Genomic DNA, 54,602 nt, shown 5'->3' with positions numbered 1-54,602 from the left:
CGAGCCGTACTGCGCGACCGCGTGCAACGCACGGAGCCGGCCGAGATCGATCATGTAGCACTCCTACATTGAAGGCGGTACAAATCAGTGCTGGTCCTTAAGTGTACAACGCCCGACACTGGACCGTATGAAGCCTCGTGACCTGCTCCTCGCACTCGCCGTCGTTGTTGTCTGGGGCATCAACTTCGTCGTCATCGAGGTCGGACTGGAGGGCGTTCCGCCGCTCCTGCTGTCCGCGCTGCGGTTCTTCTTCGCCGCTGTGCCCGCGATCTTCCTGCTCGGCAAACCCCGCGTGCCGTGGCGGTACGTCGTCGGTGTCGGGCTCGCGCTCGGGGTGGCGAAGTTCGGACTGCTGTTCATCGCGATGAATCACGGCGTACCAGCCGGTCTGTCGTCGCTGGTGCTGCAGAGTCAGGTGATCTTCACGGTCCTGTTCGCGATCGTCGTACTGCGGGAGCGGCCGCGGCCCGCGCAGCTCGTCGGCATCGTGATCGCGTGCGTCGGCATCGCGCTGATCATGCTGGACGGCAACCTGTCGGCCCCGGCCGGCGCGCTGGTCCTGGTGATCGTCGCCGCGGGCTTCTGGGGCGTCTCCAACACGATCACCCGGTACGCCAGGCCGTCGGACACGCTGCGCTTCATGGTCTGGGTCAGCGCGGTCGCCGTCGTGCCGCTGCTGATTCTGTCCCTGATCACCGAAGGCGCAGGCGCCGATGCCGACGCGCTCCGCGACATCAACCTCAGCGGTGCCGGCGCGATCGCCTACCTCGCGTTCGCGGCCACGCTGTTCGGCTTCGGGGTGTGGGGCTACCTGCTCCGCCAGTACGACGCCAGCACAGTCGCGCCGTTCTCGCTGCTGGTCCCCATCGTCGGGATGTCCGCGGCGTGGGTACTGCGCGGCGAAACCGTCGGGCTGCAGCAGGGGATCGCGGCGGTGCTCGTGATCGGCGGCATGGCCTGCACGATCATCCGTCGCCGGACCCCGCGCGTGGCGGAGTCCGGCGAGTTGGTGAAGTCAGCTGCCTGAAGCGACCGGGTCCCTCGTGTCCCTCGCGTCCATCGTGGGCATCTGCCAACCGCGGGCGAGCGACGACGGGTACGCCGGGCTCCCGCCGGCGAAGTACTCGGTGAACTTCATGATCAGCGGATCCCAGCGCAGCGGGTCGATGTAGCGGTCGTTGCTCATCAGCAGGTCCTCGCGAACCCGGACCCGCTCGACCTTCATCTCGAGCGAGCACAGACGCGAGCCCGGCCCGCCGATCTCGGTGATCGCCTCGATCCGGCCCTCGAGGTTGATCGGGCTCTCCACGACGGAGTCCGGGCCGGCCGACTCGCTCGGCTCGCGGTTGAGCCCGGCGGCGGCGAACTTGTCCGGCTCGTACCGGTACCCGCGCCCCCGCTTCGCGTCGGACATCTCCTGCGATCCGGTCAGCAAGGCGATCCGGTCGAGGGCGGCGACCATGTCCGGATCGACCAGGTTGAGCACGATCTCCGGGCGCTCGACGAGGTTCTTCACGGTCTGTGCGCTCGTGCCCATCCCGAGCATCGCGGTGTAGCCGAGCCACCATGCGGACGACATCGGGGCGAGGTTCGTGCTCCCGTCGGGGTTGAATGAGCTGATCAGGACGACAGGCGTACCGAAGTACAGAACCTTGGGCTCCACAGTTCGCTTCATACGCACGGAACGGCGCGGAGCCCGAATGTGTGAGGATCCCCAGCCCATCACAACTGGCCCGCATGCCTCCCCGCCCGCCTGCGCGGGTGCGGGCGTCGGCGATTGTGATGGCCTGGGGATCCGGACGTGGCAGTGTGGTGGGTATGGATGCCGACGTGGTGCGCGCAGTCAACGACCTCACCATTCGCTGGGCCCGGAGCCTCCCAGCGGGCAATTCCGTCGTCTCCGCGCTCGGGTTGTGGCCGTTGCTCGCGCTGTTGGCGACCGGCGCGGACGAGCCGGGGCGGAGCGAACTCGCCGAGGCCGCCGGGGTGGACGCGGCAGACGGCTCGACGGACGCGATCCGGCTGATCGAGGCGATCGAGGGATCCGCCGACCTGCACGCTGCGCTCGGGGTGTGGGTGAGCGAGCAGCTGAAGCTGGCGGAGTCGTTCGACGCCGTGATGCCGGCTCCTCTCGTCGGCATGCTGACCGGCAACCCGTCCGTCGACAAGCCCAAGCTCGACGCGTGGGCCGCGGAGCACACCGACGACCTGATCCGCGAGATGCCGCTCGAGGTCGACTCCGACGTGTTGCTCGTGCTCGCGTCGGCCCTCCTCCTGCGCACGACCTGGGTCCGCCCGTTCACCGAACAGGTCCGGCGCGTGCCCGACGGTCCGTGGGCGGGCTCATGGCACTGGCTGGAACGCGTCGACTCCGACCTGGACGCCGTACGGCGGTACGAGCATCCCTCGGCCGCGTGGCTCACTGTCGCCACGGTCGGGGGTGACGCCGACGTGGACGTGCTCCTCGGGATCGGGCAGCCGCAGACCTCGCCGGCCGACGTCATGACCGGCCTCCTCGATGCGGTCGCCGAACCCGGCGGAGGCGTGTCCGGCCGGACCCTGATCGAGCAGGGCGAGCCCGGCGCGGAGGTCGCGCCGGGGTTGCGGGTCGCGCAGACCACGTCGGCGCGGCCGGATCTGAAGTTGGGGTTGCCGTCGTTCCGGGTGGAGGTGGAGCACGACCTGCTGCAGTCGCGGGAGCTGTTCGGGCTGACCGCGGTCACCTCGGATCCCGGGGATCACGGGCACTTCAGCGCGCTCAGCCCGACGCCGCTCCAGGTCGGGCAGGCCAAGCAGAAGGTGCTCGCGCGGTTCTTCGCGACCGGCTTCGAGGCGGCGGCCGTGACCGCGATGGCGATGACGCGCGCCGCGATGGTGACGAGCAAGCAGCGACGGCTCGAGCTCGCGCTGGACAGGCCGTTCGCGTTCGCCGCCGTACTGCGGGAGTCGCGCCTGCCGATCGTCGCCGGCTGGATCGAGACGCCTACCGAGCCGGGGGACTGAACAGCCGGTTGAGCAGCGCGGACGCCTCGTCGACGCCCGCCCGGTCACCGGTCAGCAGTAGATCGAACAGCAGTCCGCGCGATGCCGCCAGACCGAGCCGCGCGTACGTCGGTGCCTCGTCGGGCGGGAGACCCGCGCGGATACACAGCTCGATCAGCGGCGGCAGCCAGACGTTGATCAGGTCCGCCTTGAGTGACTCGGTGTGCGGCAGGTCCTGCATCGCGTGGGCGCTGAGCTCGAAGAACAGCGGGCCGTAGATCAGCGCCGCCTCGGTGACGCGGCGCCAGAACAGCTCGTTCTGCTCGGCGACCGGGAGCTCGGTCGCCAGTACCTCGGCCAGCAGGTCGCGCTGCTGCTGCTCGACCGTGCGGACCACCTCGGCCAGCAGCCCTTCGCGCGAGCCGAAGTGATAGATCAGCATCCGGTGACTGGTGCCGACCGAGGTCGCGATACTGCGCAGGCTGGCGTCGCCGATCCCGTTCTTCGCGAAATGCTCGACCGCGTCAGCCAGCAGCGTCGCTCGACTCACTGACTTCCTTCAGTTTCTGGGTCTCGGTGGCGATGTAGCGCCTGGTCAGACCCGCGTACAGCCTGCCGAAGAGCCAGCTGAGCGGACCTTCCTGGATGATCGTCGCGGTCGCCACCGTACCGTCCGGCGTGCTGATCACGCGGTGCCCGCCGGTCGTCTTCATCCCCGGGGCGGTGGAGACCCATTCGAAGTACTCGCCGTCCTTCATCTCGGTCACCTCCCAGACGGCGACCCGGAGCTTGGGCTGGCGGATGCGGGTGCGGGCGCCGATGTGGATGCGGCCCGCGTCGAGCCGCTCGACGGAATCGACGGTCGGGGTCCAGTCGGGCCACCGCTCGACGTTGCTGAAGACCTCCCAGACCCGCTCTGCGGGGGCCTGGATCGTGCTGGAATGATCGAAGCGCATGTACCATATGGTACATCAGGTCTGTGTGAGGCTTCGGCGGGCGGTCTGCCGGGTCGCCACCGGCGGCAGGTAGGGTCTTGGCCCATGGCTGACCAGAACGTCCCGCACAACGTGGAGAACGAGCAGGACCCGGGCGCGAACACGCAGATGTTCCGCGCCTTCGTCAACGAGGGCGCGACCGAGACGACCCGCGAACCGAAGATCAACGGCCGCGTGCTGGCCGTCATCGGTGCGGCGGTGCTGCTGATCGCGGTGATCGCCGCCATCGCCGTCCTCTGACTTGACCGCGATCCCCGTCGAGGTCGTCCACGTCTTCACCGACCCGGACGGCCGGTTCGGCAACCCTCTGGGCATCGTCGACGGCCGTCTGGTCCCGCCCTCGGACCGGCAACGGGTCGCCGCTGAGCTCGGCTTCAGCGAGACCGTGTACGTCGACGACCCCGCGACCGGCACGCTCCGCATCTACTCCGCCACCGGCGAGATGCCCTTCGCGGGCCATCCCACCGTCGGCGCCGCCGCGTGGCTCCACGCCACCGGCCACCCGGTCGACACCCTCCACGTCCCCGCCGGCCCCATCGCCGTCACCCGCAGCGACGACCTCTTCTCCGTCCGCGCCGACGCCACCTGGGGCAGCACCTGGGAGTGGCACCACCTCGACTCACCCGAGGCAGTCCTCGCCGCCGACCCCACGTCGTACGCCGCCGGCCACACCTACCTGTGGTCCTGGCAGGACGAGCCCCGAGGCCTCATCCGAGCCCGAGCCTTCGCCCCCGCCATGGGCGTCGTAGAAGACGAGGCCACCGGCTCCGCCGTCACCCAGCTGACCGCCCAACTCCGCCGCAACCTCCACATCATCCAAGGCGCCGGCTCCCACCTCCACACCACCCACGAACCCCCAACCCACGCCACCGTCGGCGGCCGGGTGCGCCTCGGCGGCCACCGCACCATCACGATCTGACCGCGATCCCGGCATCCGTTGACGGGTGGTGGGGCACGGATGGAGCATGGGGGCTCGGCTACTTGGGGAGGTCTTGTGGCAGACGTTGTCAGGGCGGCTTTGGTGCAGACGTCGTGGACCGGTGACAAAGAGTCCATGATCAAGGCGCACGAGGACTACGCGCGGCAGGCGGCTGCGGCCGGGGCGAAGGTGATCTGCTTCCAGGAGCTGTTCTACGGGCCGTACTTCTGTCAGAAGCAGGACGCGGAGTACTACGAGTACGCCGAGTCCGTGCCGGGGCCGACGACCGAGCGATTCGCGGCGCTGGCGCAGGAGCTCGGGATGGTGATGGTGCTCCCGGTGTACGAGCAGGAGCAGCCGGGCGTGCTGTACAACACCGCGGCCGTGATCGATGCCGACGGCACCTACCTGGGCAAGTACCGGAAGAACCACATCCCGCAGGTGAAGGGCTTCTGGGAGAAGTTCTACTTCCGTCCGGGCAACCTCGGGTACCCGATCTTCGACACCGCGGTCGGGCGGATCGGCGTGTACATCTGCTACGACCGGCACTTCCCGGAGGGCTGGCGGGCGCTCGGTCTGGCCGGCGCCAAGATCGTCTTCAACCCGTCCGCGACCAGCCGCGGCCTCTCGGCGTACCTGTGGAAGCTCGAGCAACCGGCCTCCGCGGTCGCGAACGAGTACTTCATCGGCGCGATCAACCGGGTCGGCATCGAGTCCGAGTTCGGTGAGAACGACTTCTACGGCACGTCGTACTTCGTCGACCCGGAGGGCAAGTTCGTCGGCGACGTCGGGCATGACCACGATCCGGAACTGATCGTCCGTGACCTGGACCTCGGCCTGCTGGACACCGTCCGCGACCGCTGGCAGTTCTACCGCGACCGCCGGCCAGACGCGTACGGGGACCTCACGAAGCCGTAGCCACACCACGCCGTCTCAAAGGGGAGATCGGGTATGTCGTTGCTGGTCAAGGGTGGAACCGTCGTCGGACCGACCGGGACGCGGATCGCGGACGTGCTGGTCGAGGGCGAGAAGATCGTCGCCGTGCTCGATCCGTCGTTCACGCCGGCGATCACCGCCGACGAGGAGATCGATGCCTCCGGCAAGTACGTGATCCCGGGTGGGATCGACGCGCATACGCACATGGAGATGCCGTTCGGCGGTACGTCGGCCAGCGACACGTTCGACACCGGGACCCGCGCCGCGGCGTACGGCGGGACCACGACGATCATCGACTTCGCCATCCAGCGCACCGGCGAGGTGGTGCAGGACGGGCTGGCGGCTTGGCACGCGAAGACCGAGGGCGAGTGCCACATCGACTACGCGTTCCACATGATCCTCGGCGGCGTCGACACCGACGCGCTGAAGGCGATGGACCAACTGGTCGCCGACGAGGGCATCACCAGCTTCAAGCTGTTCATGGCCTACCCGGGCGTCTTCTACTCCGACGACGGGCAGATCCTGCGGGCGATGCAGGCCGCGCGGTCGAACGGCGCGATGATCATGATGCACGCCGAGAACGGCATCGCGATCGACGTCCTGGTCCAGCAGGCGATCGAACGCGGCGAGACCGACCCGATCTACCACGGCATCACCCGCCCGGCGGCGCTCGAGGCGGAGGCCACCAACCGCGCCATCGCGCTGGCCGAGGTCGCGCAGGACTGCCCGCTGTACATCGTCCACCTGTCCGCGAGCCAGGCGCTGGCCAAGGTCGCCGAGGCGCGGGACCTCGGACGCAACGTGTTCGCCGAGACGTGCCCGCAGTACCTGTATCTGACGCTCGAGGACCAGCTTGGCGCGCCCGGGTTCGAGGGCGCGAAGTGGGTCTGCTCGACGCCGCTGCGCAGCAAGCACGAGTCGCACGCCCGCGATCTGTGGAAGGGTCTCAGAAGCAACGATCTGGCGATCGTGTCGACCGACCACTGCCCGTTCTGCATGAAGGACCAGAAGGAGATGGGCCTCGGCGACTTCTCCAAGATCCCGAACGGTATCGGCGGCGTCGAGCATCGCGTCGACCTGATCTTCCAGGGCGTTGTCGACGGCCACATCTCGCTGGAGCGCTGGGTCGAGACGATCGCGACCACCCCGGCCCGGATGTTCGGGCTGTACCCGCAGAAGGGCATCGTCCAACCGGGCTCGGACGCCGACCTGGTGATCTACGACCCGAACGGCACCACGCGGATCGGGGTCGAGACACACCACATGAACATGGACTACTCGGCGTACGAGGGGGTCGAGATCCAGGGCCGGGTGGGCACAGTGATCTCGCGCGGCGAGGTGATCGTGGCCGATGGCAACTACCATGGCCGGAAGGGCAGGGGGAAGTTCCTGAAGCGCGGCCTGTCGTCGTACTTGATGTAAGGGGGAGCAGTCGTGGACTTCGGTGTGGTGTTCCAGTGCGATCCGCCCGCGTCCACGGTGGTGGAGCTGGCCCGGAAGGCGGAGGACGCCGGGTTCGACTACGTGTGGACGTTCGACTCGCACCTGTTGTGGCAGGAGCCGTTCGTCATCTACAGCCAGATCCTGGCGAGCACGCAGCGGGTGATCGTCGGGCCGATGGTGACCAACCCGGGGACGCGCGACTGGACCGTGATCGCGTCCCAGTTCGCGACCTTGAACGAGATGTTCGGCAACCGGACGATCTGCGGGATCGGTCGCGGCGACTCCGCGCTGCGGACACTCGGCGCGAAGCCGGGGACGATCGACGAGATGAAGCAGTGCGTCGAGGTGGTGCGGTCGCTCGCGCGCGGCGAGACCGTCGAGTACCGCGGTCAGCAGCTGAAGTTCGCCTGGGTCGACAACGGTGCGCTCGACGTCTGGGTCGCGGCGTACGGACCGCGCGCACTCGCGGCGACCGGCGAGGTCGGCGACGGGTACATCCTGCAGCTGGCCGACCCGGATATCGCCGACTGGATGATCACCGCGGTACGGCGGGCTGCCGAGCAGGCGGGGCGCGATCCGATGGCGATCAAGTTCTGCGTCGCGGCACCGGCGTACGTCGGGGACGACCTCGAGCATCAGCGCGAGCAGACCCGCTGGTTCGGCGGGATGGTCGGCAACCACGTCGCGGACATCGTCGGCCGCTACGGCGCGTCAGGCGCCGTACCGAAGGCACTCACCGACTACATCGAGGGCCGCAAGGGCTACGACTACGCCGAGCACGGCCGCGCCGGCAACACCCACACCACCTTCGTCCCCGACGAGGTCGTCGACCGCTTCTGCATCCTCGGCCCCGTCGAGAACCACCTCACCCGCCTCAACGACCTGAAAGCCCTCGGCGTAGACCAGTTCGCCCTCTACCTCCAACACGACGCCAAAGAACAAACCCTCGCCGCCTACGGCAAGGACATCATCCCTACCTTCTGAGCGGCGCCGGCCAGTCGCAGGCCGGGGGCTGTTGCGGTGTAGACGGTTGATGGTGGGTAGTCGTTGGTTACGGTTCGGGTGATGAGGCCGGCTGATTCGAGGTCCTTCAGGGTCAGGGTCAGGGCGCGGGGGGTTACGTCTGGGAGGGCGCGGCGGAGCTCTGAGAAGCGGTGTTCGGTGACCAGCAGGGTGAGGGTCGGGAGCGACCACTTTTTCAGGGCTACGTCGATGACGCCGAGGTCCGTCAGGAGGTCCGTGAGTACGGCGGCGTCCTCGCCGAGAGCTGGATCGGTGAGCAGGTACTCCGGGCGCAGAGGATGCCCCTTGCCTGGGTTGCGCTGGATCAGGTCGCTCTCGAGCAGGAACGTCAGGGTCCGACGAAGGGACTCACGGCTGACGCCCAAGGTGTGGCTGAGGTTCACGAAGCGGCCGCCGTGGCCGCGGTGCAGTTCGGCCAGCACGGGGACGGCCCAGCGGAAGTGGACCAGGCGCGCAAGCGTTGACACGAAAGTAAGCTTAGTATAAAAACAGGACTATGGGTGGGATCGAGTACGACGGGCGCGCGGTCTGCGCGCTGGACGTTTCCGACCTGGAGCGCGCCGTGCAGTGGTACGAGCAGGCGCTCGGCTTCGAGGTCGTACACCGGCTGGAGTCCTGGGGCTGGGCCGAGTTGAGTACGCCGTTGCCCGGGATATCGATCGGGCTCGGCCAGGTCGAGGAGCCGAAGACCGACGGCGGCGTCGTGGTCACGTTCGACGTCCGCGACATCGACAAGTCGCGCGCGCACCTGGAGTCGCTGGACACGCGCTTCGACGGCGAGACCCGGCAGATCGCCGACGAGGTCCGCCTGGCGACGTTCTACGACCCGGACGGCAACACCTTCATGCTCGCGCAGAGGCTGGTGTGAGCACGCCGCCACGCCCGGGCATGGAGAGCCTGACGCTGGTCCTGCTCCGTCGCCCGGCGGCCCCGACGGCGTTCGCCGACGACGAGGCGGACCGGATCCAGCAGGCGCACCTCGACTTCCTCGACGGCAAGCGGGCAGCGGGCGTGATGGGCGCGGCCGGCCCGTTCCGGGATCACGACGACCAGGTACTGCGGGGTTTGTGCGCGTACCGTACCGGCGTCGAGGAGGCCCGCAAGCGCGCGGCGGAGGACCCGGCCGTGCGGGCGGGCATGCTGGAGGCCGAGGTGATCACCTGGTGGTTCCGGGCCGGCGAAGTCCGGTTGGCGTGACGCTCGGCCTGGGGATCACGGCGACCAGCGGTAGGCGCCCGGCAGCAGGTCGATGATCGGGACCGACCCAGGCCCGTCCGGCCCGGGCAGGATGACCCGGATCTCGGGGTGGTAGTCGAGCAGGACCTGGCGATCCCGGCCGCACGGTCCGCAGACGCCACGTCCTTCGTTGCCGACGGCCACGATCGTGGTGAGCTCGCGAGCACCTGAGGCTCGCGCGTGGCCGAGGGCAACCAGTTCGGCGCAGGGCCCGCCGGTGAAGTGGTACAGGTTGATACCGGCGTACATCCGGCCGTCGACACCGCGGACCGCGGCGCCCATGGTGTGGACGCCGTCGGCTCCGTCGGTGTTCGCGTCGACCGTGCGGCGGGCCAGCTCGATCAGCTCGCGGTCGTCGTCGGTCAGCGGTTGCAGGGAGAGCATGCCACCTACCCTGTCACCTCGGCCCGGCCCTGGATGGAACAAATCGGGTCGAAGCGTGGTTGGATGTACCAGGTTTAGTTTCAGTAGCTGTGGTTTATCTCGATCTTTCCTTGCGAGAGATGGTCTGCCGCGCCGGTGCAACGAACGCCGGGCCCGCCGCGACCGCGGTGCGCCTCATCTCCGACAAGGGAGCAACAACATGGCACAGGGAACTGTGAAGTGGTTCAACGCCGACAAGGGCTTCGGCTTCATCACCGTCGACGGCGGTGGAGCGGACGTGTTCGTCCACTACTCCACCATCCAGACCGACGGGTTCCGTAGCCTCGACGAGAACCAGCGGGTCGAGTTCGACATCGCCCAGGGCCCGAAGGGTCAGCAGGCGGAGAACGTCAAGGTCGTCTGACTCCGAACAGCCGCGGCCCCTCGAGTGGGGGCCGCGGCTTTTTCGTCAGCCGGCGATGCGTTTGAGCTCGGCCTCGGTCACGGTGCGGACCTTCTTGATCTCGGCGGCAGGGTCGGCGCCGCTGCGGATGATCCGGTTCAGCGCGTCGGAGTACGCCGTACTGGACTTCGGTGACCAGAGCATCGGGTTCTGCGGGCGGCCGCTGTCGTTGAGCAGCTTGACCGCGTCCGCCGCCGGGCCGGACTTGAGCTTGTCCGCCTTGCCGGCCAGGCTCTTGCGGGCCGGGACGTGGAAGCCGTACGACTGCGCGAAGTCGAGCTGGTCGTCGGTCTGGTCGACCCACAGCCACTTGATGTACTTCTTCGCCGCGTCGATGTTCTTCGATTTCGCGTTCACGCACGCGCCGTACGCGCCGACCGGGGCGCTCGGCTCGCCGGTGGTCGCGTTGAGCTTCGGCCAGGGGAGTACGCCGTAGTCGCCCGGCAGCGCCTTCTCGATCACCGGCAGCGTCCACAGCCCGGTGAACTGCATCGCGGTCAGGCCCTGCGTGAACGCGGCCGGGTCGGACCAGTCGGTCGGTGCCCCGAGCAACAGAACCTTCGAGGTCCAGAGCTCGCGCAGCTTGCTCAGCGACTCGGCCGCGAGCGGGTCGTCGAACCCGAACTGGTTGTCCGCGGTCAGGTAGTCCAGCCCGGCCGACCACAGCGCCGGTCCACCGAGCACGCCGACACCGCCGTCGTTGCCGACGAACAGACCCTTCACCTTGTCGTTGGTCAGCTTCTTCGCGGCGGCCAGCAGCTCGTCAACCGTCTGTGGCGGCTGTACGCCGGCCGCGCTCAGCATGCTCTTGCGGTAGACGAGCAGCTGCATGTCGATCACCTGCGGGATCGCGTACAGCTTGCCCTGGTACGACATCCGCTCGACCAGCGCTGCGTTGAAGTCGTCCTTCGCGTCACCGAGCAGGCCGGTCAGGTCGGTGACCTGCCCGCCCTTGATCATGTCGATCGTCGGGCCGTTCGGGTACTCGAAGACGTCCGGCCCCTGGTTGGTGAGCAGCGCGGTCGACGCCTTCTTCTCGTAGTCGCCCGGCGACCACTGGATCGTCACGGTCGCGTCCGGGTAGGCCTTCGCGTACTTCTCGACCGCCTGCTGCGTGCCCGCTTCGCCGTACTGGTGGTACCACTGCTGAAGCGCCGGCTTGTCCCCACCGGATCCGCCGGACCCGCTGGACCCGCTGGACGAAGGCCGCCCGGAGTTCGACCCGCAGCCCGCCACAGCCATCGCCGCCAGACCGGCGCCGAACCCCAGCGCCCGCCGCCTGCTGATCCCACCACTCATCTCGCCGTCTCCAGTCCCGCACGGTCCCACAGCCCGTGCGCATCTGCTGACCCTACGTCCGCGGCAGGGCTCGACGACGGTAATTCCGGACGGTGATCCAGGATCAGGCCGGAGCCGGCGCGGCACCCGCGCCGTTGTCCGGACGAGCGCCCGCGATCCGGGCGACGCCGGCATCGGGTTTGCGGCCGGCCTTGCGCGCGGCCTCGACGTGCAACCGGGCCAGCTCGACGGCCTGGCGGGAGACCTTCACGGTCTTCTTCTCAGCCATTGTCACTGTCTCCCTCGACGACCTCGATGTCCGCATCCGCAATATCAGCGTACGCGGCTGCGCCGACCCGGTCGATCGCTACCGCCGCAGTCAGCGCGGCGACCAGGTCGTAGTCCTCCGGTTGTAACAGCTCCGACCGCATCAGCGAACGCAGCGTCACCACGCCGGCGTCCGTGCCCGCGTCGTCCTCGCCGTCGAGGATCTGCTCGACCGCCCACCGGACCATCCGCATCGTCTCCTCGCGGTGCCGCCAGGTGTCGAGCTCGCGGTCGGACTTGCGGACCAGGTACGACCCGAGCAGGACGCCGCCGAGCGCGAGCAGCGGACTGAGCACCGTCATCACGACACCGACGATCGAGATCCAGGTGGGGATCACGGACGCGCCTCCCAATTGCCGCTAATTTCATGGTGTTGACCGGTCGAGGATGTTACGAAGGAGCATTCCACCCGCCACCGACAGAGCTGACCCAGGATGACAAGGAGCGGTGTCACCGTGACCGACGAACCCGAGATGTACGACGTGTTCGTACAAGGGACCGTGTTCTACGACATCGTGATGACCGGCCTGGAAACCGCCCCCACCACCGGGACCGAGATCTTCGCGGAAGGGATGGGGTCGTGCCCCGGCGGGGTCGCGAACTTCGCGATCGCGGCCGCGCGGCTCGGCCTCAAGAGCGGCCTGGCCGCGGTCTTCGGTGACGACGTGTACGCCGACTTCTGCTGGCGGACCCTGGCCGACCAGGAGGGCGTGGACCTGTCGCACTCCCGGCGGATCGGCCACTGGCACTCGCCCGTCACCGTCTCGATGTCGATCGACCGGGACCGGGCGATGGTCACGCACGCCCACGAAGCCCCGGGCGACCCCAGCAAACTGGTCGGTCCCGGGCTGAAGACCCGCTCCGCGATCGTCCCGGTCGCCGACGAACTGCCGGGCTGGACGGTCGAGGCGCGGGAGTCCGGTGCGCTGCTCTTCGGTGACGTCGGGTGGGATCCGACCGACGAGTGGTCGCCGGCCGTTCTCGACGTACTGGACGGCTTCTACGCGTTCACGCCGAACGCGACCGAGGCGATGGCGTACACGCGGACCGACACGCCGAAGGCCGCGCTGCACAAGCTGGCCGAGCGGGTCCCGCTCGCGGTGGTGACCAACGGCGCGGACGGCGTCCTCGCGATCGACTCGACGACCGGCGAGGAGGAGCAGGTGCCGGCGCTGCCGGTCCGGTCGTACGACCCGACCGGAGCCGGCGACGTCTTCCTGGCGTCCCTCGTCCTCGGCACGCTCCGCGGTTGGCCGCTCGCGCACCGGCTGGCCTTCAGCAACCTCTGCGCCGGCCTGTCGGTCCAGCACTTCGGCGGCTCGCTCGCGGCGCCGGGCTGGGGCGACATCATCGACTGGGTCCGCGACCACAGCCGGCACCGTCCCGGCGAGGTCGATCCGGCCGTACTCGAGCACTACACGTTCGTCGGCGACGTCCTGCCCGCCGGGCCGGTCCCGATCGTGCGACGGGCATCGGCGACCATCGCGCGGCAGTCCGACGCCTAGGACGTCCGTAGTACATCCGTCTCAAACGCGCCGGGTATCGGACGCGGGCGCACGGACCGGCAGGCCTGGTCGGCGGCACGCCCGGGAGCGCCTAGACTGATCGCCGGCCGCTCCGGTGGCGTACGGTGCACTTCGTGGTTACCGACGCAGCCCTTCCTGTTCCCGACCACGGCCGGATGAACCCGTGATCCGCTTCGAGAATGTGTCCAAGACGTACGACGGCCAGTCCAAGGCCGCGCTGCTGAACGTCAACGTCGATATCGAGAAAGGCGAGTTCGTCTTCCTCGTCGGCACCTCCGGGTCCGGCAAGTCGACGTTCCTGCGCCTGGTCCTGCGTGAACACCGGACGTCCAAGGGTCACATCATGGTGGCCGGCAAGGATCTGAACCGGCTGGCCAGCTGGCGGATCCCGCAGATGCGCCGCCAGATCGGAACCGTGTTCCAGGACTTCCGCCTGCTGCCGAACAAGACCGTCTCCGAGAACGTCGCGTTCGCGCTGCAGGTGATCGGCAAGCCGCGCTCGCACATCCGCAAGACGGTTCCGGAGGTGCTCGAGCTGGTCGGCCTGGACGGCAAGGAAGACCGGATGCCGGACGAGCTGTCCGGCGGTGAGCAGCAGCGGGTGGCGATCGCCCGCGCGTTCGTGAACCGGCCGATGATCCTGATCGCCGACGAGCCGACCGGAAACCTCGACCCCGGTACGTCGGTCGGCATCATGAAGCTGCTGGACCGGATCAACCGCACCGGGACGACCGTGGTGATGGCCACCCACGACGTGTCGATCGTCGACCAGATGCGCAAGCGCGTGATCGAGCTGGAGAACGGCCACGTCGTCCGCGACGAGTCGCGCGGCGTCTACGGCTACCAGCACTGACCAGGGGACTGACTGACTGATGCGCTTGAACTACATCCTCTCCGACCTCGGGATCGGCCTGAAGCGGAACATGTCGATGACGATCGCGGTCGTCGTCACCATCTGGGTCTCGCTGTCGCTGTTCGGCAGCGCGCTGCTCGCCCGCGAGCAGGTCGACCTGATGAAGGGGAACTGGTACGACAAGATCCAGATCTCGGTGTTCCTGTGCACCAAGGACTCCGGCGGCCGCGGCTGTAGCGGCACCGAGGTGACCCAGGAGCAGAAGAACCGGATCCAGCAGGTCATCCAGACCAACCCCGACACCGCCCCCGACGGCGTCTTCTCGGAGTCGAAGTCCGAAGCGTTCGAGTCGTTCAAGAAGCTGTACAAGGACTCGCCGATCGTCAGCACGGTCACCCAGGACCAGATGCAGGAGTCCTTCCGGGTCAAACTGAAGGATCCGCAGCGATATCAGAACCTGGTCAGCGCCGTCAGCGGCCTGCCCGGCGTCGATACGGTCCAGGACCTCAGGCAGTACCTCGATCCACTGTTCAAGGCGCTGAACGGGTTGCAAGTCGGTGCGCTGATCGCGGCCGCGCTGCTGCTGGTCGCGGCCCTGATGCAGATCTCCAACACGATCCGGCTGGCGGCGTACGCCCGCAGACGAGAGATAGGCATCATGCGCCTGGTGGGCGCCTCGAACTTCTATATCCAGCTGCCGTTCCTGCTGGAAGCGGTGCTGGCAGCCCTGGTGGGCGCGGTCTTTGCCTGTGGCACCTTGTGGGTCGGGGTGTACTTCGTGGTCATGCAGCGGGCCCAGGAGACCTTCCGGGTCTGGCAGTGGGTCGGCGCGGCCGAAACCTTCCGCGCCACGCTGATCATGGTCGTGGTCGGCCTGATCCTGGCCGTCGTCCCGACATTCCTGACAACGCGGAAATACCTCAAAGTCTGACCCGGGTGGCTTATCGTGCGTTAACAGGAGTAACAGCAGTCACTCCTGTTACGCACAACTTCACCCAGAGCAAGGGGTCGAACTGTGGTCCCGCACTTCCCCGGTGCGAACCCGCGTAAGCGGGGGAGCATCAAGCGAGACGACAGCACCGGCACCGACAGCACGCCGTACCCGCGATCACGCACGCGACCGCCGGGGCGGCAGACGATGGTTGCCGCTTGCTGCCTTGTCCTGTCCCTGTCCGCCGGAGTCCTGGCGGCGGTTCCGGCTGCCCCGCCCGCGGAGGCGAAACCGCCGGATCCAGCCGCCAAGAAGAAGCAGCTCGACGCGCAACTCGGCCAGCAGAAGGCCGATCTCGACGACGCGTCCGACCAGCTCGGCAAGTCCGTTGCCGCGTACAACCAAGCCGAGACGAAGTACCAGGCCGTCCAGGTCCGGTACGCCGCCGCGCAGGGCCGGCTGGCCGCCGCGAAGGCCGCCGATGCGGTTGCCGCGGGCAAGCTTGCCGCGGCCGAGGCGGCGTTGCGTACGGCGGTCTCCGACGTCGAGGCCGGCGAGAAGCTGATCGCGGAGAAGCGGGCCATCGCGGGTCGCGCCGTACGGTCGGCGTACCAGCAGCAGAACAGCCTGGTCGGGCTGTCGATCGCGCTGCGCGGCGCCGCGCCTGCCGATATCGCCACCGGGATGCAGGTCCAGCGCAACGTGTTCGGCATCCAGAGCAACGCGATCACCAACCTGAACAACGCGCAGGCCGAGCTCGCCAGCAAGCGGGTCAAGGTCGCCGCCGCGGAGAAGGGTTCCGAGGCGGCCAAGGCCGAGGCTGCCGCGACGGTCCTGCGGGTCACCGAGCTGACCAAACAGGTCGCGGCCGACAAGGCCGAGGCCGCGGCGGTCGCGAAGGTCAAGCTGGTAGCGTTCAAGGCCGCCGAGAAGGAGAAGAACACCGAGCTCGCGCAGTACAACTCGCTGCTGCGGGAGCGGGCGCGGGTCGAGCAGCTGCTGATCGCGCGGGCGAAGGCCGAGAAGGCGGCGGCCGCGCGCCGGAAGGCGGCAGCCGAGAAGGCCGAGCGGGAGAAGGCGCGCAAGGAGCACCGCCCGCCGCGGAAGGTCCCGGACGACCCAGGCGGCTCCGGTGACGGACGGTTGAGCTACCCCGTCAGCAGCTACATCACCTCGCCGTACGGGATGCGCTTCCACCCGGTGCTGCACTACTGGAAGCTGCACGACGGCACCGACTTCCGCGCCCCGTGCGGTACGCCGGTGCGCGCCGCGGCAGACGGGGTGGTGACGGACAAGTACTACAACGGCGGCTACGGGAACCGGTTGTTCGTGTCACACGGAGTGATGGACGGCCGGTCGATCACGACCGTCTACAACCACCTCTCGCGGTACAAGGCCCACGTCGGCGAGCGGGTCAAGAAGGGCGAGATCATCGCGTACTCCGGGACGACCGGCTACTCCACCGGCTGCCACCTGCACTTCATGGTCTACCAGGACGGCAACGTCGTTAATCCCATGAAGTGGCTCTGAGCGATCTGGGATACTGGTCGGATGGTGAAACAGACCGGCCAGCAGAAGCCGATCGCGCAGAACCGGAAGGCGCGACACGACTACCACATCGAGGAAGTGGTGGAGGCCGGGCTGGTGCTGACCGGGACCGAGGTCAAGTCCCTGCGGCTGGGCCGGGCCTCCCTCGTCGACGCGTTCGCCGCCGTCCGGGGCAACGAGCTGTGGCTGCAGGGCATGCACATCCCGGAGTACACGCACGGCACATGGACCAACCACGAGCCACGCCGTGCGCGCAAACTGCTGCTGCACAAGGACGAGGCGCAGAAGCTGATCCGCGCGGTGGAGCAGCAGGGCGTGTCGCTGATCCCGCTCTCGCTGTACTTCAAGGACGGGTACGCGAAGGTCGAGCTCGCGACCGGGCGCGGCAAGAAGGACTACGACAAGCGGCACGCGCTGGCCGAGCGGCAGGCCAACCGGGAGGCGCAGCGCGCGCTGTCCGATCGGCACGGTCGCTGACTGGGGTTCGCTCAGGGACTGCTCCGGGCTGAACCCGATGGGGTGAACGGCACGCTGCGCGCAGAGTGGAAGCATGTCCACTTCAGACCTGCTGGTGACGCCGGCCCAACGGGACCGCGCAGTCGAGATCCTGAAAGAGATGTACGCCGACGGCCGGCTCGACCACATGGAGTTCGACCTCCGGCTCGAGAAGGCCCTGAAGGCCCGCACCCGGGCCGAGCTGAACAGCACGTTCGACGGCCTGGTCGCCCGGCCCGTCCCGACCTTCGCGCCGGCCGCGTTCACCCGGCCGGCGCCGGTTCAGCGCTACCAGGGTGACGGGCGGGGGATGGGCACGGTCGCCCACTGGCTCGGGTACCCGACGTTCTTCGTCGGCCCGGCCATCGTGGTTGCAACCACCGGCCAGAAGAACCCCGCCGTACGCCGGCACGCGGTCGAGGCGCTGAACTTCCAGCTGACCGCCTTCGGCGCCTTCGCGGCCCTGGGCATCCTCACCGGGTTCACCCACGGCTTCCTCGGGTTCCTCTTCCCGATCCTCGGCATCCTCTGGTTCCTGCTCACCGGCATCGGCGGCCTCGCCACCGCGGCCACCGGCAAGTTCCGCTACCCCTTCACGCTCCGCCTGATCAAGTAGGCACCGGGGGTCTGCCGAGTGGCCTGGGGAATGTCAGGTGCGGTCGGTCTGTTGGACTTGATAGTGTGGATCTTCCACCACCCTCCGGGGCGGTGGGAGTTTGACAACTCAACAGGGGGTGAACGGTTTCGACTTTGGACGTTGGTTCCAAGGGAAGCGGGCCGAGGATCCAGGGTTATCTCGTTAACGATCTCTGGAAAACAATAAGTGCCAATTCAAAGCGCACTGACTTCGCTCTCGCCGCCTGACGGCCTGAGATAAACGAAGGGTCAGCCCGGGGATGCTTCCGACCCGGTTCCTGGCCTCAGCTAGGGAGCTTGCTGTGTTAGCCCGGTCACGGGGTTGACACGGGACATTTACAGTGACTGAGCCTGTCAGCGAGATGTCTGTACAAACGCTGGGGCTGAGAAAAGCGCCATTCAGACTGCGCCCGGAGAAGTCTTGAAACCCCGCCGAAGGACGCGGGTTCGATTCCCGCCACCTCCACCCCTTTGAGAACGCGCAGGTCAGACCACATCTGACCTGCGCGTTCTGCTGTCTGCGGCCACCCACACCGCCACCTCCCGCGTTAGCCGGACACGCCTGGACAGAGCTACCCGCGGGCGATTGATGGTTACGGCTTAGCCAGGAGGGCCTGGAGTAGCTGGTTGGTGCGGAGCTGCTCGTTTACCAGGGCGATCGTGTGCTGGTTGGCTTCCTCTGCCAGACGGTTCGACTTCGAGAGCTCGTTGGCGATTGCGCTCAGCAGGTCGAGCTGCGCGGCTAGTAGCTGACCCTGCTGCAGGTTTTGGGCGCCGATCAGCTTGGCCGTCTTGCGGGTGTTCCAAGCGGCCCCGGCGAGGTTGAGCCCGTCGACGCTTCCCATGTGTGTCCCCCTCATCTCGCAGAGCAGTCGACTGCCCCTGTGCTGGTCATCGTGACTGGGCTGGCGGGTGTTACCACGAGGACGAATCTCGTGTCAGTGGGAAGACAGGGGTGTGCCAGTGGTGTTGGGGATGGTAGGGGTGTGATCGAGGGAGGGGTTGGGGATGGGGCGTAGCGAAGTGTGGCGGCGGGGCCGTGTGGGTGGGGTTGAGGTTTCCAGTACGGGGGCTGGGCCTGGGGTGGTGGTGGTTCCGGGGAACAATCGGCGGGCGCATCACTACGAGAGGCTGGCGCGCGGGCTGGCCGGCGTTCATGCCGTGCATGTGGTTGAGCGGCGTGGGCGTGGGGCCAGCGAGGCCCGTGCGGCGGCGTACAGCGTGGAGACCGAGGCTGATGATGTGCTTGCGGTGATGGAGCGCACGGGGGCTCGGGTCGTGTTCGGGCACAGTTACGGCGGGTTGATCGCGCTTCACGTCGGGTTGCGGCAGCCGCTGGATGCGCTGATCGCTTATGAGCCGGGCGTGAGCATCGGCGGGTCGTTCGACGCGAGTTGGCTGGATGCGTTCACGCAGCAGCTCGGCGACGGGCGGCAGGTGGCCGCGATGGCGACGTTCCTCAGAGGGACCGATCTGTTGCCGTCCCGGGCGAGACCGTTGCTATGGGCAATCTCTCTGCTGATGCTGCGCGGCTCGGGCGGGCGCGAGACGCGGGACATGATGCCGACGACGCCGGCCGAGATCGGCGAGGTCGCCCGGCTCGACTCCGACGGCAGCCGGTACGCCGGGATCGCGGCGCGGACCCTTCTCCTCGGTGGTGAGAAGTCGCCCGCGTACCTGACCGGAGTGCTCCCGCAGCTCGCGACGATCGTGCCGAGCGCCGAGTACACGATCCTGCCCGGCCTCGACCACAACGCCCCCGACCTCAACGCCCCGGACACGATCGCCCAGCAGATCCGGCTGCACCTGGTCCGCGGCGAGCGCCACGGGTACGTCGACCACGGCATCGAGGCGTCGCTGCCCAGCACCTGATCGCTGTGTACCTTGACGGTTACGTATCCAGATGGTTACATACAAGCCATGGAAGCTGTACTGCGGGCGCTGGCCGATGACGGGCGCAGGACGTTGGTGGAGGCTCTGGCTGCCGGTCCCGCGACCGCGGGCGAGTTGGCGGAGCTGTTGCCGATCGCGCGGCCCGGCGTCTCCCGGCATCTGAAGGTGCTGCGGGAGGCGGGGCTGGTGGACAGCCGGCAGGAAGCGCAGCGCCGCGTCTACAGCCTGCGGTCCGAGCCGCTGGCCGAGCTCGACGAATGGCTGGGACGGTACCGCGATCTCTGGGAGCAGCGGCTCGACGCCCTGCACACCGAGATCGCCAGGGGAAAGAGGAGCGACAAATGACATCCAACGGAGCAGGTCGTGTTCTGGGCCGCCTCGAAGCAGCCGACGGCGCCGGCGTCGTCCGGATCGAGGATCGCTACGACACCGACATCGACGACCTGTGGACGGCCGTCACCGACCCGGACCGACTGGCCCGGTGGTACGGGAAGGTGGATGGCGATCTCCGCCTGGGCGGCGCCTTCACGCTGTACGTCGAGTCCGCCGACCTGCACAGCACCGGACGCGTCGACGTCTGCGAACCGCCGCGGAATCTGCGCGTCACGACCAGGGAGACCGACGAATCGGCGGACCGAGGCAACGGCCCGGCGCCGTTCGACAAGACCATCGAAGCCACGCTGACCGCCGACGGCGCGCAGACGATCCTGACCATCGAGGTTCGCGGCGTCCCGCTGGACAAGATCGAGTACTTCGGCACCGGCTGGCAGATCCACGCCGAGAACCTCGCGGCGTACCTCGCCGGGAGCGAATCCGCCGACACCGAGGCCCACTGGGCCGAGCTCGTCTCCGCCTACCAGGCCCTGTCGGCCGCCATCCGCTGACCGTGCTGCTCAGCGCAGAGCAGTCTCGATCAGCTCGTCCGAAAGGCTGCGCAGGCGTGCGCGGGCGCCGGCGTCGTACGCCTGCGAGTTGGCCCGGGACTCGCGGAGGCCGTTGAAGTACCGCCCGGTCGGCAGGTCCGGCGCCGTGATCAGTCGCATCGTGGCATCGGCGCCTTCGGCAACACTGCTGATCGGGCTCACGCCGCTCTCGGTCACCATCGTGGTCGCCATGAATGTTGCTGGGTGCAACGAGTTCACCAGGATCCCGTCCGCGGCAAGGTCGATGGTGAACATGATCTGCGCCAGCTTGCTCCGCTGGTACGCCGCGAACCCGTCCCAGCCACGCTCCATCATCGGATCGTCGAAGTCGATCGCCTGCTGGCCGGCCGACGCCACGTTCACGACCCGGCCCGAGGACGCCAGCTGGGGCAGCAGGAGCCGGGTCAGCCGGTAGCCGGCGAGGTAGTTGACCGCGAACCGCAACTCGATGCCGTCGGCACTTACCTCCCGCGTCCCACCGGGCGGGCCGCCGCCGATGCCCGCATTGTTGACGAGGACATCGAGTTCGCCGTTGATGCCCTCGGCAAGCTTGTCGACCTCACGCAGGCCGGCAAGGTCCGCGAGGAGGACCTCGGGTTCGGGCCCGCCCGCGGCGAGGACGTCGGCCCGAACCCGTTCCGCGCGCTCGGCGGAACGCCCGTGGATGAGGACACGCGCTCCCGCCGTACCCAGGCGGACGGCCAACTCGCGTCCCAGCCCGTCAGTCGCCCCGGTGATCAGAATCGTCTGCACGACAGCCACCGTACGTCAGCGGAGACCGCGGAACGTGCGCCGGAGGTCGTCGGTCCATTCCGTTGGGAGCTCCCACGGAATGAAGTGGCCGCCGTTCGGGTGGGCGGTGATGTTGACGTGGTTGTACCAAGCGGCGCGGTCGCCGGCGAGGAAGTTGTCGACGCGCTCCTGCGGGGTGTGTACGCCGGGCGGGTCCTCGTGGCCGACGAAGGTGATCCCGGTCGGGGCTTCGATCGCCGGCGTCCGGTCGTGGGACGGCGTCCAGGGGTAGCGATTGTTGTTGGAGTACGTCCGGATCGAGGTGTCGATCGCGTTGCCGGCCCAGTAGATCGTCGCGTTGGTGAGCAGGTCGTCGTCGGTGAACGCCTTGTCGCCGCCCTCGGCCCACTTCTCCCAGCGCTCGAGGATCCACGCGAGCATGCCGGCGGGAGAGTCGGCCAGGCCGAAGCCGAGCGTGCTCGGGTCCAGGACGTGCGTGGCGAGGTGTGCGGCGAAGCGGTGTTCGAGCTCGATGATGCGCGCGTGGATCTCCGGCGGCAGGCCGGACGGGATCGGGTTGCCGCCGCTCAGGTCCCACCCGCGATCGCCGTTGAAGAACGACAGCTTCAGCGCCGAGCCGATGTGGATCCCGTACAGCTCGTCGGCGTACTTGTGCCCGAGCTGCCCCGTCACCAGCGCGCCGACGTCGCACCCGGCCGCGGCGTACTTCGGATGTCCGAGGACACCTGTCATCAGCTCGTGCCAGACGTCGGCGATCTTCCAGAAGTTCATGTCCGGCCGGGTCGGCGTGGAGAACCCGAACCCGGGCAGCGACGGCACGATCACGTCGAACGCGTCCGCGGGATCACCGCCGTACGACGCGGGGTCCGCGAGCGGGTCGATCACCTTCGACCAGTGCCAGAACGTCCACGGCCAGCCGTGGCTCAGGATCAACGGAATCGGATCCGGACCGACCCCGGGCTTGTGCATGAAGTGCACCGGTACGCCGTCGACGTCGACCTGGTAGTGGTCGTAGGCGTTGATCGCCCGCTCGGCCGCCCGCCAGTCGAAACCGTCGGCCCAGTACTCGACGAGTGGTTGCAGGCGGCTACGACGTACGCCGTAGTAGCCGTCGTCGTTACCCGCGTCGCGCGGCCATTTCGTGGCGAGGAGACGACGGCGCAGATCGTCGAGAACGTCGTCGGATACGTGGATCGGGCTTGGAATCATGGGGTGTCCTCGGCGAGCTCGGTCAGGCGGTGGAGTACATCGACGGAGCCCGCGAGCACGGCTCGCTCCTCCGGGCTCAACCGGTCGACGAGTGCGGTCAGTTTCTCGATGCGGTGCGCGTGCCGGGTGTTGACGATCTCCCGGCCGGCGCCGGTCAGCGAGATCAGGCTGGCCCGGCCGTCGGTGGGGTCGGGGCGGCGCTCGACCAGACCCTCCTGCTCGAGATTCGAGACCAGGCTGGTCAGGGCAGGCTGCTTCAGCTGCTCCGTCGGCAGGAGCTCGGTGAGCCGCAGCGGGCCGTCGCGATGGAGCGTGTGCAGCACCGAGAGCGCGGAGAAGTTGAACTTCCGCACCGGTGGCAGCCGGATGAAGATCGTGGTGAAGTCCTCGATCACCGTCGTCAGCCGGTCGATGTCCATGGCGACGACTATATCAATTTTCGATGTATCTACAAGTCAGTTGCTGAGGGCGACACCAATCGCGAACGTGGTGCTGCCGGACTTGAAGGTGAGGACGGCCGCGTCCGTGCTGTCGGGCAGGTGGCCCTTGAACGTGATCGCGCCGTGCTCGGTGCCGCCGGCCGCGACCCGCCTCGGCCAGCTGCTGCGCCCGGTGTCCACGTGCAGGGTGGTGCCGTCGGCGGCGGTGAACGTCGTACCGTCGATCGGGATCGTGACGGGCTCCTTGGCGCCGTTGGCGAGCATCACCTCGACGCGGGTGAAATGGCTTGTGTACGTGACGTTCTCGACCGTGACCGTGACCGCGGCGGAGGGTTTCGCGACCGGCTTGACCAGGCGGTCCTCACCGGATTCGTTGCCGGTCAGGTAGCCGGCGACGTACTTCGTCCCCGCGCTCACGACGAATCCGCCGACGCCGACTCCGCCCAGCACGACGGCGATAGCGATCAGGATCGAGACGTCGAAGCGGCCGGGGCGATGGTCCTTCGGCGCGGCGGCGTCGAGCAGCGCCAGCACCATCGCCACCACGAGCGCGATGCCGGGCGGGACCAGCCAGCGCAGTTGGCCGCCGGGTCCCTCGGAGAGGAACGTGACGATCAGGTTCGCGACCAGCCCGAGGACGATCACGCCCGCCGCCACGATCAGCACGCGCGGCAACCGCACCGTCCCGACGGCGTCGTCGGCGTTCCCCTCGAGGTCCGCCGTACGCCGATCTCCGGTACGCGGATCCGCGGTCGGCAACCGCTCCGCACCTGCACGCCGATCCGCGCCGGTACGTCGGTCGGCGCTTGCACGGCGGTCCGTGCTCGTACGCCGATCCGTACTGGGCGGCGGCGGTTGATCCGGGGTGCTGCGGCTCGAGATGGGCCAGCTGTCCGACGCGTTCCAGTTCGGTTCCGACTGCTCGATCCGCGCCGAAATCTCCCACGGCGACCGGACGGGCTCGGGGTTGTCCGCCGACGGGTACGCCGCCCAGGCGTTGCCGTCCCCGCCACGCTCCACGTCGAACCCGGGCACCACGCCGGCAGGCCCGTGCTCAGCAGACTCGTACTCCCCGCGATCAGCCTCGTACGCCGGCTCGCCGTACCCAGCCTCCTCCGACCACGGCTCCTCGGCAGGCACGGAGTCGGCAGGCACGGAGTCGGCGTACCCGGGGTCGGCGTATCCGGGGTCGGTCGGAGCAGGGTCGACAGGCGGGGTGGGGGCAGCCGGTGGAGCTTCGGGGGCGGGGTCCGCGGGCGCGTATTCGGCCGGAGCAACTGAGCTCGCCGGAGGTTGAACAGGCGCGGGCTCCGCGGGCGGCTCGGGAGCTGCCGCGGGGGTGACGGGGTCGGGGAGGGTGGATTTGTGGAAGGTCAGGACCGAGCGGCCGATGTGGATGCGGTCACCCGTCGTGAGAGCCGTCGGTGCGGTGATGCGGCGGCCGTTGAGACCCGTGCCGTTGCGGGACTCGTCGTGGAGGGTCCAGGTGGCGCCGTCGCGGGCGAGGCGCGCGTGGATGCGGGAGATCTGGTCGTCCGCCTGCAGTCGGATGTCGGCGTTCGAAGCGCGGCCGATGGTGAACGTGTCGCTCCCGGCCGGCAGCGTCCAGCGCTGCTCACCGAGCGACAGCACGAATTCGGTTTCCACTCACACCCCAGCCGGCATCATCCTGATCGCGTTCCGCCGCGCCGCTGCCGGCGCGCACCCCGCGGCAGCCAACCCGTCTGCGCGATTCTGCCATCCGCGCCCGCCCCAGACCACCGGGAGTCCCAATCACCACGGTCTGCGACAACCCCCTCACGCCACCTGGCCGGCGGGATCCGATGCGGACCCCACAGTTGTCATAAATCTCAGGATCCGGTCGGGTTTGTCAGCTGTTAGTAGCGATGACAACGCGGTCAGTTGTCCTCCGGGTGCCAACGGCACGGTAGCGCCTTGCCCGGGTGGGGTCGCGGACATAGTGTCCCCCCGCGCGATCCATCGGGGCCGGATGAAAAGGGGGACCCAGCAACAGGCCCGGTGAGTAGGCCGGAGGTTCCAGGCGGAGTGGTGCACCGCCTGCAGTCCGGCGAGGCGCAACCCGCCCAAAGCACCGCATTCGCGAAGGGACCAATACCAATGGTCTTGTTCCAGCGTTCTCGCAAGCCTGCCGTCTTCCTGGGGCTTACCGGCCTCGCAGCGGCAGCACTCGCCGGATTCGGCACATCGGCCGCAGGGGCCGCGCCGAGTGCGGCACCCCCGCCCCGGCCCACGCAGGCACAGTCCAAGGCATTCGCCGCCGACTCCGCCTCGTCGCTGGTCTCCGGCCGGCCGAGCGCACTGCATGCCTCCAAGGACGACAAGTTCACCGCGAAACCGGTGATCTCGGACCAGTCCGGCCTGCAGTACGTCCCGTACGAGCGTTCGTACAAGGGCCTCCCGGTCATCGGTGGTGACTTCGTCGTCGTCACCGACGCCAAGGGAGCCGTGAAGTCCACCTCGGTCGCCCAGGCCACCGCCGTACCCGAGCTGGCGACCACCGCCAAGGTGACGGCCGCGGCCGCACAGAAGACCGCCGCCAAGCAGCTGAAGAAGGTCGACTCCTCGACCAGGCCGACGCTCGCTGTCTACGCACTCAAGGGCACCCCGAAGCTCGCCTGGCAGTCCCGGGTCAGCGGCCGGAAGGGCAACGAGCCGTCGAGTCTGTCGGTGTACGTCGACGCGCAGAGCGGCAAGGTGCTCGGTACCCAGGAGCACGTGATGGCCGGCAACGGCACCGCGGCGTACAGCGGACCGAACCCGGTCCACCTGGACACCACGCAGTCCGGCTCGACCTTCTCGATGAAGGACCCGACCACCACCAACCAGTCCTGCCAGGACGCGGCGAACAACACCACGTTCTCCGGTCCGGACGACAACTGGGGCAACGGGACGGCCTCCAACAAGGAGACCGGCTGCGTCGACGCCCTGTTCACCGCGCAGACCGAGAAGCACATGCTGTCGGCCTGGCTCGGCCGTAACGGCTTCGACGGCAACGGCGGCGGCTGGCCGATCCGCGTCGGCCTGAACGACGAGAACGCGTACTACGACGGCACGCAGGTGCAGGTCGGCCACAACACGGCCGGCGGCTGGATCGGTTCGATGGACGTGGTGGGTCACGAGCTGGGCCACGGCGTCGACGACCACACCCCGGGCGGCATCTCGGGTTCGGGCACGCAGGAGTTCGTGGCCGACACCTTCGGCGCGGCCACCGAGTGGTACAGCAACCAGTCCTCGGCCTACGACCCGCCGGACTTCCTGGTCGGTGAAGAGGTCAACCTGGTCGGCAGCGGCCCGATCCGCAACATGTACAACCCGTCGGCGGTCGGCGACCCGAACTGCTACTCGAGCTCGATCCCGGGCTCCGAGGTGCACGCCGCGGCCGGTCCCGGCGACCACTGGTTCGTCCTGCTCTCCCAGGGCAGCGGCGGCTCGCCGAACGTGCCGACCTGCAACAGCTCGTCGGTCACCGGTCTGGGCATCCAGAAGGCCATCAAGATCATGTACAACGCGATGCTGATGAAGACCAGCAGCAGCTCGTACCTGAAGTACCGCACCTGGACCCTGACCGCGGCCAAGAACCTGTACCCGGGCAGCTGCACCGAGTTCAACACCGTCAAGGCGGCGTGGGACGCGGTCAGCGTTCCGGCTCAGTCCGGTGACCCGACGTGCACCGTCTCCGGTGGCGTCACGGTCTCCAACCCGGGCAACAAGAGCGCCACGGTCGGTACCGCGATCGCGTCGTTCACGCTGACGGCCAGCGGCGGCACCGCGCCGTACACCTGGTCCGCCACCGGTCTGCCGGCCGGCATCACCATCGGTTCCTCCACGGGCACCGTCTCCGGTACGCCGACCACCGCCGGCACCTACAACGTGACCGCCACGGCCACCGCGAGCGCGGGTGGATCGGGCAGCACGTCGTTCAGCATCACCGTCAGCCCGGTCGGCGGCGGTTGCTCCTCGCCCGGCCAGAAGCTCGGCAACGCGGGCTTCGAGACCGGTACGGCGTCACCGTGGTCGGCCTCGGCCGGAGTGGTCGACAACACCGCCTCCCAGCCCGCCCACAGCGGCACCTGGAAGGCGTGGATGGACGGCTACGGCCAGACGCACACCGACACGCTGAGCCAGTCGGTCACCATCCCGTCCGGCTGCGCGGCGACGCTCACCTTCTACCTGCACATCGATTCTGCGGAGACCACCAGCACTACGCAGTACGACAAGCTCACGGTGAAGGCGGGCTCGACCACGCTGGCGACGTACTCGAACCTGAACAAGGCGAGCGGATACTCGCTCAAGTCGTTCAACGTCTCGTCGTTCGCCGGCCAGACGGTGTCGATCAGCTTCACCGGCACCGAAGACAGCTCCCTGCAGACCTCGTTCGTCGTCGACGACACGGGCCTCAACCTGAGCTGACCCCCTGAAAAGAACCCGGCCGCCGCACCTTCGGGGGTGCGGCGGCCGGCTCATGTGCTGGGTCAGTTGAGGGTCATTCTCGGTTCGCCGTTGACGAGGCCGGTGCCGGCGATGGTGCAGGTGCCGCCGCGGTTCTGGGTGTAGGTCTGGCGGACGCAGTTGCGGAGTGCGAGCTGGGCCCAGTAGTTCGGGTGCAGGGACTCCTGGATGAAGTAGTCCGAGCCGACCGTGGTGACGGTGCGGATCTGGTTGATCCACTCGGTCTTGTCGACGGCGGTGGGCTGGGTCCAGGACGTGAGGCCGACTTCCTCGTACAGGCCGACGGTGTTCTCGCAGAGGCGGCGGCCGTTGAAGGCGGACTGGAGTTCGAGGAGGCGGGCGTTGGCGAGGCCGGACTGGCCGATCGCGGCGCGGACGGTGTTGTTGATGGTGAGGAGTGCGGTCGCGTTCGCCCAGTCGGCGTCGGCGTTCCAGAAGCCGCAGCCGCCGGTGCTCTGCCGGGTGTAGCCGGACTGGCTGTACCGGAACCCGCTGGCCGAGGGGATCGGCGACGGGTACGTCTGTACGACGAGGCTCCACGCGGTGTCGCCGTACCCGGCGTTGCGCATCGCGGTGCGGACGTTCTGGAACGTGGTCGCGATCCTGGCGCGGACGGTGGTGATGTTGGCGGAGGTGAAGTTGGCGACGACGGACGAATCGTCGCGGCAGTAGTCGGGGTCCCAGGACGGCGACAGCAGGAAGTCCTGCACGCACTGGGTGACGATCGACGCGAAGTTGAAGTCGTTGCCGCCGATCGAGACGACGACCTGCTTCACGTTGTGGCTGCTGGCGAACTGCTGCAGCATCTTCGCCTGACCGAGGTTGCCCGCGCCGTCGTCGTAGAAGTCGATGCCCGGCTTGAAGTAGTCGCCCGTGGCGGTCGTGGTCTTCGCGCCGGAGCAGGCCAGGTTGAGCCCACCGACGCCGCCGCCGATGTACGCCTCGGCGGACTGGCTGCGATGGCATCGCGGGATCTGCTCGGCGGTATGGCTCGCATTGTCGTGGTACGCGTGCGCACCGAGCGCGTCGGCCGGTGCCTCGGAGTCGTTCGAGCTACCGGCCCAGCGGCCGGCCTCGCCCGAAATGTAGGAGTCCCCAACGGTGACGACGTACGGCGTACCGGAGCCGGGACCGTCGGCGTGTGCCGGGGGAGCGACCAGGCCGAGCCCGGTCAGGGAGAGTAGGAGGATTGCTGCGGACACTCGACGCCAAGCTGAGAAAACAGAGGTCGGAACTCTCATCCGGAAGGCCTCTCTCGCCGGAGTTCGGTGATCTCAGGACCCCCACCAGATCACCGTCGGCGTCAAGGTACTCCCGGGTAACCATCATTGGTAGACCGAGCGTACTGACACGTTTGCGCCCTGTCACCACCGTGACAGCCCTGCCCGGCCAGCCCGGCCCGTCCGGTCGCGGCTCAGGTCAGCCGAGGAGGTTGAGTTCCTCCGGCCAGCGCTGCTGCCACCACGCGCGCCAGCGGGTCTCGAGCTCGTCGCGATCGACGTCGCCGTATACGGACAGGATCGCCATCGTGGCGCCGTCGGGCTTCTGCTCGCCCGGCGGGATGTGGCTGAGCACGAGCAGGCCGTTGCCCCAGGCATCTACTGTCAGGCCGACCTGATGTTCGGTGGTATACCAAATCTCGCCCTTGATGGACTGGCCGACGAGCTCGAGCTCGATCCCCGCGCCGGCCGGCCCCGCGGGGATGCTCAGCTCGGTGATCGGCGACACCGCGCCGGTGCCGGAGAAGAACAATGTGCGCCGGGGCTCGCCCGGATGCCGCTCGACGGCGAAGCGCAGTTGGTGCAGGAAGGTGATCCAGCCCTCGGTGACGTCGTCGTAGTACGCCTCCCACTCGGGGTCGGCGCCGCGCGGCGCGCGGGTCAGCGTGACCCGGGATCCGCCCTCGACCGGCTCGACCTCGAACCGGTCCCCGTGGCCGAGAGTCAGCGTCGTGCCCTCCTCGGTGGTCTCGGTGAAGTAGATCAGGTCGATCTCCTCCTCCAATCCACCCTGGGGTCCCTCGTACTCCCAGCCGTGCCAGTGCCGGATCTTCTCCTTGTTCCGCAGGGCGTCCCAGACTGCCTCCACCGGCGCCGCCACGGTCACCACGATCTTCATGACTCTCCTTCGGTGCGGCGGGGCGCCGGATGACCGCCCGCGATCAATCGGTACGGTCGTCCGCCCTCACTGTCGAACTCCTCGACCACCCGCTGGACCGCCGCGGTCAACGCATCGGTGAACCGGTGCACGTCACCCGGCTCCGCGAACCGCACCTCGGCCTCGAGGGTGAACGTCAGCAGCCGCTTCCCGTCAGCGTCCGCCGCGCTCTGCATCCGCGCCACGTCCCGGACCGTGCCCGCGGCGACGTCGACGAGGTGCTCGGCGGCGTACTGGTCCTGGATCTCGGTGAACGCTTGGCCCATCACGCCCGGATCGACCACCACACCGGCCGATGCGCGGAGGATCCGCTCGGTGAACCCGCGCCGCTGCCGCTCCTCGACGAGCTCGACCAGGCCGGCCTTCTCCAACTCGCGGAGGTGGTAGTTCACCCGCTGCCGGGGCAGGTCGAGCGCAGCCGCCAGCTGGGTCGCCGACGCCGGCTCCCGGAGCAGCTCGAGCAGCCGCCGCCGGATCGGCGACAACGCCATCCGCACCTTCTCGGGCTCCTCGACGTACCGCAGCATGCCCCCAATCTCCAATTGACAGAAAAATTTGTCAAGAGGCGATCCGGATCCCCGGGCCATCACAATCGGCAGCCGGCGGTCGCGTCAGGCGGGGGCGCGGGCCGGGGGCGCAATTGTGATGGTCTGGAGATCCGCCGGTGCGGGAACATGGGCGGCATGTCTGAGCATGGGCTGCAGCGTGGTGCGCAGCGGGGGCCGCGTGGTGCGCAGTGGGGGCCGGGTGGTGCGCAGCCGGGGCCGCAGTTGCCGGTGGGGACCCAGGTGGTGATGCGGGTCGCGGCGCCGGACGATCAGGGCGGTACGGCGCAGCGTGGGGCGACCGGGCGGGTTGCCGGCGTCACCGGGGACGGGCGCTACACGGTGCGGCTCGTCGACGGGCGGGAGACCGTTGCTCGGCGCGATCAGCTGAGCCTGCGGACGGTGTACCAGGATGAGGCGATCGAGCTCGAGCAGCCGGACGGTGACCGGCTGGTCCACGAGCACACGATCTATGCGGCCGTCGTCGGATCGCGGGCGTTCGGGCTGGACACGGACGACTCGGACACCGACACGCGTGGGGTGTACGTCGCCCCGACCGAGGCGTTCTGGTCGCTGGCCAAGCCGCCGACGCACGTGGACGGCCCGGAGCCGGAGTGGTTCTCCTGGGAGGTCGAGCGGTTCTGCGAGCTGGCGTTGAAGGCCAACCCGAACCTGCTCGAGGTCCTGCATTCGCCGCTGGTGGTACGCCAAACCCCGCTCGGCGAAGAGCTGGTCGGGCTACGGCAGTCGTTCCTGTCGCAATTGGTATACCAAACCTATTCGGGCTACGTGCTCAGCCAGTTCAAGAAGCTCGAGACGGACTTCCGGCGGGACGGCTCGCCGAAGTGGAAGCACGTCATGCACCTGATCCGCCTGCTCCTCGCGGCGCGCAGTCTGTTGCTGGAGGCAACGTTGGTCGTCGAAGTCGGGCCGCATCGCGACCGGCTGCTGGCGGTCAAGCGTGGTGAGGTGCCGTGGGACGAGGTCGAGCGCTGGCGCCTGTCGCTGCACGAGGAGCTCGACCAAGCCCTGCAGCGGACGGTCCTGCCCGCGACACCAGATGTTACGACGGTCGACCAGTGGTTGCGGTCCGTACGGAGGAGGAGTCTCGGTGACGCGTGACATGCGGCAGCTCGACTACACCGAGCTGCGTTCCATCATGGGTGAGCAGCCGTATCCGCTGCTCTTCGCGACCGTCTCGGGCGCCCACCTGTACGGCTTCCCGTCCCGCGACTCCGACGTCGACCTGCGCGGCGTGCATGTCCTGCCGGCCGCCGAGGTCGTCGGCCTCCGCACCGGTCCGGAGACCCTCGACCGCACCTGGTTCGAGAACGAGGCCGAGGTTGACCTCGTCACCCACGACCTGGCCAAGTTCGCCCGGCTGATGCTGCGCCGCAACGGCTACGTACTCGAGCAGGTCCTCTCGCCGCTGGTCGTCATCAGTACGCCGGAACACGCCGAGCTGATCGAGCTCGCGGCCGGGTGCATCACCAAATGGCATGCGCATCATTACCGCGGCTTCGCGAAGACCCAGTGGGAGTTCTTCCTGAAGAAGGGCGAGCTCAAGCCGCTCCTCTACACGTTCCGGGTGTTGCTCACCGGCACCAACCTGATGCGGACCGGCGTTGTACAGGCCGATCTGCGCGAGTTGCTCGACGGTGCGCCGGCCTATCTGCCCGAGTTGATGGCCGCGAAAGCCGAGGCCGAACATGCGCCGGTGGACGGGCTGTCGGGGGAGCGGTTGTCCGAGGATGTCAGCCGGCTCCAGGCCGCCCTCGACGAGGCGGAGGCAGTGAGTCTCCTGCCTGACCGGCCCACGGCTGAGCCGGGCCTGCACGACCTGCTCGTCCGCGCTCGCCTCGGATAACGGTTGCCACACTCTGGGCTGACAACGCTGGACAGCCGTAGGGTACTTACTTAACTTCGTGAAGCATTGACATTGGGGCTGGCGAGGTAAATAGTTCCGTCCTGAAATCAATCAGAAAGCAGAGTGAATCAACAGTGTCGAACATCGAGATCCTGCAGCTCCGGGCCGCCGCGGTGAGCCTGGTGCTCGACTGCTCCGGTCCCGCCCTTCCGTCGGTCCTGCACTGGGGCGCGGACCTGGGCGAGCTGACCGAGGCCGCTCTGCTGGAACTGCGCCGCGGCGCCGGTGCCGTCCAGGACGGCACCGGCCTCGACGAGAACCGTCCGATCGCGATCGTGCCGGAGTACTCGGCCGGCTGGTTTGGTATACCAGGCCTGAGCGGCCATCGCGACGGACAGGACTTCTCCGCCAGCTTCCGGCTGACCAGCGTCGCCCAGACCGGCAACACCGTGCAGGCCGACGCCGCCGACACCGAGGCCGGCCTCGAGATCCGGCTGACCATCGAGCTGACGGACTCCGGTCTGGTGCGGGCGAAGGCAGACCTGACGAACACGGCCGCGACGCCGTACACGGTCGACGGTCTGCTGCTCGCGCTGCCGATCCCGACCGAGGCGACCGAGCTGCTCGACATGACCGGCCGGCACATCGGCGAGCGGCACCCGCAGCGGCACGCGCTCACCCAGGGTGCGCACATCCGCGACAACCGACGCGGCCGCACCGGCGCCGACGCGACCCTGCTGCTGCTCGCCGGCACGCCCGGCTTCGGCTTCCGCGACGGCGAGATCTGGGGCGTGCACACCGCCTGGAGCGGCAACCACCGCTCGTACGCCGAGCGCGGCATGAGCGGGTACGGCGTGATCGGCGGCGGCGAGCTCCTCCTCCCGGGCGAGGGCCGCATCCAGCCGCAAGGCACCTACGGCACCCCGTGGATCTACGGCTCGTACGGCGTCGGGCTCGACCAGGTGTCGCACCGGTTCCACGACTACCTGCGGGCCCGGGCGAACCACCCGAAGACCGAGCGTCCCGTCGTACTGAACACCTGGGAGGCCGTGTACTTCGACCTCGACCTGGACAAGCTGAAGGCGCTCGCCGACGCGGCCGCCGAGGTCGGGGCCGAGCGGTTCGTACTCGACGACGGGTGGTTCCGCGGCCGGCGCGACGACCGCGCGGGCCTCGGTGACTGGTACGTCGACGAGGGGATCTGGCCGAAGGGTCTGCACCCGTTGGTGGACCACGTGAAGAGCCGCGGCCTGCAGTTCGGCCTCTGGGTCGAGCCGGAGATGGTGAACCCGGACTCCGACCTGGCCCGCGAGCACCCGGACTGGATCCTCGCCGCAGGCGACCGGCTGCCGCCGACCGCGCGGCACCAGCATGGCCTCAATCTTGGTATACCAGCCGCCTACGACTACATCCTCGAGCGGCTCGACAGCATCCTGGCCGAGTACGACATCGCGTACCTGAAGTGGGACCACAACCGCGATTTCGTTGACGGCGGCAACCAGTTGACGGGTACGGCGGGCATCCACGAGCAGACGCTCGCGGTATACCGGCTGATCGACGAGCTCAAGCGCCGGCACCCGGGACTCGAGATCGAGTCCTGCTCGTCCGGCGGCGCCCGCGTCGACCTCGGGATCCTGGAGCGCACCGACCGGATCTGGGGCAGCGACAGCAACGACGCCCTCGAGCGGCAGACCATCCAGCGGTACACGCAACTGCTGCTGCCGCCGGAGCTGATCGGCTGCCACGTCGGCCCGCCGCGGGCGCACACCACCGGCCGTACGCAGACCCTGTCCTTCCGCGCGACCACGGCGCTGTTCGGCCACTTCGGCATCGAGTGGGACATCGCGTCGGCCGGCCCCGAGGAGCGCGAGGAGCTCAAAGGCTGGGTGGCCCTGCACAAGGAACTGCGACCGCTGCTGCACACCGGTCGAGTGGTCCGCGCCGACCGCGGTCCCGAGGACGTGCTCGTGCACGGCGTCGTCGCGCAGGACGGCGGGCGCGGCGTGTTCAGCGTCGTACAGGTGAAGCAGTCGGTGACGTCTGCCGTCGGCCGGGTCCGGCTCCCCGGGCTCGACCCGCACCGCACGTACCGGGTCAGCAAGGTCGCGACACCCGGACCCGAGTCGCGGTCCGCGGCCTGGTCGGCCGAGGGTGGAAGCGTGGAGCTGAACGGCGCCGCCCTCGCCTCGGTCGGAGTGCTCATGCCCGCGCAATGGCCCGAGAGCGCGATCTTGCTGGATGTGACTGCGACCGACTAGCCCGGCCGGTCGCCGACAGAGAAGGAGATCCCCGTGACCGCCACCACCAACGCACCACCCGACAGGAAACGAAGTCACGGGGACTCGGCACCACCGCCGGGGAAGCGGCGAAGCCTGGGCGACCTCAAGGTCGCGATGATCTTCATCGCCCCGGCGACCCTGGGGTTCGTCGTGTTCTACATCTGGCCGACGCTGCGCGGGGCCTACCTGAGCTTCACCGAGTACAGCCTGCTCTCGGCGCCGAAGTTCAACGGGCTGGCCAACTACGAGCGGATGATCCACGACAGCTTCTTCTGGAACGCGCTCGGCGTCACGGTCGAGTACGTCGTGATCAACATCGGCCTGCAGACCGTCCTGGCGGTCGGGATCGCGATGCTGATGTACCGGCTGACCAAGTCGATCACGGTCCGCGCGATCATCCTCGCGCCGTACCTGGTCGCCAACGTGGTCGTCGCGCTGGTCTGGTACTGGATGCTCGACGTGCAGGTCGGCGTCGTGAACACCTTCCTGGGCTGGGTCGGGATCGACCCGATCGCGTTCTTCGGCGACTCGCACTGGGCGATCCCGACCGTTGCCGGGATCAACGTCTGGCGGCACATGGGGTACACCGCGCTGCTGGTCTTCGCCGGCCTCCAGACGATCCCGTCGTACGTGTACGAGGCGGCCGAGGTGGACGGGTCGACCGAGTGGAAGACGTTCTGGCGGATCACGCTGCCGCTGCTGCGGCCCGTTCTGGTGATGGTCCTGGTGGTCACCATGATCGGGTCGTTCCAGATCTTCGACACGGTCGCTGTGACCACGCAGGGCGGTCCGATCAACGCGACCCGGGTGATCTACTACTACATCTACGAGCGGGCGTTCACGCGGTTCGACTTCGGGTACGCGTCGGCGATGGCGCTGGTGCTGTTCGCCATCCTCGCGGTCGTCTCGCTGGTCCAGCTGCGGTTGCTGCGGGCGCGGGAGAGTGATCTCGCATGAGGAAGCAAGTAAGTGTGGGACGTACCGTCGCCTGGATCCTGCTGTTCGTGCTGCTGATCGTCACACTGTTCCCGTTCTACTGGATGCTGCGGACGGCGTTCTCGGACAACACCCAGTTGCCGGGTCACCCGAATTCGCTGTTGCCGGTGGAGACCACGCTCGGCGCGTTCAAGCGGGTGCTCGGCCTGTCAAGCATCGAGGAGGCGCAGGCCCAGGGCGGGTCCGGCGCGGCGGTCAACTTCTGGCTGTACCTGCGGAACTCGTTGGTGGTGGCAACCATCACGACGGTGTGCCAGGTGTTCTTCAGTGCGATGGCGGCGTACGCGTTCGCCCGGCTGCGGTGGCCGGGGCGGGACAAGGTCTTCGCGTTGTTCCTGGCCGCGCTGATGGTGCCGCCGATCTTCACCGTGCTGCCGAACTTCGTGCTGATCAAGAACCTCGGCCTGCTGAACAGCTTCGCCGGCATCATCCTGCCCGGCGCGTTCATGACGCCGTTCGCGATCTTCTTCCTGCGGCAGTTCTTCCTGAGCATCAACCGGGAGCTCGAGGAGGCCGCGATGATCGACGGCGCGGGGCACCGGCTGATCTTCTTCCGGCTGATCATCCCGATGAGCGCGGCGCCGATCGCGACGCTGGCGATCCTGACCTACATCAACTCGTGGAACGACTACTTCTGGCCGCTGCTCGTCGGTCAGCAGGAGAACGTCCGCGTGCTGACGGTGGCGCTGGGCGTGTTCCGCTCACAGACGCCGCAGGGCGGTCCGGACTGGGCCGGGCTGATGGCGGCGACCCTGATCGCGGCGCTGCCGATGATCATCCTGTTCCTGGCGTTCGCCAAACGGATCACAAACTCCATCGGCTTCTCCGGGATCAAGTGAGGGACGGGCCCATGAATTCACTGATTTCACGACGCAATCTCCTCAAGGCCGGCCTGGCCGCCCTCGCCGTGCCGTCGCTTGCCGCCTGCAACAACGGCGCCGCGGCCCGCGGGCCGGGCGAGGTCATCTACTGGCTGTGGGACTCCGCGCAGCTGCCGATGTACACCGAGTGCGCCAAGGTGTTCCACGAGCAGAACCCGCAGTACACCGTGACGATCGAGCAGTACGGGTGGAACGACTACTGGTCCAAGCTGGTGACCGGGTTCATCTCCGAGACGGCGCCGGACGTGTTCACCGGGCACTCGTCGAAGTACCCGTTGTTCGCGGACAAGGGACAGGTGCTGCCGATCGACGATTACGTTGCCAAGGACAACGTTGATCTGAGCATCTACCAGAAGGGTCTCGCCGATCGCTGGATCGGTGCCGACGGCAAGCGGTACGGACTGCCGAAGGACTGGGACACCGAGGTGTACTTCTACAACAGCGCGTTCACCGCGGCCGCCGGGATCAGCACCGATCAGCTCAACTCGATGACCTGGAATCCGCAGGACGGCGGGACGTTCGAGCAGATCGTCCGCCGGCTGACAGTGGACTCGAAGGGCCGTCGCGGCGACCAGCCCGGGTTCGACAAGGAGAACGTGAAGGTCTACGGGCTCGGGTACGCCGACGCCGGCGGTGGCGACGGGCAGACCAGTTGGAGCTGGTATGCCGCGAGCAACGGCTGGAAGTACTCCCAGGGTGAACCGTGGGGCACGAAGTTCTTCTACGGCGACCCGAAGTTCACCGACACGATCGGGTGGTGGCGGGGTCTCATCACCAAGGGCCTGATGCCGACGTACGCGCAGGCGAAGTCCGGAGTGGACGTGACCACGTCGTTCGGCGCCGGGAAGTACGGGATGACCCCGAACGGCTCCTGGATGCTCGGGACGTACGGCCAGCTGAAGCAGGTGAAGACGAAGCTGGCCCGGCTGCCGATCGGTCCGATCGGGAAGCGGATGTCGATGATGAACGGTCTCGCGGACACGATCTGGGCCGGGACGAAGCGCCGCGACGCGTCGTGGGCCTGGGTGAAGTTCCTCGGTTCGCAGACCGCTCAGGACATCGTCGCGAAGGCCGGGGTCGTGTTCCCGGCGGTGGCGGCGAGCATGCCCGCGGCGAAGGCGGCGTTCGCCAAGAGCGGCTGGGACGTCACGCCGTTCCTGGAGCCGGTCGAGGCGGGCGACGTGTTCCCGTACCCGGCCAACCCGAACGCCGCGGACGTGACCGCGGTGATGACGCCGGCGATGGAGTCGGTGATGTCGTTCGAGGCCGATCCCGCCTCGCTGGCGAAGGCGAACAAGGATGTGAACGAGATCCTCGCGGTCAACAGCTAAGGGTTGACCCTGGCCGGGCCTACGCCCGGGGGAGTACGCGGTACTGCGTCGGTAGGCGCAGGGTGCTCCTCCGGGGGTAGGTGAGGTGTCGCCGCTGAGGCGACGCGGAGACGGGGGCCGGAACGACAACCTTGGTGCCATCGGAGAACCGACGAGCATCGAGGAGAATCATGAGCGACGAGAGGCCGGGCGGATCGATCCGCATCGGCGACAGTGAGCGCGAGGACGCCGTGAGGCGTCTGGGCGAGCATTACGAAGCCGGCCGGCTGAGCGCGGAAGAGCACTCCGAGCGGGTCGAGCAGGCACTCAAGGCGCGCACTGGAGCGGACCTGGACGGCTTGTTCACCGACCTGCCGGGCGCGCACCAGGCGGGCGACGCCGCCTTCGCCGGCGAGGGCGAGCCTGGCGCCGGTGAGGGATGGGCCGGGCCGTGGGGCTGGCGGAAGCCGCCGTGGACGGCGCCGGAGAATGCCGCCGGCGCTGCCGGACCAGGCGCTGCGCCAGGGGCCGGGCCGGGAGCCGGGCCGAGGGCCGGCTGGTGGGGAGCTGGTAGCGGCGGGTCCGGTGGCGGCCCGTTCGGCGGGCAGCGGCCGGAGTGGGCCCGGCGCGGGTTCCTCGGGCGGGTTCCGTTGCCGTTGCTGATCGTGCTGGGTGTGATCGGCGTGTTCGCGTCGTTCGGCTGCGTGGTGCTCGGCGGGCATCCGCCGTTCCTGCCGATCGCGCTGATCGTCGCGGCCGTGATCGTCATCCGCAAGCGGCGGACGGAGCGCCGGGCATGAGAACGGTATACCGGACGCTCGGCCTGCTGATCGCGATCGCGGTGGTCCTGCAGATCGCCTCGATCGCGCTCTCGGGATTCACGATCGCGAAGGACGCGGACGACGGGGCCGCGATCGGGGCGGACTACAGCAACTTCGGGCAGAGCTACCACAGCATCGCCGGCACGGCGATCGGTCTGCTCGCGCTGGTGTTCCTGATCGTGTCGTTCCTGACCGACGTACCGCGCGGCCGGGTGCTGGCCGGGATCGTGTTCGGCCTGGTCGTCCTGCAGTTCCTGCTCGCGGTGGTTTCCTTCGGGGTCCCCGCGCTGGGCGTGCTGCACGCGATCAACGGGCTCGCGATCGCCGCCGTCGCCAGCATGGGTGCTCGACGGGCCGCCGTACCGAACCAGCCTGTGACCAGTGGCTGAGGTCAAGAAGCGCAAGTGGGGCCGGCTGGCCGCCCTGGGGATCACCCTCGCGGTACTCGTACCGCTGGGGTATCTCTGGGCGACCAGCCTGGTCCCGGGCTCGTACGACCCGGCGGACATGGGGTACGCCGATTACGGCGGCGGACCGTCGATGGATCACGAGCACCACGCCGAAATGCCCGGGATGGCCGGGATGAGCGGCACGAGCGTCGCGGATCTGACCGGGCCGAAAAATGGTATACCAAATGTGAACGTGACCCTGATCGCGCGGAAGCAGAAGTTCCAGCTGGCGTCCGGGGAGACCGTCGACGGCTACACCGTGAACGGGACGTCGCCCGGGCCGCTGATCCGGGCGCGCGTGGGTGATCTGATCCAGGTCACGTTCGTGAACGAGTCGGTCCCGGACGGCGCCACCTTGCACTGGCACGGGATCGACGTACCGAACGGCGAGGACGGGGTCGCCGGGGTGACGCAGGACGCCGTACCGGTCGGCGGGAAGCATGTGTACCGCTTCAAGGCGCCGGCGGCCGGGACGTACTGGTACCACTCGCATCAGGTGTCGGCCGACGAGGTGAAGGGCGGGCTCTTCGGGCCGATCGTGATCGCGCCCGCGACTCCTGGTGAGGTCGTCGCCACGATCCACACGTACGACGGGAAGCGGACGATCAACGGGCGGACCGGGACGGCGCGGGTCGAGGTGCCGGCGGGTACGACGGCTCGGGTGCGGGTGATCAACTCGGACAACGCGATCGTGCGGGTCGGGCTGGTCGGCACGCCGTACAAGGTGGTCGCGGTGGACGGGCGCGACGTACACGGGCCGACGCCGGTGACGGCTGCCTACGCCTTGGCTGCCGGGGGCCGGGTTGATCTTGAGGCTGCGGTTCCGGCGGGCGGGATGCGGTTGGACGTGGGTACGGCGGCGATGTCGCTCGGGATCGGGCCGACCGATCCGCCCAAGGCTGACCTGCCGGCGGACACGGTCGATCTGCTGACGTACGGAACCTCGGCGCCGCTCGGCTTCGACCCCGCTCGCGCCAACAGGAACTTCGAATACCGGATCGGTCGCGCACCCGGCTTCCTGGATGGTGTGCCCGGGCTGTGGTGGACGATCAACGGGCACAAGTTCCCCGATGTGCCGATGTTCATGGTCGCTGAGGGAGACATCGTCAAGATGAAGATCTCCAACACCAGCGGCCAGGCCCATCCGATGCACCTCCACGGCCATCACGTCGTCGTCCTGTCCCGCGACGGCGTGCCCGCCACCGGTTCCCCGTGGTGGACCGACACGCTGGAGGTCGGCAACAAGGAGTCCTATGAGATCGCCTTCGTGGCCGACAACCCAGGCCTGTGGATGGACCACTGCCACAACCTGCCCCACGCCTCCCAGGGCCTGGTCACCCACCTCATGTACGAAGGCATCACCACCCCGTACAAGGTAGGCGGCTCCTCCCACAACAAGCCGGAGTAGGCCGGTGTTCTTGTTCTTCTGAGGTTCAGGAGGCCTGTTGCATGGAGGCGATTCTGGCGCAGGCGGCGTCGAGGGCGGCCTTCTGGGAGGTGTAGGAGCCCCACCACAGCGGGTTGTCCGGCTGGGGGTCGAGTTGGTTGTCGACGTCGGCGTACCACTCGTCGAGGGTTCTGAAGATCCGCGCGTGTAGCTGGTTGTCGTTCACCGCCACCACTCCTGGAGTGAGAACCGTGTACGTCTTCAGGATGTGACGCGGGTGCGGCGTTGGCGGTGAACGACACGCGGGATTTCAGGTCACCAGGACGGTGATGCGCTGGGCGGTGTTGTTGCTGAAGCCGCCGCGGTTCCAGTCGGCCTCGATCGGTTGTTCACGGCCACTGGCGTCGTACGCGCGGACCGTGAGCACATGCTCGCCCGGCGTCGCCTCCCAGTCGTAGGCGAACGCCCGCCAGGCGAGTTCGTCGTTGCCGAGGGCATCCAACGTGGCCTCGTGCCAGTTCACGCCGGCGTCGGTGCTGACCTCGACGCGCTCGATCGGCGCCCAGCCGGACCAGGCCCGGCCGAACAGCGGAACGGTGCCCGCGGCAACGAACCGGTGACGGCTCATGAAGTCCGGGAACCCCGGCGGCACCAGCAGCGCCCGCGGCTCGATCCGGGTCACCGCCCGGCCCGGATCGTCGGCGGTCTGGCGGATCACGTACGCCACCGCGTTCTGGAAGCCGTCGAACTCGTGGTCGATCAGCTCGATCGAGCGCAACCACTTCACACTCGCCATCCCGTACCACCCCGGTACGACGAGGCGCAGCGGGTACCCGTGCTGCGGCGGCAGCGGCGCGCCGTTCATCTCCCACGCGACGATCGCGCCCGAGTCGACCGCTTCGGTGATCGACAACCCGCGCTGGTAGTCCTGTACGACGCCGCGCTCCACGCCGCGATCCGCGCCCGTGAACACCACGTCCACGGCATCTTCGCGAATCCCGGCCAACCGCAGCAGATCCGACAGCAGCACCCCGGTCCACTCCGCCGTACCGACCGCTTCGGCCAGCCACGGCTGGCTGATCGGCCGAGGCTGCAGCGAGGCCCGGCCGTTGCCGGCGCACTCCAGCGTGACGCGGATCGTACGGCGGCCCATCGCGCGCAGCTCGGTCAATCCGAACGACAACGGTTGCTCGACGCATCCGTCCAGCTCGAGCCGCCAGTCGCCCGCATTCGTTGCCGGTATGTCGTAGTGCACCAGCACGTAATGCAGACCCGGCGGCGTCACGTCGTACCGCAGGCTCTCCAGCGGCATGCCGTGATTCCGTGCCGCGAGCTGCAACTCGTCGGCGGTGATCCCCTCACCCGTGTCCGCCAACCGCCCCCGGACGCTGAATTCCTCGATTGAATCCACAATCCCACCCCCAGCACCAACCCTAGAGGTTGGGGGCCGCCTACAACCAGCCGTTGTCTACGGCGATACGGGCCGCTTCGGCGCGGGTGCGGGCGCCGGTCTTGCCGATCGCGGCGGAGAGATGGTTGCGGACGGTGCCCTCGGACAGGTGTAGCTCCTTGGCGATGTCGGCGACGGTGCCGCCTTCGCGGGCGGCCCGCAGTACGTCGGCCTCGCGGCCCGTGAGCGGGCTCGTCCCCGCCACGAGGGTCTCCGCGGCCAGTGACGGATCGACGACGCGCAGCCCCTGGTGCACCCGGCGTACGGCGTCGGCCAGCTGCGTCGCGGGGGTGTCCTTGACGACGAACCCGGCCGCGCCGGCCTCCATCGCGCGGCGCAGGTACCCGGGCCGGCCGAACGTGGTCACCATCAGCACCCGCACGCCCGGTACGGCGGTGCGCAGCGCGGCGGCCGCCTCGATCCCGTCCAGCCCCGGCATCTCCACGTCGAGCAGCGCGACATCGGGCTGGGAGTTCTTGGCGGCGTCCATCACCTCGTCGCCACGACCGACCTCGGCCACCACCTCCAGGTCGGGCTCGAGGTCGAGCAGCGCGGCCAGGGCTCCACGGACCAGCGCCTGGTCGTCGGCGATCAGCAGTCGGATACTCACAGGTCCATCCTCACAGGCCCGACCAGGACGGCCAGCCGGAACCCACCGCCGGGCGCCTGACCGACCTGGACACTGGCGTCGACCTGGTCCGCCCGCTCCCGCAGTCCGACCAGCCCATGACCAGATGCTCCGCCACCGGGCGTCGGGCCCTTGCCGTCGTCCAGTACTTCGATCTGCGTCGCCGTGATCCGGATCGTGCATCGCTTCGCGCCGGAGTGCCGTACGACGTTCGTCACTCCCTCCCGCACCACCCACGCGAACAGCTCCCGGTTCTCCTCCGGGACCTCGTCGACCGTGGTCGGGAGCTCGGCCTTCACCTCGGCGGCCTGCAACGCGGTCCGCGCCGAGACCAGCTCACCGGCCAGACTCAGCTCCCGGTACCCGGCGACCGCGGCCCGTACGTCGGCCAGCGCCGCCCGTGCCAGGCTCTCGACGTCCGCGACCTCGGTGGCCGCCCGGGTCGGGTTGACCTCGATCAGCTTGCCGGCCAGCTCCGCCTTCACCGTGATGACGGTCAGGGAGTGGCCGAGGATGTCGTGCAGGTCCCGGGCGAACCGGTTCCGTTCCTCCTGCACGGCGAGCTCGGCGAAATCCTTGCGGGCCGCGTTCAGCTCGATGCTGCGCTGGATCGCCCGCCGCAACCCGAACACCGCGAGCGCACCGAGGAAGATCGCGAAGCCGTAGCTGCCGTCGTCGGTCCAGCCGGGCACCACCCGCATCGAGATCTCGGCGCCGGCGAGCAGGACCGCGACGAACGCGACGGCCACCCGGAGATCCAGCAGCATCATCGCGACGGACGCGATGTAGACCAGGCCGGTGAGGGCGGTCTGGCCGGCGGTCGGGATCATCAGCAGGCAGAGCGCCAGCATCATGAGCAGGTACGCGACCTGTTGCCACGGCGCGAGCAGATGCTTGCGGGCCATCCGGCGCAGGATCCCGAAGAACCCCAGGTAGCTGGCCGCGAACAGGATCACCGTGAGGAACCCGAGGACCTGGCTGACGCCGTCCTGGCGCTCCGCGATCTTCTGCAGCGGCTGCGCCAGATAGAACAGCCAGACCCCCGCGGCCAGCCAGCCCCAACGGCCCGGACCGCTGCCGACCCGGTCGGCCAGACCGTCCAGGGCGCTGGGGTTGCGGTTGGTGCTCACGGTGGTCACGGTACCGCTCTGGGCCTCAGGCGCGGGCCGTGTCGGCGCGGAACCGGCGGAGGCCGATGAAGCCCAGTACGACGGTCCAGCCGAGCACCACCAGCAGCGCCTGGGTGTCCACCCCGCCCTGCGTCAGAGCGCTGCGCGACGTCAGACCGGTCCAGTACGCCGGGGTCAACTGGGCGATGTGCTTCATGATCGACGGCATCTGGTCGACCGGCAGCCACAGTCCGCCGAAGGCCGCGATCAGCATCGTGCTCAGACCGGTGATCGGCTGCACGCTGTCCGGCTTCGCGATGTAGCCGATGACCAGGCCGATCGCCGCGAACGGAAGGGCGCCAAGCCAGGACACCAGCGCGACGGTCAGCCACTGGCCGGGGCCCAGGTGCACGTGGCCGAAGAGCATGCCGAAGGCGAAGACGACCAGCAGCGGCGGGATCGCCAGCAGCAGCGACAGGATCACCTTGTTGACGACGTACGCCTGCGGCTTCAGCGGGGTCAGACGCAGCGTCCGGTTCCAGCCGCCGTCGCGCTCGGCCGCGATCACGCCGCCGCTGCTCATCGCGGCCGACATCGAGCCGAACATCGCCATACTCACCATCACGTACGCGATCGCGGAGATCCCGCCCTCGCTGGCGTCCTTGGGCAGCGTCATGCCGAAGATCGCGAACAGGACCAGCGGCATCAGGATCGAGAAGATCAGCACCCGGCGGTTCCGCAAGGTACGGCGGATGTCGAAGATCAGGTAGTTGCGGTTCATGCCAGGCTCTCCTCTTGGGCCGCGCTGATCGCGAGGACGGCGTCCTCCAGGTCGGCGGACGTTACTTCGATGTCGTGGGCGGTGGTGTTCTCGAGCAGGTGCCGCAGCGTGCCGTCGGAGTCGGCGCACTGGAGCAGGACGACGTCGCCGCGGGTCTCGACGTTGCGTACGCCGGGCAGCGACGCGAGCGCGGCCAGATCGGCGCCGGGAACGGTGGCACGGATGGTGCGGCCGGAGACGCTCGCCTTGATCTGCGCGGCGGTGCCGTCGGCGACGACCTTGCCGTTGCGCATCAGTACGACGCGGTCGGCGTACGCGTCGGCCTCTTCCAGGTAGTGGGTGGCGAACAGGACCGTGCGGCCGCGGGCGGTCTCGTCGTGCATCGACGCCCAGAAGTCGCGGCGGGACTCGACGTCCATGCCGGTCGTCGGCTCGTCCAGGACGATCAGGTCGGGCTGCGGGATGATCGCCATCGCGAACCGCACCCGCTGCTTCTGGCCGCCGGACAGCGCCTTCATGGTCCGGGTGGTGAGGTCCGCGATGCCGGCGCGCTCGAGGGCTTCCTCGACGGGCATCGGATCCTTGTGCAGGCCGGCGACCAGGTTCAGCAGTTCGCCGACCTTGGCGTCCTCGATGATCCCGCCGCTCTGCAGCATCACGCCGACCTGCCCCTGGGCGATCGCGTCGGTCGGTGTGCCGCCGTACACCTGGACGGTGCCGTTGTCCGGCTTCACCAGGCCGAGCAGCATCTCGATCGTGGTCGACTTGCCGGCGCCGTTCGGCCCCAGCAGCGCCACTACCTCGCCGGACCGGATGGTCAGATCCACCCCGGCGACGGCCTGCACGCTCGCATACTTCTTGGTCACACCCCGCAGGCTGACCGCAGTCGTTGTCGTCATACCCAGAAGCTTGTCCGAGGACGCCGTACCACCCCTGGATCGCTCGTCACGACCCACCCATGACATCCGTCAGCACGCTCTCAGGGTCTGTTCTCAGGGGTGCCCCGGAGAGGATCGTGGAGCGCGCGAACCAACTGCTGTGACCGACCGTCCAACGGGGTGTGAGGGGATCAGAGCGATGGCGACGTTGACGGTGTGGAAGTTCGAGACTTGGGATGGGGCGAATCAGGCGATCGGGACGCTTGAGAGTCTGGCCAAGCAGAAGATGATCCGGATTCATGATGCGGCTTCGGTGTCGTGGCAGCCGGAGAAGCGGCGGCCGCGGACCCGGCAGGTGCGGAACATGACCGGGCCGGGAGCGGTCGGCGGGATGTTCTGGGGGATGTTGTTCGGGACGATCTTCCTGATGCCGTGGGCCGGTGCCGCGATCGGGGCCGCGGCGGGTGCGGTGGCGGGCAAGCTCATCGACGTCGGGATCGACGACGACTTCATCAAGGAAGTGCGGGCCCAGGTGACGCCGGGGACGTCGGCGCTGTTCCTGCTGTCCAGCGACGAGGTGACCGACCAGGTCCGCGAGACGTTCCGGAAGACCCGGCTGCGGGCCAAGCTCATCCACACCGACCTGACCGACGACCAGGAAGCCGCCATCCACGAGATGTTCGGCGACTAGACCGGCTCAGCGGCGTACGAACGACAACGCGCGCAGCCAGTCCTCCTCGAGGAGGTCGTGACCGCCAGGCCGGACGTGGTAGCCGATGCCACCGTCCTCGAACGCCGGACCGGCCGCGACCACGGCCACGTATTCGCCGATCGGATCGGCCCAGGCGTCGTCCTCCGCGCTGGCGACGTACACGCGGCGCGGCGCGATGCTCGCGAGCAGTTGATGCTGGTCGACAGGCAGCTCGACCTCGCGACCGGCGTATGACGCGAACGACGGCACGAACCAGTGCGGGAACTTCGTGGTGATCGCGGCGATGTCCTCGCCGCCAGGGTGCCGGAAGAGGGAAGCACCGCAGCAGCCGGAGTCGTTGGAGATGGTGACGGCGAAGCGTTCGTCCTGCGCTCCGGCCCAGAGCGCGGCCTTACCGAGCCGCGAGTGGCCGAGCGCGATCGCGCCGGCCGCGGTCAGGCCGTCGAGGCCGTCAGCGATGTCGAGAAGGCGTGACAGCCCCCAGGCCCACGCCCCGACCGCGCCCCACGGTTCGTCGGCCGGGAAGAGCGCCCGCACACCACGAGCATCCGGGGCGTCGGGCTCGATCTGCTGGTAGTCGACCGTGAGTACGGCGTACCCGGCGTCCATCACCTTCGCGTACGGCCAGCGGTGCGACTGCGCGCTGCCGAGCGTCTCCTCGATGCCGGTGAAGCTCAGGACGACGATCACCGGGGACGGACCCGTCGTGGACGGGACGTGGAGCAGGGTGTCGAGCTCGAGATCGCCCAGTGGACAGGAGATCCGGGCGTGATGACGGAGGCGGTCGGCCGCTCCGTCGAGGACGCCGTTCTCCCGGGAGAGCAAGGTGACATCGGACAGCCGTCCACCGCTCGGCGTACGGCCGTAGATCTCGCGGGCGAACGTGTCGACCACCTCGAAGTCGGGCAGCAGCGGCGGAAGGCCGGGACGCGTGCCTTCTCGCCACGCCTCGGGGACCTGTACGGATTCCGTCGTCATGGAGCCCATCCTTCCGGAAATGTCGTTGACCGGGGCGTTGCGGGGTGTCAGGGTCCGGTCGTGGACCGGGTTGCGAAGTTGCACGACGACGAGGTGGAGATCGACGCGTCCCTGGTGGAGCGGCTCGTCGGCGAGCAGTTTCCGCGGTGGGCGGGGTTGCCGGTGCGGGCGGTGGAGCGGTCGGGGACGGACAACGTCACGTTCCGCATGGGGGACGAGCTCGCGGTTCGGCTGCCGCGGACCGAGCGGACGCAGGGGCAGGTCGAGATGGACCTCACCTGGATGCCGCGGTTGGCGCCGCACCTGCCGGTGCCGATCCCGGAGCCGCTGCGCCTCGGGGCGCCGGGACAGGGATACCCGTTCAGCTGGGGCGTCTACCGCTGGCTGCCGGGCCGGCCGTTCGATGCCGAATCGGACGACGCGGTCGCGGTCGCGCGGCAGGTGGCCGAGTTCGTGCGATGCCTGCGGGAGGTCGACACCACCGGGGCTCCGGTGCCGTCGGCCGATCCATTCGATCGGGGGACGCCGTTGGCGCCGCGGGACGCGATGTTCCGCGAGGCGCTGGACGAACTCCGTGAGTACTTCGACACCGGCCTGCTGCTGGCGGCCTGGGAGGAGTCGCTGGCGGCGGACACCTGGGACGGCACGCCGACCTGGATCCACGGCGACCTCATGTCGGGCAACGTGTTGGTTGCTGATGGCAAGCTTTCCGCCGTGATCGACTTCGGTACGGCGCGTGCCGCCGACCCGGCCGGCGACGTACTGGCGGCGTGGTTCCTGTTCGAAGGCGAGTCCAGACGGGCCTATCGCGAGGCCCTCGACGTGGACGACGACACCTGGCTCCGCGCCAGGGGCTGGGCCCTCTCGCTCGAGCTCATCGCGATCCCGTACTACCTGCACCGGCGCCCGGACACTCTGCGCGAGGGCCAGGAGTACATCGCCGACGTCCTCACAGATTTCGTCAGGCGGTAGTCACCAGAGTTTGTCGATGGCACCGGGGTAGAGGGCGATTCGGGTGTTGTCGAAACTAGGGGCCGCCTGCTCCGCGGCGGACGTGAAGAAGGCGGCGAGGGTGACTTTGCCGAAGCCTGGTTGGTCGCTGGGGAACGGGTCGTCGGGAGTACCGCCGATGAGGACTGTGCCAGGCAGGAGTTGGAAGCCGGCGCGCTCGTAGAACGGTTGCAGCGGGCGGTCGCAGGTGAACAGCGCCAGGTCCAGGTCGGTCATCGCGGCTCGGGCGGCGGTGACGAGGCGGTGCCCGTAGCCGTGACCGCGGCGGTCCTTGCGAGTGACCACGGTGCTGAGACCGCCGGCGCGGAAAGTGTTGCCGGCGTGGTCGAGGGTCTTGTGGAGGATGTCCAAGGCGGCCACGACGGTGCCGTCGTCGATGAGGAGCATCGACAACGGATCGAGCGCCGGATCGTGGACCAGGGCGTCGGCCGAGGAGTCAGCCGGTGTGGACGGGGCCGGTGCGGCGGGCCACGCATCGTCCTGCAACGCGTGGACCTGGCGGCGGAGGTCCGTTGGTACGGCGGCTTCGGGGTACGACTCGATCTGCATCAGGTGGATCTGAGGGTGTGGAGGCCCTGCCAGAGGAGATCCTGGAGGGTGCGGGCCACCTTTTCGGGCGATGGCGGGGTGGCGGATCGGGTGCGCCAGATCGCCAGGCGCTCGGTGGCGCCGGAGATGCTTTGGGCAACGATCTGGACCTCGTCCTCGTCCACCGGGCGGCCGGCAGGAAGGTTCATCCGGACCATCGTGGCGATCAGCTCGATGAACGCCGCGCGGACCTCGTCGGTCGCCTCCGCGGCCGGCCCCGCGCTGAGCATCCCTTCGTCGACGAGCACCGACCACGCCTGCGGATGGTCGTCGAGGAACTGGAACCACGCGACGAACCCGGCGTACAACGCGTCCTCGGCGTCCGGCGCCGCCATCACCGCGTCGGACACCGTCTCCAGCAGCTGACCGCGGAGCCGGGCCAGGCAGGCGAGGAACAGTCCGTCCTTCGAGCCGTAGTACTGGTAGATCAGCGGCTTGGACACCCCGACCTGCGCGGCGACGTCGTCCATCGACGTGCCCTGGTACCCGCGCTCGCCGAAGGTCCGCTCGGCCGCCTCGAGGATCTCCCGCTCCCGGGCCGCCCGGTCGCGGCGGCGCTTCGGGGCGGCAGTGGTGGAGGTCACTTGCGAAGTCTAACTGACTCCGAGTAACTTACTGGAAGTAAGTTCCAGCCGAGCGGAGGCCAGGGATGACTGAGCAGCACCGGATCGTGGTGATCGGCACCGGGTTCGCGGGGATCGGGATGGCGGTCCGGCTGAAGCAGGCCGGGTACGACGACTTCGTCGTACTGGAGCGTGCCGGCGACGTCGGCGGAACCTGGCGGGACAACACGTATCCGGGCTGCCGGTGCGATGTCCCCTCGCACCTGTACTCGTTCTCCTTCGCGCCGAACCCGGACTGGTCGTCGACGTTCTCGCCGCAGCCGGAGATCGAGGACTACCTGCGCAACGTCACCGACGCGTTCGGCGTCCGCCCGCACATCCGCTTCGGCCACGCGGTCGAGACGGCGAGCTGGGAGGACGGCCGCTGGCGGATCCGGACCGATCAGGGCGAGTTCATCGCGGACGTCGTGCTGTCGGGCATGGGGCCGCTCGCCGAGCCGTCGGACCCGAAGCTGCCCGGGATCGAGGACTTCGAAGGCGAGGTCTTCCACTCCGCGCGGTGGAACCACGACCTGAATCTCAGCGGTCGCAAGGTCGCGGTGATCGGGACCGGCGCGTCGGCGATCCAGTTCGTGCCGGCGATCCAGCCCGAGGTCGAGGAACTGCACCTGTTCCAGCGCACGCCACCGTGGGTGATGCCGCGGCCGGACCGCAGGATCACCGCCGCCGAGAAGATGCTGTACCGGCGGTTTCCCCTTGTGCAGAAGGCGATGCGAGCCGGGATCTACTGGGCGCGCGAGTCGATGGTGCTCGGGTTCGCCAAACTGCCGGCGATCATGAAGCAGGCGCAGAAGGTCGCCGAGAAGCACCTCGCCCACCAGGTCCGCGACCCGCTGCTGCGGGCCAAGCTGACGCCTGACTTCACCCTCGGTTGTAAGCGCGTGCTGATCTCCGACGACTACTACCCGGCGGTCGCACGGCCGAACGTCGAGGTCGTCACCGACGGGATCGCCGAGGTTACGCCGACCGGCATCGTCACGGACGACGGCGTGAAGCACGAGGTCGACACGATCATCTACGGCACCGGCTTCAAGGTGACCGACCTGCCGGTGATGGACATGGTCCGCGGCCGCGACGGGGTCTCGCTGCGCGAGGCCTGGGTCGACGGCATGGAGGCTCACCTGGGTACGGCGATCGCCGGCTTCCCGAACTTCTTCATGCTGATCGGCCCGAACACCGGCCTCGGCCACAGCTCGATGGTGTTCATGATCGAGTCCCAGATCGCCTACATCCTGGACGCGCTCAAGACGATGGACGCGCAGGGGCTGCGGGAGGTCGAGGTACGGCGGGAGGTCCAGCGCGCGTTCGTCGACGGGGTCCGTGCCTCGATGCGGAACACGATCTGGACCCGCGGCGGCTGCACCAGCTGGTACCTGGACTCGGAGGGGCGCAACACCACGCTCTGGCCGTCGTTCACCTTCCGGTTCCGCCGGCTGACCAGGCGCTTCGATCCCTCCGAGTATCAGACCCTCGCTATGTGACATCGAGCGTGTTACATTCGATCGGTCGGATAGCCCGATCTGATCGGAGGGCCGCGGTGCTGGAGTTGCTGCTGCCGCTGCACGGGATCGGTGGCCGCGGGGACCTGCCGGTGCCGCTGTGGCTGGCGATCTACTCCGCCGGCGCCGCCGTCGCGGTCTCGTTCTTCGCGCTCGGGGCGTTCTGGCCGCGTCCCCGGTTCGAGCGGATCACGGGCCGGCCGCTCGGCGTACTGACCCGCCTCGTCGACAACCGTGGCACTCGGGTGGGCTTGAAGGTTGCCGGACTCGTGGCGCTCGCGTTGCTGCTCGGCGCGGCGTGGTTCGGCGACCCCGAACCGTCGTCCAACCCGGCGCCGACGTGGTTGTACGTGTGGATCTGGGTCGGCATCATCCCGCTCTCGCTGATCTGCGGCCCGATCTGGCGGCTGGCGAATCCGCTGCGCACGCTCGCCGGCCTGGTACGGCGTACGTCGTACCGGCGGCTGCCCGAACGGATCGCCTACTGGCCGGCCGTGGGTGGGCTGGCCGGATTTCTCTGGCTGGAACTCGTTTATCCGCAGGGATCCGAGCCGCTGGTCGTCGCCGTTGCCGTGAGCATCTACGCGACGGTGAATGTTGCTGCGGGCATCGTTTATGGCCCGTCCTGGTTCGGGATCGGCGACAGCTTCGAGGTGTACGCCGAAGTGCTCGCCCGGCTGGGCCCGATAGGTCGAGGAGTTGACGGCCTGGTATTGCGAAACCCGCTGGCAGGACTCGCGACGACGCCGCAGCGGCCGGGGATCGTCGGCCTGCTGTGTTTGTTGCTCGGGTCAACGGCCTTCGACGGGATCTCCCGCTGGTCGCAGTGGACGCAGCGGACCGGCGAGCTGAGCCGGCCGCAGCATCTCGTCGTCTACACGCTCGGGCTCGCCGTCGCGGTCGCGATCGTCACCGGCCTGTTCCTGCTGGCCGCGCGGACCACCGGAGCGGCGCAAACGAGGCCCGGCGGGATCGGGGCGGCCGGGTTGCCGGGCGCGTTCGCGCACTCGCTGGTGCCGATCGCGATCGGGTACGCCGTGGCGCACTACTTCTCGTTCGCGATGTTCCAGGGGCAGGAGGGCTGGCTACTGGCGACGGACCCGTTCGCGCGCGGATGGGATCTGCTCGGGACGAGCGGGACGCGGATCGACTACGCGTTCCTGAGCACCGGTTTCATCGCGGGGGTCCAGATCGGCGCGATCGTGCTCGGACACGTACTCGGGGTCGTGTCCGCGCATGATCGCGCTGCCGACCTGTTCCGGCGCCGGCAGTTGCGGCGGGCGCAGTACCCGATGCTCGCCGCGATGGTCGCCTTCACCGCAGGCGGCATCGCCCTGGTGACGGCATCGTGATCGCCCTGGTGACGGCGTCATGATCGCCCTGCACATGGGCGGCATCCCCGAGACCGCGATGGTCCTCGGCCCGGTTCTGCTGATCATCGCCTTCATCCGCATCGCCCGCCGCAACGAGGCGAACCTCCCGGACGAGGACGACCAGTACGCCGACCTTGGCGACCTGCCGGAGCAGCAGCGGGACCAGGCCCGTCGTACCTGAACAAAGTGAGGCCCGGAGAACCCCCTGCGGTTCGCCGGGCCTCGCCCCGTTCTCCCCGTGGCTCTAGGCGGCCAGAGCCGGTTCGTAGTAGCCGCTGAGGCGAGTGGGTGTCGCGATGGCGACGAGCTTGGCGAGCTCCGAGCAGCCGGCGGTGAGCGCGGCCTCGAGGGTGGGCCACTGGTCGACGCACCAGTACGGGTCGTCGGGCTGACGGTCGTGGTCGTCGTCGATGTCGGCACACCAGCCGCCGGAGCGGATGTGGTGGACGTGCAGTCGAAGCTTCATGGCGGTTCAGCTCTCGGGTTCAGCTCGGGGTTCAGAAGGGCAGTGGACGGCCGGACGGGGTCCGGAGGTCGAGGGTCTTGGTCTGGCGGCGAGTCGTCGTGGTGCGTGGTCGCCGACGGATCTGGATCTGGCGCATCGCCGTCCTCCTGCCTGGTCTGTTCTGGTAGCTATACGGTCCCGCGTGAGGACCGGTTCACGCATGCGGAGGATTACCTATCTACATCCCGAGTGATCCCTGACACCGGCTAAGGGAGGACGTAAGGGTGGACGGTCTGCTGAGGCGCTGGGGACTTCAGGGGTACGACGTCCGCGCGCTGGCCGTAGGGACGAACAACGCCGGGTACTACGTCGGCGACGAATTCGTCCTGAGGATCCATCGCAATCCCGTCGCGCTCAAGGGTAAGGACTTCATCCACACCGACCTGGCTCCTGTGCTGCCTCTTTCAGCCGGTTGACGGGAGGGCCTTCGGGTCGAGGCCCAGTTCTTCGTAGGCGACTTGCTCGATCTCGCGGGCCATGGCCTCGCGGAAGGCTGCGACCAGGGCCTGGCCGGCCAGCGGGATGATGCCCTCGAGGGTGCGCTGGATCTCGGGCCAGCCGTCGGCGGGCATGCCGGCGTTGGTGAAGTCGCGCCAGACAGTCGAGCGGAACAGCTCGACGTACGTCTTGGCAACGGCGTCGGCCTGGGCGAACAGCTTGGGCAGCATCTCGAAGATGGCTTCCATCGGGACGCCGAGCTTGATCACCTCGAGGCCGGTGCGGAGGAGGTCCGAGTTCGGGATCCTGAGCCGGCCGTCCTCCAGCCGCTCCGCGATGCCCAGCTCGACCAGCCGCTCGATCACCGCCGGGTCGTACGGTACGCCGGCGCGGTCGGCGAGCTGCTTGCCGTCGAGGATCTCCGGCTCCGACGGGGTCCACGGGTTCACGAGGGTCTCGAAGACGCCGAGCGCGAGCGCACCGTCGGGCAGCTCGCCCAGCATCCGCTCGACCGCGGCGAGCGTGTAGCCCTTGTCGAGCAGCTCCCGGACCAGCGTCAGCCGGGCCACGTGGTCGGCGCCGTAGTACCCGGTCCGGCCGACCAGCCGGGGCGGCGGGATCAGCCCGCGTCCGGCGTACGCGCGCACGTTGCGGACCGTCATCCCGACCTTGGCGGCCAGTTGGTCGACAGTGAGCTCCTCTTCCACCCTTGACAGTCTTCCAGACTCCACGTTACATAGTAGATGTAACATCAAGCATGGCGCATATCTGATGTAAGGAGCATCCATGGCGATCCCGTCGGCGACCACCGGTACGGCGAGTTTCGACCAGATCGCGATCGTCACCTGCGTCGTCGGGTCGGTGTACCTCGCACTCGCCGTGCTGCTGTGGCGGGAACGCACCGGCCGCGTCACCCTGGTAGGTAGGTTCGCGGACACCATCGGGAGACTGGACGGAGTCCCCCGATGGGCCGCGCTGACTCCGTACCTGCATGCCGTCTCGCTGCTGTCCTGCGCGTTCGGGGTGTGGTGGGACATCGCGATCCACATCGGCCGCGGCCGGGACACCGGCCCGTTCGGTACGGCGGCGCACTACCCGATCTTCTTCGGCATCCTCGGCGTCATCATCTCGGGCGTGTTGCCGATCGCGCTCGCGGGCAAGCCGCTGCCGGCCAGGACGATCAAGCTGACCAGGGGCTGGCGGATCCCGTGCAGCGCCGCGCTCGTGACGGTCTGCGGGACGTTCGCGCTGGTCGGTTTCCCGCTCGACGACGGGTGGCACCGGCTGTTCGGTGAGGACGTCACGCTCTGGGGGCCGACGCACCTGCTGATGATCGGCGGGGTGGTCTTCTCGATCTTCGCGCGGCTGCTCGCGATCGCCGAGGTCGAGCAGTTGATGGGGCCGAACACGCGCCGGCTGTTCCAGGAGATCGTGTCGGTCGGCGCGTTGCTGATCGCGTGGGACCTGTTCAGCACCGAGTTCAACTACGGCGTGCCGCAGTTTCCCCTTGTTCTGCAGCCGATTCTGATCGTGTTCGGGGCGGCGATGGGGTTCACCGTCCTGCGGGCGCGACGCGGTCCGGGTACGGCGTTCGCCGCGCTGGCGGTCTACCTCGTCATCCGTGGCGGGATCGCCTGGGCGGTGGCCGAGCCGCTGGGGCAGATCGTCGGGCACTTCCCGTTGCTGGTTGTCGAG

Annotated in this window: 64 protein-coding genes and 1 other RNA gene (2 of these 65 only partly in view); 37 read left to right on the top strand and 28 right to left on the bottom strand. The window is 68.5% G+C overall.

Annotation, left to right across the window (positions count from 1 at the left end; all coding sequences use genetic code 11):
- Positions 1–54, bottom strand: partial view of a LysR family transcriptional regulator gene (locus ACIA58_RS28390; protein WP_396406845.1) — the beginning only. The gene continues 855 nt to the left of window position 1, outside the view; only the first 54 of its 909 coding nucleotides appear in the window; its start codon is at positions 52–54; its stop codon lies off the left edge, out of view.
- A gap of 73 nt (positions 55–127) precedes the next feature.
- Here ACIA58_RS28390 and ACIA58_RS28385 point away from each other — a divergent pair, with 73 nt between their 5' ends.
- Positions 128–1,027, top strand: coding sequence for an EamA family transporter (locus ACIA58_RS28385; protein ID WP_396406844.1), 900 nt, complete (start codon positions 128–130; stop codon positions 1,025–1,027).
- On the opposite strand, the gene ACIA58_RS28380 is transcribed toward ACIA58_RS28385, so the two are convergent.
- A complete protein-coding gene (locus ACIA58_RS28380) occupies positions 1,016–1,663 on the bottom strand; it encodes a flavin reductase family protein (protein ID WP_396406843.1) in 648 nt (215 codons plus the stop codon). The two genes, ACIA58_RS28385 and ACIA58_RS28380, sit on opposite strands and share 12 nt — an antisense overlap.
- 155 nt (positions 1,664–1,818) lie before the next feature.
- On the opposite strand from ACIA58_RS28380, the gene ACIA58_RS28375 reads away from it, so the two are divergent.
- Positions 1,819–3,003 (top strand): serpin family protein, encoded by a 1,185-nt coding sequence (locus tag ACIA58_RS28375; protein ID WP_396406842.1) that lies wholly within the window; start codon positions 1,819–1,821, stop codon positions 3,001–3,003.
- Here the strand turns inward: ACIA58_RS28375 and ACIA58_RS28370 are convergent.
- Together ACIA58_RS28370 and ACIA58_RS28365 are read right to left on the bottom strand one after the other, a co-directional pair.
- Positions 2,984–3,532, bottom strand: a complete 549-nt coding sequence (locus tag ACIA58_RS28370; RefSeq protein ID WP_396406841.1) for a TetR/AcrR family transcriptional regulator — start codon at positions 3,530–3,532, stop codon at positions 2,984–2,986. The two genes, ACIA58_RS28375 and ACIA58_RS28370, sit on opposite strands and share 20 nt — an antisense overlap.
- Positions 3,507–3,938, bottom strand: a complete 432-nt coding sequence (locus ACIA58_RS28365) for an SRPBCC family protein (RefSeq protein WP_396406840.1) — start codon at positions 3,936–3,938, stop codon at positions 3,507–3,509. Before ACIA58_RS28365 ends, ACIA58_RS28370 begins: the two co-directional genes overlap by 26 nt.
- An 84-nt stretch (positions 3,939–4,022) precedes the next feature.
- Here ACIA58_RS28365 and ACIA58_RS28360 point away from each other — a divergent pair, with 84 nt between their 5' ends.
- The 5 genes from ACIA58_RS28360 (at position 4,023) to ACIA58_RS28340 (ending at position 8,259) form a co-directional block, all read left to right on the top strand.
- Entirely contained in the window at positions 4,023–4,217 is a 195-nt protein-coding gene (locus ACIA58_RS28360; RefSeq protein WP_396406839.1) for a hypothetical protein, read from the top strand.
- A gap of 1 nt (position 4,218) precedes the next feature.
- The gene (locus ACIA58_RS28355) at positions 4,219–4,896 is read left to right on the top strand and encodes a PhzF family phenazine biosynthesis protein (protein ID WP_396406838.1); all 678 of its coding nucleotides are present in this window, start codon (positions 4,219–4,221) and stop codon (positions 4,894–4,896) included.
- A gap of 75 nt (positions 4,897–4,971) precedes the next feature.
- Positions 4,972–5,814, top strand: coding sequence for a nitrilase-related carbon-nitrogen hydrolase (locus ACIA58_RS28350; protein WP_396406837.1), 843 nt, complete (start codon positions 4,972–4,974; stop codon positions 5,812–5,814).
- A gap of 33 nt (positions 5,815–5,847) precedes the next feature.
- Positions 5,848–7,254, top strand: coding sequence for a dihydropyrimidinase (hydA, locus tag ACIA58_RS28345; RefSeq protein WP_396406836.1), 1,407 nt, complete (start codon positions 5,848–5,850; stop codon positions 7,252–7,254).
- A gap of 12 nt (positions 7,255–7,266) precedes the next feature.
- Positions 7,267–8,259 carry a TIGR03842 family LLM class F420-dependent oxidoreductase gene (locus tag ACIA58_RS28340; protein ID WP_396406835.1) on the top strand — a complete coding sequence of 331 codons (993 nt, stop codon included), beginning with the start codon at positions 7,267–7,269 and terminating at the stop codon, positions 8,257–8,259.
- Here the strand turns inward: ACIA58_RS28340 and ACIA58_RS28335 are convergent.
- A complete protein-coding gene (locus ACIA58_RS28335; protein ID WP_396406834.1) occupies positions 8,229–8,765 on the bottom strand; it encodes a winged helix-turn-helix transcriptional regulator in 537 nt (178 codons plus the stop codon). The two genes, ACIA58_RS28340 and ACIA58_RS28335, sit on opposite strands and share 31 nt — an antisense overlap.
- 29 nt (positions 8,766–8,794) lie before the next feature.
- On the opposite strand from ACIA58_RS28335, the gene ACIA58_RS28330 reads away from it, so the two are divergent.
- Positions 8,795–9,166, top strand: a complete 372-nt coding sequence (locus ACIA58_RS28330; RefSeq protein ID WP_396406833.1) for a VOC family protein — start codon at positions 8,795–8,797, stop codon at positions 9,164–9,166.
- Positions 9,163–9,495, top strand: coding sequence for a YciI family protein (locus tag ACIA58_RS28325; protein ID WP_396406832.1), 333 nt, complete (start codon positions 9,163–9,165; stop codon positions 9,493–9,495). The genes ACIA58_RS28330 and ACIA58_RS28325 overlap by 4 nt, the downstream gene beginning before the upstream one ends.
- 15 nt (positions 9,496–9,510) lie before the next feature.
- Here ACIA58_RS28325 and ACIA58_RS28320 read toward each other — a convergent pair whose 3' ends face one another.
- On the bottom strand, positions 9,511–9,918 hold the full coding sequence (locus tag ACIA58_RS28320; RefSeq protein ID WP_396406831.1) for a cytidine deaminase family protein: 408 nt from the start codon (positions 9,916–9,918) through the stop codon (positions 9,511–9,513).
- A gap of 199 nt (positions 9,919–10,117) precedes the next feature.
- On the opposite strand from ACIA58_RS28320, the gene ACIA58_RS28315 reads away from it, so the two are divergent.
- On the top strand, positions 10,118–10,321 hold the full coding sequence (locus ACIA58_RS28315; RefSeq protein WP_134104957.1) for a cold-shock protein: 204 nt from the start codon (positions 10,118–10,120) through the stop codon (positions 10,319–10,321).
- Between the two features lie 45 nt (positions 10,322–10,366).
- Here ACIA58_RS28315 and ACIA58_RS28310 read toward each other — a convergent pair whose 3' ends face one another.
- From ACIA58_RS28310 to ACIA58_RS28300, 3 genes are all read right to left on the bottom strand, one after another.
- Positions 10,367–11,659, bottom strand: coding sequence for an ABC transporter substrate-binding protein (locus ACIA58_RS28310; RefSeq protein WP_396406830.1), 1,293 nt, complete (start codon positions 11,657–11,659; stop codon positions 10,367–10,369).
- Between the two features lie 103 nt (positions 11,660–11,762).
- Entirely contained in the window at positions 11,763–11,927 is a 165-nt protein-coding gene (locus ACIA58_RS28305; RefSeq protein WP_328997420.1) for a hypothetical protein, read from the bottom strand.
- Positions 11,920–12,303, bottom strand: coding sequence for a hypothetical protein (locus ACIA58_RS28300; protein ID WP_396406829.1), 384 nt, complete (start codon positions 12,301–12,303; stop codon positions 11,920–11,922). The genes ACIA58_RS28305 and ACIA58_RS28300 overlap by 8 nt, the downstream gene beginning before the upstream one ends.
- A gap of 117 nt (positions 12,304–12,420) precedes the next feature.
- On the opposite strand from ACIA58_RS28300, the gene ACIA58_RS28295 reads away from it, so the two are divergent.
- The 7 genes from ACIA58_RS28295 to ssrA all read left to right on the top strand — a co-directional run bounded on the left by ACIA58_RS28295 (position 12,421) and on the right by ssrA (position 18,423).
- Positions 12,421–13,470, top strand: a complete 1,050-nt coding sequence (locus ACIA58_RS28295; RefSeq protein WP_396406828.1) for a carbohydrate kinase family protein — start codon at positions 12,421–12,423, stop codon at positions 13,468–13,470.
- A 184-nt stretch (positions 13,471–13,654) separates the two neighbouring features.
- Positions 13,655–14,344 carry a cell division ATP-binding protein FtsE gene (gene ftsE / locus ACIA58_RS28290; RefSeq protein ID WP_396406827.1) on the top strand — a complete coding sequence of 230 codons (690 nt, stop codon included), beginning with the start codon at positions 13,655–13,657 and terminating at the stop codon, positions 14,342–14,344.
- A 19-nt stretch (positions 14,345–14,363) separates the two neighbouring features.
- Positions 14,364–15,275: a permease-like cell division protein FtsX gene (ftsX, locus tag ACIA58_RS28285; protein ID WP_396406826.1), complete on the top strand. Its 912-nt coding sequence runs from the start codon at positions 14,364–14,366 to the stop codon at positions 15,273–15,275.
- Positions 15,276–15,359: 84 nt separating this feature from the next.
- The gene (locus ACIA58_RS28280) at positions 15,360–16,805 is read left to right on the top strand and encodes a M23 family metallopeptidase (RefSeq protein WP_396406825.1); all 1,446 of its coding nucleotides are present in this window, start codon (positions 15,360–15,362) and stop codon (positions 16,803–16,805) included.
- A 21-nt stretch (positions 16,806–16,826) separates the two neighbouring features.
- Positions 16,827–17,300 carry an SsrA-binding protein SmpB gene (gene smpB, locus ACIA58_RS28275; protein WP_396406824.1) on the top strand — a complete coding sequence of 158 codons (474 nt, stop codon included), beginning with the start codon at positions 16,827–16,829 and terminating at the stop codon, positions 17,298–17,300.
- Positions 17,301–17,373: 73 nt separating this feature from the next.
- Positions 17,374–17,934, top strand: a complete 561-nt coding sequence (locus ACIA58_RS28270) for a DUF1707 and DUF4870 domain-containing protein (RefSeq protein ID WP_396406823.1) — start codon at positions 17,374–17,376, stop codon at positions 17,932–17,934.
- 114 nt (positions 17,935–18,048) lie between these two features.
- Positions 18,049–18,423: a transfer-messenger RNA gene (ssrA, locus tag ACIA58_RS28265) on the top strand.
- A gap of 124 nt (positions 18,424–18,547) precedes the next feature.
- On the opposite strand, the gene ACIA58_RS28260 is transcribed toward ssrA, so the two are convergent.
- Positions 18,548–18,799, bottom strand: a complete 252-nt coding sequence (locus ACIA58_RS28260; protein WP_396406822.1) for a hypothetical protein — start codon at positions 18,797–18,799, stop codon at positions 18,548–18,550.
- 241 nt (positions 18,800–19,040) lie between these two features.
- Between ACIA58_RS28260 and ACIA58_RS28255 the strand changes: the two genes are divergently transcribed.
- The 3 genes from ACIA58_RS28255 to ACIA58_RS28245 are packed head-to-tail and all read left to right on the top strand — an operon-like array spanning position 19,041 to position 20,731.
- Positions 19,041–19,826 carry an alpha/beta fold hydrolase gene (locus tag ACIA58_RS28255; protein WP_396406821.1) on the top strand — a complete coding sequence of 262 codons (786 nt, stop codon included), beginning with the start codon at positions 19,041–19,043 and terminating at the stop codon, positions 19,824–19,826.
- Between the two features lie 48 nt (positions 19,827–19,874).
- Entirely contained in the window at positions 19,875–20,192 is a 318-nt protein-coding gene (locus ACIA58_RS28250) for an ArsR/SmtB family transcription factor (RefSeq protein ID WP_396406820.1), read from the top strand.
- Positions 20,189–20,731 (top strand): SRPBCC domain-containing protein, encoded by a 543-nt coding sequence (locus tag ACIA58_RS28245; RefSeq protein ID WP_396406819.1) that lies wholly within the window; start codon positions 20,189–20,191, stop codon positions 20,729–20,731. Before ACIA58_RS28250 ends, ACIA58_RS28245 begins: the two co-directional genes overlap by 4 nt.
- Positions 20,732–20,740: 9 nt before the next feature.
- Here ACIA58_RS28245 and ACIA58_RS28240 read toward each other — a convergent pair whose 3' ends face one another.
- From ACIA58_RS28240 to ACIA58_RS28225, 4 genes are read right to left on the bottom strand one after another with little or no spacing between them, the layout of a single operon-like run.
- The gene (locus tag ACIA58_RS28240) at positions 20,741–21,523 is read right to left on the bottom strand and encodes an SDR family NAD(P)-dependent oxidoreductase (protein WP_396406818.1); all 783 of its coding nucleotides are present in this window, start codon (positions 21,521–21,523) and stop codon (positions 20,741–20,743) included.
- Positions 21,524–21,538: 15 nt separating this feature from the next.
- Positions 21,539–22,732, bottom strand: coding sequence for an epoxide hydrolase family protein (locus tag ACIA58_RS28235; protein ID WP_396406817.1), 1,194 nt, complete (start codon positions 22,730–22,732; stop codon positions 21,539–21,541).
- A complete protein-coding gene (locus tag ACIA58_RS28230) occupies positions 22,729–23,151 on the bottom strand; it encodes a MarR family winged helix-turn-helix transcriptional regulator (protein ID WP_396406816.1) in 423 nt (140 codons plus the stop codon). The genes ACIA58_RS28235 and ACIA58_RS28230 overlap by 4 nt, the downstream gene beginning before the upstream one ends.
- A gap of 36 nt (positions 23,152–23,187) precedes the next feature.
- Positions 23,188–24,819: an FHA domain-containing protein gene (locus ACIA58_RS28225; RefSeq protein WP_396406815.1), complete on the bottom strand. Its 1,632-nt coding sequence runs from the start codon at positions 24,817–24,819 to the stop codon at positions 23,188–23,190.
- Positions 24,820–25,290: 471 nt separating this feature from the next.
- On the opposite strand from ACIA58_RS28225, the gene ACIA58_RS28220 reads away from it, so the two are divergent.
- Entirely contained in the window at positions 25,291–27,603 is a 2,313-nt protein-coding gene (locus tag ACIA58_RS28220) for a M4 family metallopeptidase (protein ID WP_396406814.1), read from the top strand.
- A gap of 62 nt (positions 27,604–27,665) precedes the next feature.
- Here the strand turns inward: ACIA58_RS28220 and ACIA58_RS28215 are convergent, their stop codons facing one another.
- The 3 genes from ACIA58_RS28215 to ACIA58_RS28205 all read right to left on the bottom strand — a co-directional run bounded on the left by ACIA58_RS28215 (position 27,666) and on the right by ACIA58_RS28205 (position 30,326).
- Entirely contained in the window at positions 27,666–28,844 is a 1,179-nt protein-coding gene (locus ACIA58_RS28215; RefSeq protein WP_396406813.1) for a hypothetical protein, read from the bottom strand.
- Between the two features lie 217 nt (positions 28,845–29,061).
- Positions 29,062–29,760, bottom strand: coding sequence for an SRPBCC domain-containing protein (locus tag ACIA58_RS28210; RefSeq protein ID WP_396406812.1), 699 nt, complete (start codon positions 29,758–29,760; stop codon positions 29,062–29,064).
- Positions 29,757–30,326 carry a helix-turn-helix domain-containing protein gene (locus tag ACIA58_RS28205; protein ID WP_396406811.1) on the bottom strand — a complete coding sequence of 190 codons (570 nt, stop codon included), beginning with the start codon at positions 30,324–30,326 and terminating at the stop codon, positions 29,757–29,759. Before ACIA58_RS28205 ends, ACIA58_RS28210 begins: the two co-directional genes overlap by 4 nt.
- A gap of 156 nt (positions 30,327–30,482) precedes the next feature.
- On the opposite strand from ACIA58_RS28205, the gene ACIA58_RS28200 reads away from it, so the two are divergent.
- The 9 genes from ACIA58_RS28200 (at position 30,483) to ACIA58_RS28160 (ending at position 40,355) form a co-directional block, all read left to right on the top strand.
- Positions 30,483–31,466: a DNA polymerase beta superfamily protein gene (locus tag ACIA58_RS28200; RefSeq protein ID WP_396406810.1), complete on the top strand. Its 984-nt coding sequence runs from the start codon at positions 30,483–30,485 to the stop codon at positions 31,464–31,466.
- The gene (locus tag ACIA58_RS28195) at positions 31,456–32,211 is read left to right on the top strand and encodes a DNA polymerase beta superfamily protein (RefSeq protein ID WP_396406809.1); all 756 of its coding nucleotides are present in this window, start codon (positions 31,456–31,458) and stop codon (positions 32,209–32,211) included. The genes ACIA58_RS28200 and ACIA58_RS28195 overlap by 11 nt, the downstream gene beginning before the upstream one ends.
- Positions 32,212–32,345: 134 nt before the next feature.
- Positions 32,346–34,469 carry an alpha-galactosidase gene (locus ACIA58_RS28190; protein WP_396406808.1) on the top strand — a complete coding sequence of 708 codons (2,124 nt, stop codon included), beginning with the start codon at positions 32,346–32,348 and terminating at the stop codon, positions 34,467–34,469.
- Positions 34,470–34,502: 33 nt separating this feature from the next.
- Positions 34,503–35,447 (top strand): carbohydrate ABC transporter permease, encoded by a 945-nt coding sequence (locus tag ACIA58_RS28185; RefSeq protein WP_396406807.1) that lies wholly within the window; start codon positions 34,503–34,505, stop codon positions 35,445–35,447.
- Positions 35,444–36,325, top strand: coding sequence for a carbohydrate ABC transporter permease (locus tag ACIA58_RS28180; RefSeq protein ID WP_396406806.1), 882 nt, complete (start codon positions 35,444–35,446; stop codon positions 36,323–36,325). Before ACIA58_RS28185 ends, ACIA58_RS28180 begins: the two co-directional genes overlap by 4 nt.
- 11 nt (positions 36,326–36,336) lie before the next feature.
- Complete coding sequence (locus tag ACIA58_RS28175) at positions 36,337–37,698, top strand: ABC transporter substrate-binding protein (protein WP_396406805.1); 1,362 nt, start codon at positions 36,337–36,339, stop codon at positions 37,696–37,698.
- 170 nt (positions 37,699–37,868) lie between these two features.
- A complete protein-coding gene (locus ACIA58_RS28170; protein ID WP_396406804.1) occupies positions 37,869–38,477 on the top strand; it encodes a DUF1707 domain-containing protein in 609 nt (202 codons plus the stop codon).
- Positions 38,474–38,887, top strand: a complete 414-nt coding sequence (locus ACIA58_RS28165; protein WP_396406803.1) for a hypothetical protein — start codon at positions 38,474–38,476, stop codon at positions 38,885–38,887. The genes ACIA58_RS28170 and ACIA58_RS28165 overlap by 4 nt, the downstream gene beginning before the upstream one ends.
- Positions 38,880–40,355, top strand: coding sequence for a multicopper oxidase family protein (locus tag ACIA58_RS28160; protein ID WP_396406802.1), 1,476 nt, complete (start codon positions 38,880–38,882; stop codon positions 40,353–40,355). The genes ACIA58_RS28165 and ACIA58_RS28160 overlap by 8 nt, the downstream gene beginning before the upstream one ends.
- A gap of 25 nt (positions 40,356–40,380) precedes the next feature.
- Here ACIA58_RS28160 and ACIA58_RS28155 read toward each other — a convergent pair whose 3' ends face one another.
- From ACIA58_RS28155 to ACIA58_RS28130, 6 genes are all read right to left on the bottom strand, one after another.
- On the bottom strand, positions 40,381–40,560 hold the full coding sequence (locus ACIA58_RS28155; RefSeq protein WP_396406801.1) for a hypothetical protein: 180 nt from the start codon (positions 40,558–40,560) through the stop codon (positions 40,381–40,383).
- Positions 40,561–40,644: 84 nt separating this feature from the next.
- Positions 40,645–41,745 (bottom strand): sulfite oxidase, encoded by a 1,101-nt coding sequence (locus tag ACIA58_RS28150; RefSeq protein ID WP_396406800.1) that lies wholly within the window; start codon positions 41,743–41,745, stop codon positions 40,645–40,647.
- 40 nt (positions 41,746–41,785) lie between these two features.
- Positions 41,786–42,394 carry a response regulator transcription factor gene (locus tag ACIA58_RS28145; RefSeq protein WP_396406799.1) on the bottom strand — a complete coding sequence of 203 codons (609 nt, stop codon included), beginning with the start codon at positions 42,392–42,394 and terminating at the stop codon, positions 41,786–41,788.
- Complete coding sequence (locus ACIA58_RS28140; RefSeq protein WP_396406798.1) at positions 42,391–43,542, bottom strand: sensor histidine kinase; 1,152 nt, start codon at positions 43,540–43,542, stop codon at positions 42,391–42,393. Before ACIA58_RS28140 ends, ACIA58_RS28145 begins: the two co-directional genes overlap by 4 nt.
- Before the next feature lie 25 nt (positions 43,543–43,567).
- Positions 43,568–44,302 (bottom strand): ABC transporter permease, encoded by a 735-nt coding sequence (locus ACIA58_RS28135; RefSeq protein ID WP_396406797.1) that lies wholly within the window; start codon positions 44,300–44,302, stop codon positions 43,568–43,570.
- On the bottom strand, positions 44,299–45,201 hold the full coding sequence (locus tag ACIA58_RS28130; protein ID WP_396406796.1) for an ABC transporter ATP-binding protein: 903 nt from the start codon (positions 45,199–45,201) through the stop codon (positions 44,299–44,301). The genes ACIA58_RS28135 and ACIA58_RS28130 overlap by 4 nt, the downstream gene beginning before the upstream one ends.
- Before the next feature lie 178 nt (positions 45,202–45,379).
- Between ACIA58_RS28130 and ACIA58_RS28125 the strand changes: the two genes are divergently transcribed.
- Positions 45,380–45,871, top strand: coding sequence for a DUF1269 domain-containing protein (locus tag ACIA58_RS28125; RefSeq protein ID WP_396406795.1), 492 nt, complete (start codon positions 45,380–45,382; stop codon positions 45,869–45,871).
- Positions 45,872–45,877: 6 nt separating this feature from the next.
- Here the strand turns inward: ACIA58_RS28125 and ACIA58_RS28120 are convergent, their stop codons facing one another.
- On the bottom strand, positions 45,878–46,870 hold the full coding sequence (locus ACIA58_RS28120; RefSeq protein WP_396406794.1) for an acetylxylan esterase: 993 nt from the start codon (positions 46,868–46,870) through the stop codon (positions 45,878–45,880).
- Between the two features lie 60 nt (positions 46,871–46,930).
- On the opposite strand from ACIA58_RS28120, the gene ACIA58_RS28115 reads away from it, so the two are divergent.
- Positions 46,931–47,842, top strand: coding sequence for an aminoglycoside phosphotransferase family protein (locus ACIA58_RS28115; protein ID WP_396406793.1), 912 nt, complete (start codon positions 46,931–46,933; stop codon positions 47,840–47,842).
- Here the strand turns inward: ACIA58_RS28115 and ACIA58_RS28110 are convergent, their stop codons facing one another.
- Positions 47,843–48,430, bottom strand: coding sequence for a GNAT family N-acetyltransferase (locus tag ACIA58_RS28110; RefSeq protein WP_396406792.1), 588 nt, complete (start codon positions 48,428–48,430; stop codon positions 47,843–47,845).
- Positions 48,430–49,053, bottom strand: coding sequence for a TetR/AcrR family transcriptional regulator (locus ACIA58_RS28105; protein WP_396406791.1), 624 nt, complete (start codon positions 49,051–49,053; stop codon positions 48,430–48,432). The genes ACIA58_RS28110 and ACIA58_RS28105 overlap by 1 nt, the downstream gene beginning before the upstream one ends.
- A gap of 65 nt (positions 49,054–49,118) precedes the next feature.
- Here ACIA58_RS28105 and ACIA58_RS28100 point away from each other — a divergent pair, with 65 nt between their 5' ends.
- The 3 genes from ACIA58_RS28100 to ACIA58_RS28090 are packed head-to-tail and all read left to right on the top strand — an operon-like array spanning position 49,119 to position 52,145.
- Positions 49,119–50,573: a flavin-containing monooxygenase gene (locus ACIA58_RS28100; RefSeq protein ID WP_396406790.1), complete on the top strand. Its 1,455-nt coding sequence runs from the start codon at positions 49,119–49,121 to the stop codon at positions 50,571–50,573.
- A gap of 56 nt (positions 50,574–50,629) precedes the next feature.
- The gene (locus ACIA58_RS28095; RefSeq protein ID WP_396406789.1) at positions 50,630–51,943 is read left to right on the top strand and encodes a hypothetical protein; all 1,314 of its coding nucleotides are present in this window, start codon (positions 50,630–50,632) and stop codon (positions 51,941–51,943) included.
- 19 nt (positions 51,944–51,962) lie between these two features.
- Positions 51,963–52,145: a hypothetical protein gene (locus ACIA58_RS28090; RefSeq protein WP_396406788.1), complete on the top strand. Its 183-nt coding sequence runs from the start codon at positions 51,963–51,965 to the stop codon at positions 52,143–52,145.
- A gap of 63 nt (positions 52,146–52,208) precedes the next feature.
- On the opposite strand, the gene ACIA58_RS28085 is transcribed toward ACIA58_RS28090, so the two are convergent.
- Positions 52,209–52,430, bottom strand: coding sequence for a hypothetical protein (locus tag ACIA58_RS28085; protein WP_396406787.1), 222 nt, complete (start codon positions 52,428–52,430; stop codon positions 52,209–52,211).
- A 263-nt stretch (positions 52,431–52,693) separates the two neighbouring features.
- Between ACIA58_RS28085 and ACIA58_RS28080 the strand changes: the two genes are divergently transcribed.
- The gene (locus ACIA58_RS28080) at positions 52,694–52,885 is read left to right on the top strand and encodes a hypothetical protein (RefSeq protein ID WP_396406786.1); all 192 of its coding nucleotides are present in this window, start codon (positions 52,694–52,696) and stop codon (positions 52,883–52,885) included.
- Here ACIA58_RS28080 and ACIA58_RS28075 read toward each other — a convergent pair.
- Complete coding sequence (locus tag ACIA58_RS28075; RefSeq protein WP_396406785.1) at positions 52,874–53,614, bottom strand: MerR family transcriptional regulator; 741 nt, start codon at positions 53,612–53,614, stop codon at positions 52,874–52,876. The two genes, ACIA58_RS28080 and ACIA58_RS28075, sit on opposite strands and share 12 nt — an antisense overlap.
- Positions 53,615–53,693: 79 nt before the next feature.
- Here ACIA58_RS28075 and ACIA58_RS28070 point away from each other — a divergent pair, with 79 nt between their 5' ends.
- A protein-coding gene (locus tag ACIA58_RS28070) for a hypothetical protein (RefSeq protein ID WP_396406784.1) crosses the window boundary here: on the top strand, positions 53,694–54,602 show its start. Its footprint extends 915 nt past the window's final position; 909 of the gene's 1,824 nt are visible here — the first part of the coding sequence; the start codon lies at positions 53,694–53,696; its stop codon lies beyond the right edge, outside the window.

Origin of the sequence: Kribbella sp. NPDC051586, from assembly GCF_044453965.1 — a bacterium.
In the GTDB taxonomy this organism is placed as follows: domain Bacteria; phylum Actinomycetota; class Actinomycetes; order Propionibacteriales; family Kribbellaceae; genus Kribbella.
This window is presented reverse-complemented; position numbering and strand designations above follow the sequence as displayed.

What these genes read in the sequence shown, in the direction of transcription:
- ACIA58_RS28385 (WP_396406844.1), top strand. Translation starts at nt 128, where the DNA reads ATGAAGCCTCGTGACCTGCTCCTCGCACTCGCCGTCGTTGTTGTCTGG.
- ACIA58_RS28375 (WP_396406842.1), top strand. Translation starts at nt 1,819, where the DNA reads ATGGATGCCGACGTGGTGCGCGCAGTCAACGACCTCACCATTCGCTGG.
- ACIA58_RS28365 (WP_396406840.1), bottom strand. Translation starts at nt 3,938, where the DNA reads ATGCGCTTCGATCATTCCAGCACGATCCAGGCCCCCGCAGAGCGGGTC.
- ACIA58_RS28360 (WP_396406839.1), top strand. Translation starts at nt 4,023, where the DNA reads ATGGCTGACCAGAACGTCCCGCACAACGTGGAGAACGAGCAGGACCCG.
- hydA (WP_396406836.1), top strand. Translation starts at nt 5,848, where the DNA reads ATGTCGTTGCTGGTCAAGGGTGGAACCGTCGTCGGACCGACCGGGACG.
- ACIA58_RS28330 (WP_396406833.1), top strand. Translation starts at nt 8,795, where the DNA reads ATGGGTGGGATCGAGTACGACGGGCGCGCGGTCTGCGCGCTGGACGTT.
- ACIA58_RS28320 (WP_396406831.1), bottom strand. Translation starts at nt 9,918, where the DNA reads ATGCTCTCCCTGCAACCGCTGACCGACGACGACCGCGAGCTGATCGAG.
- ACIA58_RS28315 (WP_134104957.1), top strand. Translation starts at nt 10,118, where the DNA reads ATGGCACAGGGAACTGTGAAGTGGTTCAACGCCGACAAGGGCTTCGGC.
- ACIA58_RS28310 (WP_396406830.1), bottom strand. Translation starts at nt 11,659, where the DNA reads ATGAGTGGTGGGATCAGCAGGCGGCGGGCGCTGGGGTTCGGCGCCGGT.
- ACIA58_RS28305 (WP_328997420.1), bottom strand. Translation starts at nt 11,927, where the DNA reads ATGGCTGAGAAGAAGACCGTGAAGGTCTCCCGCCAGGCCGTCGAGCTG.
- ftsX (WP_396406826.1), top strand. Translation starts at nt 14,364, where the DNA reads ATGCGCTTGAACTACATCCTCTCCGACCTCGGGATCGGCCTGAAGCGG.
- smpB (WP_396406824.1), top strand. Translation starts at nt 16,827, where the DNA reads ATGGTGAAACAGACCGGCCAGCAGAAGCCGATCGCGCAGAACCGGAAG.
- ACIA58_RS28270 (WP_396406823.1), top strand. Translation starts at nt 17,374, where the DNA reads ATGTCCACTTCAGACCTGCTGGTGACGCCGGCCCAACGGGACCGCGCA.
- ACIA58_RS28260 (WP_396406822.1), bottom strand. Translation starts at nt 18,799, where the DNA reads ATGGGAAGCGTCGACGGGCTCAACCTCGCCGGGGCCGCTTGGAACACC.
- ACIA58_RS28250 (WP_396406820.1), top strand. Translation starts at nt 19,875, where the DNA reads ATGGAAGCTGTACTGCGGGCGCTGGCCGATGACGGGCGCAGGACGTTG.
- ACIA58_RS28245 (WP_396406819.1), top strand. Translation starts at nt 20,189, where the DNA reads ATGACATCCAACGGAGCAGGTCGTGTTCTGGGCCGCCTCGAAGCAGCC.
- ACIA58_RS28235 (WP_396406817.1), bottom strand. Translation starts at nt 22,732, where the DNA reads ATGATTCCAAGCCCGATCCACGTATCCGACGACGTTCTCGACGATCTG.
- ACIA58_RS28230 (WP_396406816.1), bottom strand. Translation starts at nt 23,151, where the DNA reads ATGGACATCGACCGGCTGACGACGGTGATCGAGGACTTCACCACGATC.
- ACIA58_RS28220 (WP_396406814.1), top strand. Translation starts at nt 25,291, where the DNA reads ATGGTCTTGTTCCAGCGTTCTCGCAAGCCTGCCGTCTTCCTGGGGCTT.
- ACIA58_RS28210 (WP_396406812.1), bottom strand. Translation starts at nt 29,760, where the DNA reads ATGAAGATCGTGGTGACCGTGGCGGCGCCGGTGGAGGCAGTCTGGGAC.
- ACIA58_RS28205 (WP_396406811.1), bottom strand. Translation starts at nt 30,326, where the DNA reads ATGCTGCGGTACGTCGAGGAGCCCGAGAAGGTGCGGATGGCGTTGTCG.
- ACIA58_RS28200 (WP_396406810.1), top strand. Translation starts at nt 30,483, where the DNA reads ATGTCTGAGCATGGGCTGCAGCGTGGTGCGCAGCGGGGGCCGCGTGGT.
- ACIA58_RS28180 (WP_396406806.1), top strand. Translation starts at nt 35,444, where the DNA reads ATGAGGAAGCAAGTAAGTGTGGGACGTACCGTCGCCTGGATCCTGCTG.
- ACIA58_RS28175 (WP_396406805.1), top strand. Translation starts at nt 36,337, where the DNA reads ATGAATTCACTGATTTCACGACGCAATCTCCTCAAGGCCGGCCTGGCC.
- ACIA58_RS28170 (WP_396406804.1), top strand. Translation starts at nt 37,869, where the DNA reads ATGAGCGACGAGAGGCCGGGCGGATCGATCCGCATCGGCGACAGTGAG.
- ACIA58_RS28165 (WP_396406803.1), top strand. Translation starts at nt 38,474, where the DNA reads ATGAGAACGGTATACCGGACGCTCGGCCTGCTGATCGCGATCGCGGTG.
- ACIA58_RS28135 (WP_396406797.1), bottom strand. Translation starts at nt 44,302, where the DNA reads ATGAACCGCAACTACCTGATCTTCGACATCCGCCGTACCTTGCGGAAC.
- ACIA58_RS28130 (WP_396406796.1), bottom strand. Translation starts at nt 45,201, where the DNA reads ATGACGACAACGACTGCGGTCAGCCTGCGGGGTGTGACCAAGAAGTAT.
- ACIA58_RS28125 (WP_396406795.1), top strand. Translation starts at nt 45,380, where the DNA reads ATGGCGACGTTGACGGTGTGGAAGTTCGAGACTTGGGATGGGGCGAAT.
- ACIA58_RS28120 (WP_396406794.1), bottom strand. Translation starts at nt 46,870, where the DNA reads ATGACGACGGAATCCGTACAGGTCCCCGAGGCGTGGCGAGAAGGCACG.
- ACIA58_RS28110 (WP_396406792.1), bottom strand. Translation starts at nt 48,430, where the DNA reads ATGCAGATCGAGTCGTACCCCGAAGCCGCCGTACCAACGGACCTCCGC.
- ACIA58_RS28100 (WP_396406790.1), top strand. Translation starts at nt 49,119, where the DNA reads ATGACTGAGCAGCACCGGATCGTGGTGATCGGCACCGGGTTCGCGGGG.
- ACIA58_RS28090 (WP_396406788.1), top strand. Translation starts at nt 51,963, where the DNA reads ATGATCGCCCTGCACATGGGCGGCATCCCCGAGACCGCGATGGTCCTC.
- ACIA58_RS28085 (WP_396406787.1), bottom strand. Translation starts at nt 52,430, where the DNA reads ATGAAGCTTCGACTGCACGTCCACCACATCCGCTCCGGCGGCTGGTGT.